The sequence below is a fragment of the Streptomyces sp. NRRL F-6492 genome, assembly GCF_001280125.1.
Lineage (GTDB): Bacteria > Actinomycetota > Actinomycetes > Streptomycetales > Streptomycetaceae > Streptomyces.
The window spans coordinates 1-46,072 of sequence record NZ_LGEG01000239.1; the positions used below are offsets into that span (position 1 = coordinate 1).

General features: G+C 71.9%; 42 protein-coding genes, 1 pseudogene and 1 riboswitch. Of the genes and pseudogenes, 28 read left to right on the forward strand and 15 right to left on the reverse strand.

The features are described 5' to 3' along the window. The 4 genes and pseudogenes from ADL08_RS36825 to ADL08_RS25015 form a co-directional block, all read left to right on the forward strand. Positions 1-166, forward strand: a pseudogene (locus ADL08_RS36825) (DNA-protecting protein DprA); the annotation flags it as partial. 239 nt (positions 167-405) lie between these two features. Continuing rightward, positions 406-1,242 (forward strand): RNA polymerase sigma factor WhiG, encoded by an 837-nt coding sequence (gene whiG, locus ADL08_RS25005; RefSeq protein WP_053646708.1) that lies wholly within the window; start codon positions 406-408, stop codon positions 1,240-1,242. Between the two features lie 53 nt (positions 1,243-1,295). Then, positions 1,296-1,862 (forward strand): TetR/AcrR family transcriptional regulator, encoded by a 567-nt coding sequence (locus ADL08_RS25010; protein WP_053646709.1) that lies wholly within the window; start codon positions 1,296-1,298, stop codon positions 1,860-1,862. A 28-nt stretch (positions 1,863-1,890) separates the two neighbouring features. Further along, positions 1,891-2,166, forward strand: coding sequence for a hypothetical protein (locus ADL08_RS25015; RefSeq protein ID WP_053646710.1), 276 nt, complete (start codon positions 1,891-1,893; stop codon positions 2,164-2,166). Here ADL08_RS25015 and ADL08_RS25020 read toward each other — a convergent pair. Further along, positions 2,140-2,601, reverse strand: coding sequence for a murein hydrolase activator EnvC family protein (locus tag ADL08_RS25020; protein ID WP_053646712.1), 462 nt, complete (start codon positions 2,599-2,601; stop codon positions 2,140-2,142). The genes ADL08_RS25015 and ADL08_RS25020 overlap by 27 nt on opposite strands. Before the next feature lie 254 nt (positions 2,602-2,855). Between ADL08_RS25020 and rpsB the strand changes: the two genes are divergently transcribed. The 9 genes from rpsB (at position 2,856) to ADL08_RS25065 (ending at position 12,586) form a co-directional block, all read left to right on the forward strand. Beyond that, the gene (gene rpsB / locus ADL08_RS25025) at positions 2,856-3,776 is read left to right on the forward strand and encodes a 30S ribosomal protein S2 (protein WP_053646714.1); all 921 of its coding nucleotides are present in this window, start codon (positions 2,856-2,858) and stop codon (positions 3,774-3,776) included. Positions 3,777-3,884: 108 nt separating this feature from the next. Next, complete coding sequence (gene tsf, locus ADL08_RS25030) at positions 3,885-4,721, forward strand: translation elongation factor Ts (protein WP_053646716.1); 837 nt, start codon at positions 3,885-3,887, stop codon at positions 4,719-4,721. 163 nt (positions 4,722-4,884) lie between these two features. Next, positions 4,885-5,649, forward strand: a complete 765-nt coding sequence (pyrH, locus tag ADL08_RS25035) for a UMP kinase (protein WP_053646717.1) — start codon at positions 4,885-4,887, stop codon at positions 5,647-5,649. A gap of 93 nt (positions 5,650-5,742) precedes the next feature. Next, the gene (gene frr / locus ADL08_RS25040; protein ID WP_053646719.1) at positions 5,743-6,300 is read left to right on the forward strand and encodes a ribosome recycling factor; all 558 of its coding nucleotides are present in this window, start codon (positions 5,743-5,745) and stop codon (positions 6,298-6,300) included. Then, positions 6,300-7,403, forward strand: coding sequence for a phosphatidate cytidylyltransferase (locus ADL08_RS25045; RefSeq protein ID WP_053646721.1), 1,104 nt, complete (start codon positions 6,300-6,302; stop codon positions 7,401-7,403). The genes frr and ADL08_RS25045 overlap by 1 nt, the downstream gene beginning before the upstream one ends. Before the next feature lie 80 nt (positions 7,404-7,483). Further along, the gene (gene rlmN / locus ADL08_RS25050) at positions 7,484-8,590 is read left to right on the forward strand and encodes a 23S rRNA (adenine(2503)-C(2))-methyltransferase RlmN (protein ID WP_015036491.1); all 1,107 of its coding nucleotides are present in this window, start codon (positions 7,484-7,486) and stop codon (positions 8,588-8,590) included. Positions 8,591-8,619: 29 nt separating this feature from the next. Beyond that, positions 8,620-8,730: riboswitch (TPP riboswitch) on the forward strand. Between the two features lie 96 nt (positions 8,731-8,826). After that, on the forward strand, positions 8,827-9,906 hold the full coding sequence (locus tag ADL08_RS25055; protein WP_053646773.1) for a thiamine ABC transporter substrate-binding protein: 1,080 nt from the start codon (positions 8,827-8,829) through the stop codon (positions 9,904-9,906). Between the two features lie 38 nt (positions 9,907-9,944). After that, positions 9,945-11,558 (forward strand): ABC transporter permease, encoded by a 1,614-nt coding sequence (locus ADL08_RS25060; protein ID WP_053646723.1) that lies wholly within the window; start codon positions 9,945-9,947, stop codon positions 11,556-11,558. Further along, positions 11,558-12,586 carry an ABC transporter ATP-binding protein gene (locus ADL08_RS25065; protein ID WP_053646725.1) on the forward strand — a complete coding sequence of 343 codons (1,029 nt, stop codon included), beginning with the start codon at positions 11,558-11,560 and terminating at the stop codon, positions 12,584-12,586. The genes ADL08_RS25060 and ADL08_RS25065 overlap by 1 nt, the downstream gene beginning before the upstream one ends. Positions 12,587-12,620: 34 nt before the next feature. Here the strand turns inward: ADL08_RS25065 and ADL08_RS25070 are convergent, their stop codons facing one another. The 4 genes from ADL08_RS25070 to ADL08_RS25085 form a co-directional block, all read right to left on the reverse strand. Continuing rightward, positions 12,621-13,781, reverse strand: coding sequence for a hypothetical protein (locus ADL08_RS25070; RefSeq protein WP_053646727.1), 1,161 nt, complete (start codon positions 13,779-13,781; stop codon positions 12,621-12,623). Then, positions 13,763-14,491 (reverse strand): ABC transporter ATP-binding protein, encoded by a 729-nt coding sequence (locus tag ADL08_RS25075; protein ID WP_053646729.1) that lies wholly within the window; start codon positions 14,489-14,491, stop codon positions 13,763-13,765. The genes ADL08_RS25070 and ADL08_RS25075 overlap by 19 nt, the downstream gene beginning before the upstream one ends. 211 nt (positions 14,492-14,702) lie before the next feature. Then, positions 14,703-16,082, reverse strand: coding sequence for an aspartate aminotransferase family protein (locus tag ADL08_RS25080; protein WP_199837082.1), 1,380 nt, complete (start codon positions 16,080-16,082; stop codon positions 14,703-14,705). After that, positions 16,067-16,558, reverse strand: a complete 492-nt coding sequence (locus ADL08_RS25085; RefSeq protein ID WP_030217913.1) for an Lrp/AsnC family transcriptional regulator — start codon at positions 16,556-16,558, stop codon at positions 16,067-16,069. Before ADL08_RS25085 ends, ADL08_RS25080 begins: the two co-directional genes overlap by 16 nt. 205 nt (positions 16,559-16,763) lie before the next feature. Between ADL08_RS25085 and ADL08_RS25090 the strand changes: the two genes are divergently transcribed. The 3 genes from ADL08_RS25090 (at position 16,764) to ADL08_RS25100 (ending at position 20,258) form a co-directional block, all read left to right on the forward strand. Next, positions 16,764-18,200: a gamma-aminobutyraldehyde dehydrogenase gene (locus ADL08_RS25090; RefSeq protein ID WP_053646733.1), complete on the forward strand. Its 1,437-nt coding sequence runs from the start codon at positions 16,764-16,766 to the stop codon at positions 18,198-18,200. 152 nt (positions 18,201-18,352) lie between these two features. After that, positions 18,353-19,543: an ABC transporter substrate-binding protein gene (locus ADL08_RS25095; RefSeq protein ID WP_053646735.1), complete on the forward strand. Its 1,191-nt coding sequence runs from the start codon at positions 18,353-18,355 to the stop codon at positions 19,541-19,543. A gap of 175 nt (positions 19,544-19,718) precedes the next feature. After that, complete coding sequence (locus ADL08_RS25100) at positions 19,719-20,258, forward strand: hypothetical protein (RefSeq protein WP_053646737.1); 540 nt, start codon at positions 19,719-19,721, stop codon at positions 20,256-20,258. A gap of 132 nt (positions 20,259-20,390) precedes the next feature. Here the strand turns inward: ADL08_RS25100 and ADL08_RS25105 are convergent, their stop codons facing one another. The 6 genes from ADL08_RS25105 to ADL08_RS25130 form a co-directional block, all read right to left on the reverse strand. Next, positions 20,391-21,566 (reverse strand): serine hydrolase domain-containing protein, encoded by a 1,176-nt coding sequence (locus tag ADL08_RS25105; protein ID WP_053646738.1) that lies wholly within the window; start codon positions 21,564-21,566, stop codon positions 20,391-20,393. Between the two features lie 233 nt (positions 21,567-21,799). Beyond that, positions 21,800-22,471 carry a response regulator transcription factor gene (locus tag ADL08_RS25110; protein WP_053646740.1) on the reverse strand — a complete coding sequence of 224 codons (672 nt, stop codon included), beginning with the start codon at positions 22,469-22,471 and terminating at the stop codon, positions 21,800-21,802. After that, positions 22,468-23,634, reverse strand: coding sequence for a sensor histidine kinase (locus tag ADL08_RS25115; RefSeq protein ID WP_053646742.1), 1,167 nt, complete (start codon positions 23,632-23,634; stop codon positions 22,468-22,470). Before ADL08_RS25115 ends, ADL08_RS25110 begins: the two co-directional genes overlap by 4 nt. Continuing rightward, the gene (locus ADL08_RS25120; protein ID WP_107091970.1) at positions 23,634-24,413 is read right to left on the reverse strand and encodes an SAM-dependent methyltransferase; all 780 of its coding nucleotides are present in this window, start codon (positions 24,411-24,413) and stop codon (positions 23,634-23,636) included. Before ADL08_RS25120 ends, ADL08_RS25115 begins: the two co-directional genes overlap by 1 nt. A 25-nt stretch (positions 24,414-24,438) precedes the next feature. Further along, on the reverse strand, positions 24,439-25,125 hold the full coding sequence (locus tag ADL08_RS25125; RefSeq protein ID WP_053646746.1) for a glycerophosphodiester phosphodiesterase: 687 nt from the start codon (positions 25,123-25,125) through the stop codon (positions 24,439-24,441). A 150-nt stretch (positions 25,126-25,275) separates the two neighbouring features. After that, positions 25,276-26,307, reverse strand: coding sequence for an adenosine deaminase (locus ADL08_RS25130; protein ID WP_053646748.1), 1,032 nt, complete (start codon positions 26,305-26,307; stop codon positions 25,276-25,278). A gap of 75 nt (positions 26,308-26,382) precedes the next feature. Between ADL08_RS25130 and ADL08_RS25135 the strand changes: the two genes are divergently transcribed. Further along, on the forward strand, positions 26,383-27,096 hold the full coding sequence (locus ADL08_RS25135) for a DUF4190 domain-containing protein (RefSeq protein WP_053646750.1): 714 nt from the start codon (positions 26,383-26,385) through the stop codon (positions 27,094-27,096). Between the two features lie 64 nt (positions 27,097-27,160). On the opposite strand, the gene ADL08_RS25140 is transcribed toward ADL08_RS25135, so the two are convergent. Then, the gene (locus tag ADL08_RS25140; RefSeq protein WP_053646752.1) at positions 27,161-27,709 is read right to left on the reverse strand and encodes an NADAR family protein; all 549 of its coding nucleotides are present in this window, start codon (positions 27,707-27,709) and stop codon (positions 27,161-27,163) included. Positions 27,710-27,884: 175 nt separating this feature from the next. On the opposite strand from ADL08_RS25140, the gene ADL08_RS25145 reads away from it, so the two are divergent. The 8 genes from ADL08_RS25145 (at position 27,885) to ADL08_RS25180 (ending at position 37,613) form a co-directional block, all read left to right on the forward strand. Further along, positions 27,885-29,399, forward strand: coding sequence for a gamma-aminobutyraldehyde dehydrogenase (locus ADL08_RS25145; protein WP_053646754.1), 1,515 nt, complete (start codon positions 27,885-27,887; stop codon positions 29,397-29,399). Positions 29,400-29,448: 49 nt separating this feature from the next. Further along, positions 29,449-30,696 carry an ABC transporter substrate-binding protein gene (locus tag ADL08_RS25150; protein WP_053646755.1) on the forward strand — a complete coding sequence of 416 codons (1,248 nt, stop codon included), beginning with the start codon at positions 29,449-29,451 and terminating at the stop codon, positions 30,694-30,696. A gap of 44 nt (positions 30,697-30,740) precedes the next feature. Then, positions 30,741-31,910: an ABC transporter ATP-binding protein gene (locus tag ADL08_RS25155; protein WP_053646759.1), complete on the forward strand. Its 1,170-nt coding sequence runs from the start codon at positions 30,741-30,743 to the stop codon at positions 31,908-31,910. Then, complete coding sequence (locus ADL08_RS25160) at positions 31,907-32,833, forward strand: ABC transporter permease (protein ID WP_053646760.1); 927 nt, start codon at positions 31,907-31,909, stop codon at positions 32,831-32,833. The genes ADL08_RS25155 and ADL08_RS25160 overlap by 4 nt, the downstream gene beginning before the upstream one ends. Further along, positions 32,833-33,630: an ABC transporter permease gene (locus ADL08_RS25165; RefSeq protein ID WP_053646761.1), complete on the forward strand. Its 798-nt coding sequence runs from the start codon at positions 32,833-32,835 to the stop codon at positions 33,628-33,630. The genes ADL08_RS25160 and ADL08_RS25165 overlap by 1 nt, the downstream gene beginning before the upstream one ends. Before the next feature lie 36 nt (positions 33,631-33,666). Further along, a complete protein-coding gene (locus ADL08_RS25170; RefSeq protein ID WP_053646762.1) occupies positions 33,667-35,085 on the forward strand; it encodes an NAD(P)/FAD-dependent oxidoreductase in 1,419 nt (472 codons plus the stop codon). Between the two features lie 117 nt (positions 35,086-35,202). Next, entirely contained in the window at positions 35,203-35,682 is a 480-nt protein-coding gene (locus tag ADL08_RS25175) for a hypothetical protein (protein WP_053646775.1), read from the forward strand. A gap of 152 nt (positions 35,683-35,834) precedes the next feature. Then, positions 35,835-37,613 (forward strand): chitinase, encoded by a 1,779-nt coding sequence (locus ADL08_RS25180; protein WP_053646777.1) that lies wholly within the window; start codon positions 35,835-35,837, stop codon positions 37,611-37,613. Here ADL08_RS25180 and ADL08_RS25185 read toward each other — a convergent pair. After that, positions 37,564-38,313 (reverse strand): phosphatase PAP2 family protein, encoded by a 750-nt coding sequence (locus ADL08_RS25185; RefSeq protein ID WP_078967995.1) that lies wholly within the window; start codon positions 38,311-38,313, stop codon positions 37,564-37,566. The two genes, ADL08_RS25180 and ADL08_RS25185, sit on opposite strands and share 50 nt — an antisense overlap. 105 nt (positions 38,314-38,418) lie before the next feature. Beyond that, the gene (gene gabT, locus ADL08_RS25190; protein WP_053646765.1) at positions 38,419-39,753 is read right to left on the reverse strand and encodes a 4-aminobutyrate--2-oxoglutarate transaminase; all 1,335 of its coding nucleotides are present in this window, start codon (positions 39,751-39,753) and stop codon (positions 38,419-38,421) included. A gap of 248 nt (positions 39,754-40,001) precedes the next feature. On the opposite strand from gabT, the gene ADL08_RS25195 reads away from it, so the two are divergent. From ADL08_RS25195 to ADL08_RS25205, 3 genes are all read left to right on the forward strand, one after another. Next, on the forward strand, positions 40,002-42,359 hold the full coding sequence (locus ADL08_RS25195; RefSeq protein WP_053646767.1) for a hypothetical protein: 2,358 nt from the start codon (positions 40,002-40,004) through the stop codon (positions 42,357-42,359). Positions 42,360-42,443: 84 nt separating this feature from the next. Then, a complete protein-coding gene (locus tag ADL08_RS25200; protein ID WP_053646769.1) occupies positions 42,444-43,997 on the forward strand; it encodes a PucR family transcriptional regulator in 1,554 nt (517 codons plus the stop codon). Between the two features lie 4 nt (positions 43,998-44,001). Further along, entirely contained in the window at positions 44,002-45,465 is a 1,464-nt protein-coding gene (locus tag ADL08_RS25205) for an IS4 family transposase (protein ID WP_078968045.1), read from the forward strand. A 132-nt stretch (positions 45,466-45,597) separates the two neighbouring features. Here the strand turns inward: ADL08_RS25205 and ADL08_RS37340 are convergent, their stop codons facing one another. Continuing rightward, positions 45,598-45,861: a hypothetical protein gene (locus ADL08_RS37340; protein WP_159043009.1), complete on the reverse strand. Its 264-nt coding sequence runs from the start codon at positions 45,859-45,861 to the stop codon at positions 45,598-45,600. Positions 45,862-46,072 lie beyond the last annotated feature (211 nt).

Consider the following 46,072-nt stretch of genomic DNA (forward strand, 5'->3'; position numbering starts at 1 on the left):
CACCCCCACCACCGCCATCGCCCGCCGTGCCGGGACCCACCCCGACGAGACCCTCGCCAAGCTGTACGAACTCCACTCCCTCGGCTTCGTCGAACGCCACGGAGAGGGCTGGCGGTTGACGAACACCGCCACACAAGCGTCGAACGCGCGGCGAGGCGGTACTTGACCCGGAGCATTCGGGTGAAAAGGTGAAGGCGATGAACAATCGAGTTCTCTCGGTCGCGCCCGAGGGGCCGACCCGCGCCACGGCCCCGGTTCGAAGACATGACCGACGGCGTCCACCCGGAGCGGCGCGATCCACCGATGTTCGCTCACCGCGACGTCGCACTCACGCTACGCTCACCGGGATTCCCTCCAGGACGCCCACACCGACACACCCGACAGCAGAACGGCTCAAGGCAACGCATGCCCCAGCACACCTCCGGGTCTGACCGCGCTGCGGTGCCCCCAGCGGCCCGGGGCACCGTGCGACCGCCCGCGCCGACCTCCCTCGACGAGCTGTGGCGCTCGTACAAGGACACGGGCGACGAGCGGCTGCGGGAGCAGCTGATCCTGCACTACTCGCCCCTCGTCAAGTACGTCGCGGGACGGGTCAGCGTCGGACTGCCGTCCAACGTGGAACAGGCCGACTTCGTCTCCTCCGGCGTCTTCGGCCTCATCGACGCCATCGAGAAGTTCGACGTCGAGCGCGCCATCAAGTTCGAGACGTACGCCATCACCCGCATCCGCGGCGCCATGATCGACGAGCTCCGCGCCCTCGACTGGATCCCCCGCTCCGTCCGGCAGAAGGCGCGCAACGTCGAACGCGCCTACGCCACCCTGGAGGCCCAGCTCCGCCGCACCCCCTCCGAGGGGGAGGTCGCCGCGGAGATGGACATCACGCTGGAGGAACTGCACTCGGTTTTCAGCCAGTTGTCCCTGGCCAACGTGGTCGCCCTGGAGGAGCTGCTGCACGTCGGCGGCGAGGGCGGGGACCGGCTCTCCCTGATGGACACGCTGGAGGACACGGCCGCCGACAACCCCGTCGAGGTCGCCGAGGACCGCGAGCTGCGCCGACTGCTCGCCCGCGCCATCAACACGCTCCCCGAACGCGAGAAGACGGTCGTCACCCTCTACTACTACGAGGGCCTCACGCTCGCCGAGATCGGCCACGTCCTCGGCGTCACCGAGAGTCGCGTCAGCCAGATCCACACCAAATCCGTGCTTCAGCTCCGGGCCAAGCTGGCCGACGTCGGACGCTGAGCGCCGCGGTCCGGTCGTACAGTGGAGCCGTGCCCAGGATTCGAGCGGCCTCCGTGGCCGAGCACCGGACGATGCAGCGCGGCGCCCTGCTGGACGCCGCGCGTTCCCTGCTGTCCGAGGGCGGGACGGAGGCGCTGACCTTCCCCGCACTCGCCGAGCGCACGGGCCTCGCCCGCTCGTCGGTCTACGAGTACTTCCGGTCGCGTGCCGCCGTCGTCGAGGAGCTGTGCGCCGTCGACTTCCCGGTCTGGGCCGCCGAGGTCGAGCTGGCCATGGCCGACGCCGGGACGCCCCAGGGCAAGGTCGAGGCGTACGTCCGCAAGCAGCTGGAACTGGTCGGGGACCGGCGCCACCGCGCGGTCGTCGCCATCTCCGCCGGCGAGCTGGACGACGGCGCCCGCGAGAAGATCCGCGCGGCCCACGGCGGCCTCGTCTCCATGGTCGTCGAGGCGCTCGCCGCCCTGGGACAGCCCCGGCCCCGCCTGGGCGCCATGCTCCTCCAGGGCGTCGTCGACGCGGCCGTCCGCCGCCTCGAACTCGGCGCGGCCGAGGACCCCGCCGAGATCACCGAGGCGGCGGTCACGATGGCCCTCCACGGCGTCAACGGCTCCCCGGCCTGAGCACCCGGCCCCACCGTCCGGGTCTCCCGTGAGCCGGAACGTCCTCCTCCTGCCGCTGCCGGCCGGTCTCGTCTCGATCGACGACCTGCCCGCCGACCACGAGCCGCCTCCCGTCGGGAGCCGCGCCGACGTCCACGCCGCCCTGGAGGAAGCGTTCCCCGGCGCCGACCTCACCGACCCCGCGTGGGGCGAGCTGCTCCGCCGGAGACCTGCTCACGGACGGCGCCCCGGCCGGGCGGCACGCCTTCCGGGCGTTCGGGGACGGGGCCGGCACCTCCTAACCCCCGAGTGGCAGCAGCCGTGACGGGCCCCGTCTCGTCAGGAGCAGGGGGTTCAGGTAGTGGTCGCCTCTGAGGAGGCCCCAGTGGAGGCAGGTCTCCGGGCAGTGGGTGCCGGGGGTGACCCGGGCGATCGGAGTGCCCGCCGTGACGGTGGCGCCGACCGGGACCAGGGGGGTCACCGGGGAGAAGGTCGTGCGCAGCGGGGGAGTACCCGTGCCCGGGAGGGTCAGGGTGAGGACGCCCCGGCCGCCGACCGGGCCCGCGAAGGTCACCGTGCCCGCCGCGGGGGCCAGGACCGGGGCGCCCGGCGGTGCGGCGAGGTCGACGCCGCGGTGGCCCGCCGCGTACGGGCCCGGCGGCGGCTGCCAGCCGCGCACGATCTCGGGCGGGGGCGGGCCCACCGGCCAGAGGGCGCCGAGGGCCAGGAACAAGGCCGTGAGACAGGTCGTGAGGTGCATGGGGGAAGGCTCCCCGGGCCGTCCGTTCCATGGAGGTCGCGGACGTTTTCTGTGGACTGCTCACCGGTTGTGGACAGTGCCGTCACCCGTCGCCCCCGGGGTCCCGTACACTTCCTATGGCGACTCGGGTCACCGGGTCGACTTCGCACGCCCCGCCACGGTCCTCAGACGGTGGCAGCGCCTTTCGGTCCCTCGTGGGCATGGCGCGCCCGGGGCGTCAGGAACACAACCGAGAAACCCAAGGAGATACGGCCATGGCCGTCGTCACGATGCGGGAGCTGCTGGAGAGCGGCGTCCACTTCGGTCACCAGACCCGTCGCTGGAACCCGAAGATGAAGCGCTTCATCTTCACCGAGCGCAACGGCATCTACATCATCGACCTGCTCCAGTCGCTGTCGTACATCGACCGCGCCTACGAGTTCGTCAAGGAGACCGTCGCGCACGGCGGCTCCATCATGTTCGTCGGTACGAAGAAGCAGGCCCAGGAGGCCATCGCCGAGCAGGCGACGCGCGTCGGCATGCCGTACGTCAACCAGCGTTGGCTCGGTGGCATGCTCACCAACTTCTCCACCGTCTACAAGCGTCTGCAGCGCCTCAAGGAGCTCGAGCAGATCGACTTCGAGGACGTCGCCGCCTCGGGTCTCACCAAGAAGGAGCTCCTGGTCCTCTCCCGCGAGAAGGCCAAGCTGGAGAAGACCCTCGGTGGTATCCGCGAGATGCAGAAGGTGCCGAGCGCCGTCTGGATCGTCGACACCAAGAAGGAGCACATCGCCGTCGGTGAGGCGCGCAAGCTCCACATCCCGGTCGTCGCGATCCTCGACACCAACTGCGACCCCGACGAGGTCGACTACAAGATCCCGGGCAACGACGACGCGATCCGCTCCGTCACCCTGCTCACCCGCGTGATCGCCGACGCCGTCGCCGAGGGCCTCATCGCCCGCTCCGGCGCCGCGACCGGCGACTCGAAGCCGGGCGAGAAGGCCCAGGGCGAGCCGCTCGCCGAGTGGGAGCGCGACCTGCTCGAGGGCGAGAAGAAGGCCGACGAGACCGAGGCCCCGGCTCCGGCCGCCGCCGAGGCCGCCGAGGCCGCCGAGGTCCAGACCTCCGCCGAGACCGAGAAGGTCGCGGACGCCGAGGCCGCCGACGCTCCGGCCGAGGCCGCCGAGCAGGCCTGACCCTTCAGGACCAGGACCTTCGGGTGACGACGGCGGGGGCCCACGAAGCCCCCGCCGTCCACCCGTGGACCCGCCCGATCTTTCAGACTTCGAGAGAGAAACAGACTCATGGCGAACTACACCGCCGCTGACGTCAAGAAGCTCCGCGAGCTCACCGGCGCCGGCATGATGGACTGCAAGAAGGCCCTGGACGAGGCCGACGGCGACGTCGACAAGGCCGTAGAGGCCCTGCGCATCAAGGGCCAGAAGGGTGTCGCCAAGCGCGAGGGCCGCTCCGCCGAGAACGGCGCCGTGGTCTCCCTCATCGCCGACGACAACACCTCCGGCGTCCTCGTCGAGCTGAAGTGCGAGACGGACTTCGTCGCCAAGGGCGACAAGTTCCAGGCCGTCGCCAACCAGCTGGCCGCGCACGTCGCCGCCACCGCCCCGGCCGACCTGGAGGCGCTGCTCGCCTCCGAGATCGAGCCCGGCAAGACCGTGCAGGCCTTCGTGGACGAGGCCAACGCCAACCTCGGCGAGAAGATCGTCCTCGACCGCTTCGCGCAGTACGCCGACGGCTTCGTCTTCGCGTACATGCACCGCACGATGCCCGACCTGCCGCCGCAGATCGGTGTCCTCGTCGAGTTCGACAAGGCCGACGCCGCCGTCGCCAAGGGCGTCGCCCAGCACATCGCCGCCTTCGCGCCGAAGTACCTCACCCGTGAGGACGTCCCGGCCGAGGTCGTCGAGTCGGAGCGCCGCATCGCCGAGGAGACCACCCGCGCCGAGGGCAAGCCCGAGGCCGCGATCGCCAAGATCGTCGAGGGTCGCGTCAACGGCTTCTTCAAGGACGCCACGCTGCTCGGCCAGCCGTACGCCCTGGACAACAAGAAGTCCGTCCAGCAGATCCTGGACGAGGCCGGTGTCACCCTGAAGCGCTTCACCCGCATCAAGGTCGGCATCTGAGTCCGGTCGCGAACGCGACGGACACCGGACCCCGGTAGGGTCTGAAGCAGTCGTCCGCGCCCGCGCAGGACGACCGCAGATCTGACGAGGAGGCCATTGCCGCACGGGATACCGCGAGGACCCAAGGCAATGGCCTCCTTCGTATGTGCACGAGGAGAGCTCCATGAACCAGGGCGCCGTACAGGGCGACGACAACAACGGCAAAAAGGCCGGCCGCTACATGCTGAAGCTGTCCGGAGAAGCCTTCTCCGGCGGTACCGGCCTGGGCGTCGACCCCGATGTCGTGCACGCCATCGCGCGTGAGATCGCGGCCGTCGTCCGCGACGGCGCGGAGATCGCGATCGTGATCGGCGGAGGAAACTTCTTCCGCGGCGCCGAACTCCAGCAGCGCGGCATGGACCGGGCCCGCTCCGACTACATGGGCATGCTCGGCACCGTGATGAACTGCCTCGCCCTCCAGGACTTCCTGGAGAAGGAGGGCATCGACTCCCGCGTCCAGACCGCCATCACCATGGGCCAGGTCGCCGAGCCGTACATCCCGCTGCGCGCCGTGCGCCACCTGGAGAAGGGCCGCGTGGTCATCTTCGGCGCGGGCATGGGCATGCCGTACTTCTCCACGGACACCACCGCCGCCCAGCGCGCCCTGGAGATCGACGCCGAGGCCCTGCTCATGGGCAAGAACGGCGTCGACGGCGTCTACGACTCCGACCCGAAGCGCAACCCCGACGCGGTCAAGTTCGACGCGCTCGAGTACGGCGAGGTGATCGCCCGCGACCTCAAGGTCGCCGACGCCACCGCCGTCACCCTGTGCCGGGACAACAACCTCCCGATCCTCGTCTTCGAACTGCTCACCGAGGGCAATATCGCGCGCGCGGTGAAGGGTGAGAAGATCGGCACGCTCGTGAGCGACCAGGGCACCCGGGCCTGACCCGAACCGGGAACCGCCCCGCAAGGGGATGGACAGAGCCCTGCCGGTCGTACACCGTGCAGGACACAACGCGACGACACGCAGGAGCAAGTGGTGATCGAAGAGACCCTCCTCGAGGCCGAGGAGAAGATGGAGAAGGCCGTCGTGGTCGCCAAGGAGGACTTCGCCGCGATCCGCACCGGCCGTGCGCACCCGGCGATGTTCAACAAGATCGTGGCGGACTACTACGGCGCCATCACCCCCATCAACCAGCTGGCCTCCTTCTCCGTCCCGGAGCCGCGGATGGCCGTGGTGACCCCGTTCGACAAGAGCGCGCTGCGCAACATCGAGCAGGCGATCCGTGACTCGGACCTCGGCGTCAACCCGAGCAACGACGGCAACATCATCCGGGTGGTGTTCCCCGAGCTGACCGAGGAGCGCCGCCGCGAGTACATCAAGGTCGCCAAGGGCAAGGCCGAGGACTCGAAGATCTCGATCCGCTCGGTGCGCCGCAAGGCCAAGGAGTCCATCGACAAGCTCGTCAAGGACGGCGAGGTCGGCGAGGACGAGGGCCGCCGCGCGGAGAAGGAGCTCGACGACACCACCGCGAAGTACGTCACGCAGGTGGACGAGCTGCTCAAGCACAAGGAAGCCGAGCTGCTCGAGGTCTGATGAACGACTCTTCCTGGGATGCCCCGGCCGGTTCCGGCCGCGGGGGACCCCACCAGGGTCCCGCCCCGGCGGGTCCCGCACACGATCGGCACCGGGCGGCGCAGACTCGGCCCATGCCCATCGTGCCCGACGTTCCCACCGGCGGATTCCAGGACGGTCACGGCCGGGGGGCCGCTCACCCGAGCGGCCCCCTGTTCCGTGACGAGGCGCCGCACGAGCACCCGCAGGAGCCCATGCCCAGCCCCACCCCGCCTCCGCCGCCCGCGCCGCCGGCGCCACGGCAGAAGAAGAGCGCGGGGCGGAACCTGGGCGCGGCCATAGGGGTCGGGGTCGGCCTGGGCGCCGTCATCATCGCCTCGCTGTACATCTGGGCGCCGGCGTTCGTCGGGGTGATCGCGATCGCCGTGGTGGTCGGACTGTGGGAGCTGACCTCCCGGCTCCAGGAGCGCAAGCAGATCAAGGCGCCGCTGGTGCCGCTCGCGGTCGGCGGCGCGGCGATGGTCGTCGCCGGGTACGTGCGCGGTGCCGAGGGCGCCTGGGTCGCGATGGCCCTGACGGCGCTCGCGGTCCTGGTGTGGCGGATGACGGAGCCGCCCGAGGGCTATCTGAAGGACGTCACGGCGGGCGTGTTCGCCGCGTTCTACGTGCCGTTCCTCGCGACGTTCGTGGCACTGCTGCTGGCCGCGGACGACGGCCCGGAGCGGGTGCTCGCCTTCCTGATCCTGACGGTGGTCAGCGACACCGGGGCGTACGCGGTCGGCTGGCGCTTCGGCAAGCACAAGCTGGCGCCGAGGATCAGCCCCGGCAAGACCCGCGAGGGCCTGGTCGGCGCGGTGACGTTCGCGATGGCGGCGGGCGCGCTGTGCATGCAGTTCATGATCGACGACGGGATCTGGTGGCAGGGCCTGATCCTCGGCCTCGCGGTGGCGGCGAGCGCGACGCTCGGCGACCTCGGCGAGTCGATGATCAAGCGGGACCTGGGCATCAAGGACATGGGCACGCTGCTGCCCGGCCACGGCGGCATCATGGACCGGCTCGACTCGCTGCTGCCGACGGCCCCGGTGGTGTGGTTGCTGCTTGCGCTGTTCGTCGGCACCGGCTGACCTGCGGTTCTTCGGTCGAGGGGCCCGTTGTCCACAGGACGGCGGGTCCCTCTTCTCATCTCTGCGACACTGGTAGCACCATGCCCAAGCCCGGAGAACTCACTTTCGTCGCCCCCCGCGGAGCCAAGAAGCCGCCGCGGCACCTGGCCGACCTCACGCCCGCCGAGCGGAAGGAGGCCGTCGCCGCGATCGGCGAGAAGCCCTTCCGCGCCAAGCAGCTGTCCACCCACTACTTCGCGCGGTACGCGCACGACCCCGCCGAGTGGACCGACATCCCGGCCGCCTCGCGGGAGAAGCTGGCCGGGGAGCTGCTGCCCGACCTGATGTCCGTGGTGCGGCACATCTCGTGCGACGACGACACCACCCGCAAGACCCTGTGGCGGCTGCACGACGGCACGCTCGTGGAGTCGGTGCTCATGCGTTACCCGGACCGGGTGACCATGTGCATCTCCTCGCAGGCCGGCTGCGGGATGAACTGCCCGTTCTGCGCGACCGGGCAGGCCGGGCTCGACCGGAACCTGTCGACCGCCGAGATCGTGCACCAGATCGTGGACGGCATGCGCGCCCTGCGCGACGGCGAGGTCCCCGGCGGCCCGGCCCGCCTTTCGAACATCGTGTTCATGGGCATGGGCGAGCCGCTCGCCAACTACAAGCGGGTCGTCGGCGCCATCCGCCGGCTCACCGACCCCGAGCCGGACGGCCTGGGCCTGTCCCAGCGCGGGATCACCGTTTCCACCGTGGGACTCGTGCCCGCGATGCTGCGCTTCGCCGACGAGGGCTTCAAGTGCCGCCTCGCGGTCTCCCTGCACGCCCCCGACGACGAGCTGCGCGACACCCTCGTGCCGGTCAACACGCGCTGGAAGGTGCGGGAGGTCCTCGACGCGGCCTGGGAGTACGCGGAGAAGTCCGGCCGCCGGATCTCCATCGAGTACGCCCTCATCCGGGACATCAACGACCAGGCGTGGCGCGGTGACCTGCTCGGCCGGCTGCTCAAGGGCAGGCGGGTGCACGTCAACCTGATCCCGTTGAACCCGACGCCCGGTTCGAAGTGGACGGCGTCGCGTCCGGAGGACGAGAAGGCCTTCGTGGAGGCGATCGCGCGGCACGGCGTGCCGGTGACCGTGCGGGACACCCGGGGCCAGGAGATCGACGGCGCCTGTGGACAGCTGGCCGCCGCCGAACGCTGAGCTTGTACCCTGAGCTCGAACACATCTCCATATTCCGACAGGGGAGCGCCACAGCGCTGAGAGTGCGGTGTCCGTCAGACCGCAGACCCTCTGAACCTCGCCCAGGTCATTCTGGGTAGGAAGTTCGGTCGTAACTCAAGCTGTTGCGCCCTGCCCGCGACCGGCCCGCCGGTCGCGGGCGGGGCCGCGTCTCTTCCTGGTCACACCCAGGAGGAATCTCAGTGAGCACCAAGAAGATGGCCGCCGCCGCGCTCGCCGCGGCGCTGGGCGTCACGACCCTCGCCGCCTGCGGTACGGACGACGTCCGCGAGGCCGCGGGCAAGTCCGGCGCGCCCGCGCCGAAGACCGTGACGCTGGTGAGCCACGACTCCTTCAACGCCTCCAAGGAGGTGCTGGCGGAGTTCACGAAGCAGACCGGTTTCACCGTCAAGGTCCTGAAGGCCGGCGACGCCGGTGAGGCCGTCAACAAGGAGATCCTGACCAAGGGCTCCCCGCAGGGCGACGTCTTCTTCGGCGTCGACAACACCCTGCTCTCCCGCGCCCTCGACAACGGGATCTTCGTCGGGTACCAGGCGAAGGGGCTCGACCGGATCCCGGCGGAGTACCACCTGGACAAGGAGCACCGGGTGACGCCGATCGACTCCGGCGACATCTGCGTCAACTACGACAAGAAGTACTTCGCCGACAAGAAGCTGGCGCCGCCGGTGACCTTCGACGACCTGGCGAAGCCCGCGTACAAGGACCTGCTGGTGGTCGAGAACCCGGAGCGGTCCTCCCCGGGGCTCGGTTTCCTCCTCGGCACGGCGGCGGAGTACGGGGACGACGGCTGGCAGGCGTACTGGTCGAAGCTCAGGGCGAACGGCGTGAAGACCGTCGACAGCTGGGAGCTCGCCTACAACCAGGAGTTCTCCGGTTCGGCCGGCGGCAAGCAGGCCAAGGGCGACCGGCCGCTGGTCGTGTCGTACGCCTCCAGCCCGCCGGTCGAGGTGCTGTACGGCGAGCCGCAGCCGAAGGTCGCCCCGACCGGGGTGTCCACGGGGACGTGCTTCCGGCAGACGGAGTTCGCGGGCCTGCTGAACGGGGCGAAGAACCCCGAGGGCGGCAAGGCGCTGATCGACTTCCTGATCTCGAAGAAGTTCCAGGAGGACATGCCGCTCCAGATGTTCGTGAACCCGGTGGCGAAGGACGCGGTGCTGCCGGAGCTGTTCACGAAGCACGGTGTGGTCGTGGAGAAGCCGGAGACGATGGCGCCCGGGAAGATCGCCGAGAAGCGTGACGCGTGGATCCAGCAGTGGTCGTCGCTCGTCCTGAAGTAAGGCGCGACCCGCGCGGGAACGCGGCGCGGCTGGGGCTGATGGCCCTGCCCGTCGCGTTCTTCGCGGTGTTCTTCGCGTGGCCCGTCGTGTCCATCGTGGACCGGGGGCTGCGGCCCGGCGGGAGCTGGCGGTTCGGCCGGATCGGCGAGGTGCTGTCCCGGCCGGACATCCTCGACGTGCTCGGCTTCACCGCCTGGCAGGCGCTCGCCTCCACCGGCCTCACGCTGCTCGTCGCGCTGCCCGGCGCGTACGTCTTCGCCCGCTTCGACTTCCCCGGCAAGAGCGTGCTGCGGGCCGTGGTGACGGTGCCGTTCGTCCTGCCGACGGTCCTGGTCGGCACGGCGTTCCTGGCCCTCGTCGGCCGGAACGGGCTCACCGACGAGCTGTGGGGGCTGCGGCTCGACACCAGTGTGTGGGCGATCCTCCTCGCCCACGTCTTCTTCAACTACGCGGTCGTCGTCCGGACCGTCGGCGGCCTCTGGTCGCAGCTCGACCCGCGCCAGGAGGAGGCCGCCCGGGTCCTGGGCGCCTCGCGCTTCACGGCCTGGCGGACGGTGACGCTGCCCGCGCTCGTCCCGGCCGTGTCGGCGGCGGCCCTGATGGTCTTCCTCTTCACCTTCACCTCCTTCGGCGTCGTGCAGATCCTCGGCGGGGACGCGTACACGACCCTGGAGGCGGAGATCTACCGGCAGACCGCCCGGCTGCTCGACCTGTCGACGGCGGCGGTGCTGACCCTGGTGCAGTTCGTGGCGGTCGGCGCGATCCTCGCCGTGCACGCGTGGACGGTACGGAGGCGGGAGGCGGCGCTGCGGCTCGTGCCGCCCGAGCGGACCGCGCGCCGACCGCGCGGCGCCGGGCAGTGGGCGCTGCTCGGCGGTGTGCTGCTGTCGGTGGCATTGCTCGTCCTGCTGCCGCTCGGGGTGCTGGTGGAGCGCTCTTTCGCCGGTCCCGGGGGGTACGGGCTCGGCTACTACCGGGCGCTCGGCTCGCTCGACGAGAGCGGGACCTTCCTGGTGCCGCCCCTGGAGGCGATCGGGAACTCGCTGCGGTACGCGGTGGCCGCCACCGCCATCGCCGTCGTGATCGGCGGCCTCGCGGCGGCGGCGCTCACCCGGCGCGCCGGGCGGCTCGTCCGGGGCTTCGACGCGCTGCTCATGCTGCCGCTCGGGGTCTCCGCCGTCACCGTCGGCTTCGGCTTCCTCATCACGCTCGACGAGCCGCCGCTCGACCTGCGGGCCAGCTGGATCCTCGTCCCGCTCGCGCAGGCCCTCGTCGGCGTCCCCTTCGTCGTCCGGACGATGCTGCCGGTCCTGCGCGCGGTCGACGAGCGGCTGCGGGAGGCGGCGGCCGTGCTCGGCGCCTCGCCGTGGCGGGCCTGGCGGGAGGTGGACCTGCCGCTGGTGCGGCGGGCGCTGCTCGTCGCGGCCGGGTTCGCGTTCGCCGTCTCGCTCGGCGAGTTCGGCGCGACCGTGTTCATCGCCCGGCCCGACAGCCCGACGCTGCCGGTCGCGGTGGCCCGGCTGCTCGGTCGGCCCGGCGAGCTCAACTACGGCCAGGCGATGGCCCTCTCGACGATCCTGATGGTGGTGTGCGCGGTGTCCCTGCTGCTGCTCGAACGGCTCCGCACCGACCGGACCTCCGGGGAGTTCTGATGCTGAGACTCGACGGGGCGACCGTACGGTTCGGGGCGCGGGCCGTGCTCGACGCCGTGGACCTGGAGGTCGCCGACCACGAGACCGTGTGCGTCCTCGGCCCCAGCGGCAGCGGCAAGTCCACGCTGCTGCGGGCCGTCGCGGGCCTCCAGGCGCTCGACGCCGGCCGGGTGCTCCTCGACGGCGCCGACCAGGCCGGGGTGCCGACGCACCGCCGGGGCGTCGGGCTGATGTTCCAGGACCACCAGCTGTTCCCGCAGCGGGACGTCGGCGGCAACGTCGCCTTCGGGCTCCGGATGCGGGGGGAGGGGAAGGCCGAGCGGACGGAGCGGGTGCGGGAGCTGCTGGACCTCGTCGGCCTGCCGGGCGCCGGGCGGCGGTCCGTCGCGGCGCTCTCCGGCGGCGAGCAGCAGCGGGTGGCGCTCGCCCGGGCGCTCGCGCCCCGGCCCCGGCTCCTCATGCTCGACGAACCGCTCGGCCAGCTCGACCGGGGCCTGCGGGAGCGGCTCGTCGTGGAGCTGCGGCAGCTCTTCGGGCGGCTCGGGACGACGGTCCTCGCCGTCACCCACGACCAGGGCGAGGCCTTCGCGCTCGCCGACCGGGTCGTGGTGATGCGGGACGGGCGGATCGCCCAGTCGGGGACGCCCGTCGAGGTGTGGCGCCGCCCGGCCTCCGAGTTCGTCGCCCGCTTCCTCGGCTTCGACAACGTGGTGGCCGCCCGGGTCTCCGGGACGGTCGCGGACACCCCCTGGGGGAAGGTGCCGGTGCCGGCGGGCTCCCCGCAGGGCGAGCGGCGGCTCCTCGTCCGCCCCGGCGGAGTGCGGCCGGTCCCCGCCGGGGACGCCCCGGCCTGGACGGTGGAGTCCCGGACCTTCCGGGGCAGCCACGTCGTCGTACGGCTCCGCCCGGCCGACGGCCCGCCCCTGGAGGCCGAGCTCCCGCTGCGGGACGCCCTGGAGGAGGGCGCGGAGACGGGGATCGCCTTCCGGGCGGAGGACGTGGTGGTGCTGGGCGACGACCCCCGCTGAGGCGCGCCGGGTCACACCCCCGTACGGGCCCCGGTCACCCCTTCAGCGGCAGCGCCGCCAGTTCCGCCACCAGCCAGGTCAGGGGGAGGAAGACGGCGAGCAGGGCGCCCGCGCGCAGCAGGGCCGCCGCGCGGAGCGTCGCGGGCGGGGCGCCCACGAGGAGGAGGGCCCCGGTGACGGGGGCGCGGCTCTGCCGGGACTCCAGGGCCGCGGTCAGGAGCGTGGCGCCGGTGCAGGCCAGGACCAGGGTGGCGCCCAGGCCGGTGAGCGGCCCGAAGGCGTCGGAGCCGGTGTGCGACGCGTACACCGTGGTCGCCGCGAGCATGCCGGAGAGCACCGCGCAGACCACGCCGAGCGGCCGGCCGATGCGCCGGGCCTCGGCCGTCAGGACGCGGCCCGCGAGCAGCCGGACGGCGCCCGGGCGGACCGCCTGGAGGAGGCGGCCGCAGCCGTGGACGAGGCCGGGGCCCGCCGTCGCGAGGCCGATCGCGGTGAGGACCCAGCCGGCCAGGACGGCCGCCGGGCTGCCGTCGAAGCGGCCCGGCAGCGGGAGGCCGTCCCCGCCGCCGCCCCGGCCCGCGTACGTCTCGACCGCGAGGCCGATCGCGACCAGGGCGACGCCCCACGGCAGCCCGGAGGGCATGCTCTCCGCGGCGTCCTCCTCGCCGGAGGAGACCGGGGGCGCGGTGCGCGGGCGCAGGGCCAGGGCCGCGGCCGTGGCGGCGGCGACGGGGACGAGCGCGAGCAGGGTGAGGACGGCCGCGAGCGGAACCGGCCGGTCGGCGGCGAGCAGTCCGGCGGCCGCCCCGTCGAGGGGCAGTCCCGTGAGGCCGCCGCGCAGGTGCAGATAGAGCAGGAGCGCGACCGCGGAGCCGAACACGCAGGTGACGGCCGTCGAGGCGGCGGCGAGCAGGGTGAGCCGGGCCGGGCCGAGGCCGATCGCGGAGAGTCCGGGGCGCGGCCGGGTGCTGGGGTCGGTGCGGGCCACCGCGACCGCGAACTGGACGGTGGCGGCGAGCGGCAGGACGCACCAGAGGAGACGGAGCGCCGAGGCGGAGGACTGTTCCGGGTGCCCCAGGGCGTGGCCGAGGGTGCAGAGCAGCAGGAAACCCACTCCGGCGGACGCGGCGGCGACGAGCAGCCGGCGCGTCAGGACGAGGGGGTGGGTGCCCCGGGTCAGGCGGAGAGCGAGCACGCCGCGACGCCCTCCGCCCCGGTCGCCGGGGGTACGGCGCCGGCCCGGCGTCCGTCGAGGAGCGCGACCGCGCGGTCGGCGAGCGCCGCGACCTCTTCGTCGTGGGTGGCGAGGACCACGGTGATGCCGTGCGAGCGGGCGGCGGCCGTCAGGGTGCGCAGCACCTGGGAGCCGTCGGCGCGGTGCAGGGAGGCGGTGGGCTCGTCGGCGAAGAGCACCGGGGGAGTGGTGACGAGGGCGCGGGCGATCGAGATCCGCTGGCGCTGGGACTGGGTGAGGGCGCCCGGGCGCTTGCGGGCGCACGCCCCGGTGTCGAGCCGGTCCAGCCACTCCAGGGCGGTGGTCTTCGCGGCGCGGCGGGGGACCCCGCGGAGCAGCAGGGGCAGGGCGGTGTTCTCCCAGCCGGTGAGTTCGGGGACGAGCCCGGGTTCGGGGCCGATCCAGCCGAAGCGCTCGCGGCGGAGCCGTTCGCGCTGGGCGGGGCCCAGGGTGTGCACGGGGCCGCTGTTGAACCAGACCTCGCCCTTCTGGGGGACGAGCTGGCCGGAGAGACAGCGCAGGAGGGTGGTCTTGCCGCTGCCCCGCGGGCCGGTCAGGGCGAGGATCTCGCCCTCGCGGACGCCGAGGGAGACCCCGCTGAGGGCCTCCGAGCCGCCCAGGGAGCAGTGCAGGGAACGCGCCCAGAGCACGTCGTTGTCCGGTGGGGCCATCGCGTACACCTCTGTCGATCCGATCGGTGTCCCCCCGTAGGGAGGGGTTTCCCCCGTACGGGTGAACGAAGGACGGGCCTGTCGGTCACTCGGCACCGTAAGTATTCGGATCGGTTCGTAGGGACAGCACACGGCCCGGGCCGCCGCCATCCACTCGGATGGCGGGCAGACCCGGGCCGGGGTCACGCCGTGAGGGCGGCGTGAGGTCCTGCTAGAGCTTGGTCCACGCCTCGGTGAGCACCGAGCGCAGGATGCCTTCGATCTCGTCGAAGGTGCCCTGGTCGGCGATCAGCGGCGGGGCCAGCTGGATGACCGGGTCGCCGCGGTCGTCGGCACGGCAGTACAGGCCGTTCTCGAACAGCGCCTTGGACAGGAAGCCGTACAGGACGCGCTCGGTCTCCTCGTCCGTGAAGGACTCCTTGGTGACCTTGTCCTTGACGAGCTCGATGCCGTAGAAGAAGCCGTTGCCGCGGACGTCGCCGACGATCGGCAGGTCGTGGAGCTTCTTCAGCGTCGAGAAGAAGGCGTCCTCGTTGTCCAGGACGTGCTGGTTGAGGCCCTCCTTGTCGAAGATGTCGAGGTTGGCGATGGCGACCGCCGACGACACCGGGTGGCCGCCGAAGGTGTAGCCGTGCAGGAAGGTGTTGTCGCCCTTGTAGAAGGGCTCCGCGATGCGGTCGGAGACGATGCAGGCGCCGATCGGGGAGTAGCCCGAGGTCATGCCCTTGGCGCAGGTGATCATGTCCGGGACGTAGCCGAACTTGTCACAGGCGAACATCGTGCCGAGGCGGCCGAAGGCGCAGATGGTCTCGTCGGAGACGAGCAGCACGTCGTACTGGTCGCAGATCTCGCGGACCCGCTGGAAGTACCCGGGCGGCGGCGGGAAGCAGCCGCCGGCGTTCTGCACCGGCTCCAGGAAGACGGCCGCGACGGTCTCGGGGCCCTCGAAGAGGATCTGCTGCTCGATCTGGTCGGCGGCCCAGCGGCCGAAGGCCTCGGGGTCGTCGCCGTGGATCGGGGCGCGGTAGATGTTGGTGTTCGGCACCTTGTGCGCGCCGGGGACCAGCGGCTCGAAGGGGGCCTTGAGGGCCGGCAGGCCGGTGATGGACAGGGCGCCCTGCGGGGTGCCGTGGTAGGCGACCGCGCGCGAGATGACCTTGTACTTGGTGTGCTTGCCCTGCAGCTTGAAGTACTGCTTGGCGAGCTTCCAGGCGGTCTCGACGGCCTCTCCGCCACCGGTGGTGAAGAAGACCTTGTTCAGGTCGCCCGGGGCGTAGTCCGCGAGGCGCTCGGCCAGCTCGACGGCCTTGGGGTGCGCGTACGACCACACGGGGAAGAACGCGAGCTCCTGGGCCTGCTTGTACGCGACCTCGGCCAGCTCCTTGCGGCCGTGTCCGGCGTTGACCACGAAGAGGCCCGCGAGGCCGTCGAGGTAGCGCTTGCCCTTGTCGTCGAAGATGTAGGTGCCCTCGCCCCGCACGATGGTGGGAACGGGCGAGTTCTCGTACGACGACATGCGGGTGAAGTGCATCCACAGGTGGTCGTACGCGGTCTTGGAGAGGTCCTTGCTCACGGCTATCGGGTTCCCCACATATAGGTCTGCTTCTTGAGCTTGAGGTAGACGAAGCTCTCGGTGGAGCGCACGCCGGGGAGGGTGCGGATGCGCTTGTTGATCACATCCAGCAGGTGGTCGTCGTCCTCGCAGACGATCTCCACCATGAGGTCGAAGGAGCCCGCGGTCATCACCACGTACTCGCATTCGGCCATGGCCGTCAGTGCTTCCGCAACCGGATCAAGGTCACCCTCGACGTTGATGCCGACCATCGCCTGCCGCCGGAAACCCACGGTGAGCGGGTCGGTGACGGCGACGATCTGCATGACGCCCTGGTCGAGCAGCTTCTGGACGCGCTGGCGCACGGCGGCTTCGGAGAGGCCGACGGCCTTGCCGATCGCCGCGTAGGGACGGCGACCGTCCTCCTGGAGCTGTTCGATGATCGCCAGGGAGACGGCGTCGATCGTCGGGGACGAACCGGTTCCGGTTCTGGAGTCTGCGCTTCGACTGGCCACACCTCACTGTGCACCGAGACTCGTCTGTCTCGCAACCCCGGAGCGATGTAATTCGTTGTGTGAGGGGCCAAATCTCACTGAATCCGAAGTTGTGGGGGGTCGGGCCTGTTGAAAGCGTCAGCCGAGCGATTAGGCTGGGGTGTCTCACCCATCGGGACAGCGCACGAGGACGTGCGAAGTCAGAACGTGACAGGAGGGGTGGCAAGTGACCACCGAGCTGCGCCGGCTGCGTAACTACATCAACGGGGAGTTCCGCGACGCGGCCGACGGCCGCACGATCGACGTGATCAACCCGGCCACCGGCGAGGTGTACGCGACCTCTCCGCTCTCCGGCCAGGCCGACGTCGACGCCGCCATGGAGGCCGCCGCGGCCGCCTTCCCCGCCTGGCGCGACAGCACCCCGGCCGAGCGCCAGAAGGTACTCCTCAAGATCGCGGACGCCTTCGAGGAGCGCGCCGAGGACCTGATCGCCGCCGAGGTCGAGAACACCGGCAAGCCGATCGCCCTCACCGCGAGCGAGGAGATCCCGCCGATGGTGGACCAGATCCGCTTCTTCGCGGGTGCCGCCCGGCTCCTGGAGGGCCGCTCGGCCGGCGAGTACATGGAGGGCCTGACCTCCATCGTCCGCCGCGAGCCCGTCGGCGTCTGCGCCCAGGTCGCGCCCTGGAACTACCCGATGATGATGGCCGTCTGGAAGTTCGCCCCGGCCCTGGCCGCGGGCAACACCGTCGTCCTCAAGCCCTCGGACACGACCCCCGCGTCGACCGTCCTGATGGCCGAGATCATCGGGCGGATCGTCCCCAAGGGCGTCTTCAACGTCGTCTGCGGCGACCGCGACACCGGCCGCGCGATGGTCGAGCACCCCGTCCCCGCCATGGCCTCCATCACCGGCTCCGTCCGCGCCGGCATGCAGGTCGCCGAGTCGGCCGCCAAGGACGTCAAGCGCGTCCACCTGGAGCTGGGCGGCAAGGCCCCCGTCGTGGTCTTCGAGGACACCGACGTCGACAAGGCCGTCGAGGACATCTCCGTCGCGGGCTTCTTCAACGCCGGCCAGGACTGTACGGCCGCCACCCGCGTCCTCGTCCACGAGTCGATCCACGACGAGTTCGTCTCCGCCCTCGCCAAGGCCGCCGCCGCGACCAAGACCGGGCAGCCGGACGACGAGGACGTGCTGTACGGCCCGCTCAACAACGCCAACCAGCTGAAGCAGGTCTCCGGCTTCATCGACCGCCTCCCGGCCCACGCCAAGGTCGAGGCCGGCGGGCAGCGCGTCGGCGACAAGGGCTACTTCTACGCCCCGACCGTCGTCTCCGGCCTCAAGCAGGACGACGAGATCATCCAGAACGAGGTCTTCGGACCGGTCATCACCGTCCAGTCCTTCACGGACGAGTCCCAGGCCCTGGAGTACGCCAACGGCGTCGAGTACGCCCTCGCCTCCTCCGTCTGGACCAAGGACCACGCGCGCGCGATGCGCATGTCCAAGGCGCTCGACTTCGGCTGCGTGTGGATCAACACCCACATCCCGCTGGTCGCCGAGATGCCCCACGGCGGCTTCAAGAAGTCCGGCTACGGCAAGGACCTCTCGGCCTACGGCTTCGAGGACTACACGCGCGTCAAGCACGTGATGACGTCCCTCGGCTAGTCACCGGCGATCCGGTGGTCACCCGGAGCCCGGTGGTCACCGGCGATCCGGCCGCGGCCCCGACACCCCGATCGACAGGGTGTCGGGGCCGCGGTCGTTCCGTCGACGGACCGTCCATTGTGCCGCCGTGACGGTGCCGCGATGCTGCACGGATGAGAGCGACAGCCAGGAACACCCTGTCCCGCCGGTCCCTGCTGCGCGGCATCGGCGGCGCGGGGACCGCCGCCCTGCTCGCCGGGTGCGGGGTGCCCGCCGCCTTCGTCGAGGAGGGGGACCGGGCCGCCGCCCGGGACCTCTCGGCCCGCGACCGGATCCTCGACTTCGCCAACTGGCCGCTCTACATCGACACCGACGAGGACGACGAGTCGAAGCGCCCCACCCTGGAGTCCTTCCGGAAGCGGACCGGGATATCCGTCCGCTACACCGAGGAGATCAACGACAACGACGAGTTCTTCGGCAAGATCAGCCCCTCCCTGATGAACCACCAGGAGACCGGGCGCGACCTGATCGTCCTCAGCGACTGGATGGCCGCCCGCTTCGTCCGCCTCGGCTGGGTCCAGGAGATGGACCGCGCCGCCCAGCCCCACGTCGCCGCGCACCTCGACCCGCAGCTGCGCTCGCCCGCCTTCGACCCCGGCCGGCTGCACACCGTCCCCTGGCAGTCCGGCATCACCGGCATCGCGTACAACCGCAGGAAGCTGGGCCGGGAGCTGCGCTCCGTCCAGGAGCTGTGGGCCGACGACCTGCGCGGCAAGGTCACCCTGCTGTCCGGGCTCGACGAGTCCTTCGCCCTGCTCATGCTGGGCGACGGCGTCGACGTGACCCGCTGGACCGCCGACGACTTCCACGCCGTGTGCGAGCGGACCGAGCGGCTCGTCCGCGCGAAGCACATCCGCCGCTTCACCGGCAACGACTACATCAAGGACCTCTCCACCGGGGACGTCCTGGCCTGCCAGGCGTACTCCGGGGACGTCATCCAGCTCCAGGCCGACAACCCGGACATCGAGTTCGTCGTCCCCGAGGAGGGCGCCGAACTGTGGGCCGAGTCCCTCATGGTCCCCAACCTCGCCCGGCACAAGTCCAACGCCGAGAAGCTGGTCGACCACTACTACCAGCCCGAGGTCGCCGCCGCGCTCGCCGCCTGGGTCAACTACGTCTGTCCGGTGCCGGCCGCGCAGAAGGTCCTCGCGGACTCCGGCGACGAGGAGCTGGCCGCGCTCGCCGAGGACCCGCTGGTCTTCCCCGACTCCGCCATGCGGAGCAGGCTCGCCATCGCCCGGGACATCACCGCCGAGGAGCGCCTGACCTTCGCCAAGAAGTGGAACTCGATCGTGGGGCTGTGAGGGGGGACCGGCCGGGACGGACACGCGCCTCGCCCCTCGCCGCGTACGGGCCTTCTCCGCGCGGCCGTGGGGGCGTCGGGCGCCGCCGCGGCCGGACGCCCGTGCTTTTTGAACGCGTTCCAAAAAGTGGCCCCCCGACTTTTGAACGCGTTCAGAGCGGGCGTACGCTGGGCCCATGAGCGACACGAACGGGCCGAGGGCCCTTCTCGAGCGCATCCGCACCTGGCTGGTCCTCTTCGTCGTCTGTCTGGTCCTGAGCGGACTCACCGCCTTCCCGCTCGTCACCGAACTCCGCCTCCTCGACTCGGCGTCGACCGGCTGGGCCGCGCCCGTCGCCGACGCCCTCCCCGGCCTCGCCGAGTGGATCCACCGGGTCCGGGGCGGCCTGGAGACCGCCGACCGGGACGCCCCCTACCTCCTCTACGGCAACGACTGGCTGGCCTTCGCCCACCTCGTCATCGCCGTCGCCTTCTACGGCGTCTGGCGCGACCCCGTCCGCAACGTCTGGGTCGTCGAGTTCGGCATGATCGCCTGCGTCGGCATCGTCCCGCTCGCCCTGATCTGCGGCCCGATCCGCGACATCCCCTTCTGGTGGTCGGTCGTCGACATGTCCTTCGGCGTCTTCGGGATCCTGCCGCTGCTCCTGCTACGGCGCCTGATCAAGCGCCTGGAGGCCGTCACGGCCACGGCGACGACGGCGGCCGTGCCCGCGTAGCCGCCGCGCGGTGGGGCCGCCACCGTCACCTCGCCGGGTCGGTGGTCCTCCGCGCAGGCCGCGAGACCCGCCGCGCGGATCCCCCGCGAGCAGGTCCTCCACTGGGGCGGGTGGTGACGGGGCCGCCGGCGGTCAGTCCGGCAGGCCGTACGCCGCCACCATCGCGTTCAGCACGGTCGGGGCCGTGTCCCGGCCCTTGGCGTCGGTGGAGTTGACGCCGTAGACGAGGGTCCGGGAGCCGTCCCGGGTCGAGGCGATCGCCGCGTTGTACCCCCAGCGGCCCCCGGTCTTGCCCCACACCTCGCGCCCGCCGAGCCGCTTCACCGACAGGCCGACGGAGTACGCGGCCGGGTCGCCGGTCGTCAGGTCCGCCACCTTCGGCAGCGTGAACATCTCCTCCAGGAGCGGCCCGCGCACCACCCGGCCCGCGAACAGCGCCCGGGTGAACCGCTCCAGGTCCGCCGTCGTCGAGACGAGGTCCCCGGCCGCCCAGGCGTCCGACGTCCCCCACGCCGAGACGTCCCGGAGGCCGGTCGTGCCGTCGTCCAGCCGCATCGTCTGGTAGCCGTGGTTGTACGGCCCGGTGATCCCGGCCGCCCCGCCCGGCAGGTACGTGTCCCTCAGCCCCAGCGGGCGCAGGATCCGCCGCTCTACCTGGCGCTCGTACGAGTCGCCCGTGACCCGCTCCACGATCAGTCCGGCGATCGTGGAGCCGATGTTCAGGTAGTGCTGCCGGGTGCCCGGCCGGAACTCGCGCGGCTTCGCCGTCGCCGAACGGACCAGCTCCTCCGGGGCGTAGGTGTCGAAGCGGTGCTCGTACCACTCCTCCACCGTCCCGCCCGGGAGGTCGGGGGCCGGGATGCCGTGGGTGTGGTTCAGGAGCTGACGCACCGTCACTCCCGCGTGGCGGGCGGGGATCAGGTCCGGCAGGTACGCGCGGGCCGGGCGGTCCAGGTCGATCCGGCGCTCGGCGGCGAGCTGGAGGACGGTCGCCGCCGTGAACACCTTCGTCACCGAACCGGCCCGGAAGCGGCCGTCCGGGTCCGCCGGGGCGCCCGACTCCAGGTCGTGGACGCCCGAACTCCCCTGCCAGGAACCGTCGGTGCCGCCGACCCGGACGAGCGCGGCCGTCGCGTCGGCGCGGGGGAGCCCCGCGATCGCCGCCGCCATGGCCTTCGCGAGTCCGGCGTCGGGCGCGTGCCGCGCGGTCGCGGCCGGTGCCACGGCCACGGCCGGGCCGAGCGCGGGTCCGGCGGCGACGCCCAGGACCAGGGCGGCGGCGAGCAGGGTGCGGGTGGATGTACGCATGCTGGTCAACTCCATTGGTGAGAGCCGTTGTTGCCGAGGACTCCATCCTGCTGACCGGGGATGTTCCGGGGATCGCCCGCACGGGCGGTCCTCCGGCGGCGATCCCCTCGCCGGTACGGGGGAGGAACGGCCGCCCGCCTCCCCCGCGCGGGGGAGGAGCCGGAACCGCCCGGGTCCGGAGACGCCCGGGTCCGGAACCGTCCGGGTCCGGGATCGGCCCGGGGCCGGGTCCCTCAGCCCCGGGGCGTTCCCGCCGCCACGAGCCCCGTCTCGTACGCGCAGATCACCGCCTGGATCCGGTCCCGCAGGCCCAGCTTCGCGAGCACGTTCCCCACGTGGGTCTTCACCGTGTGGTCGCTGACGACCAGCTCCCCCGCGATCTCCGCGTTGGACAGGCCCCGCGCGAGCAGCAGCAGCGTCTCGCGCTCCCGGGCCGTGAGGACGTCGAGGCGCGGATCGGGGCCGGGCGCCGTCCGGCGCGGGCCGCCCGCCGTGTACTGCTCCACCAGACGGCGGGCCACCGACGGCGCGAGCAGCGAGTCGCCCGCCGCCACCACCCGGACCGCGTGCACCAGGTCGTCCCGCCGCACGTCCTTGAGGAGGAAGCCGCTCGCGCCCGCGTGCAGCGCCTCGTACACGTACGCGTCGGTGTCGAAGGTCGTGAGCATCACCGTCCGGCAGCCGGACTCCGCGCAGATCGTCCGGCAGGCCTCGATGCCGTCCGTCCGGGGCATCCGGATGTCGAGCAGCGCCACGTCGGGGGAGTGGCGGCGGACCGCCTCGACGGCCTCCGTCCCGTCCCCGGCCTCCGCCACCACCTCGATGTCCGGCTGCGCGTCCAGGATCATCGCGAAACCGCTGCGGACCAGCTCCTGGTCGTCCGCGACCACCACCCGGATCGTCACGCTCCCGCCTCCGCCGATGCCGTCGCCGCCGGTACGGGCAGCAGGACCCGCACCTCGAACCCCTTCCCGTCCGGGCCGGGACCCGTCTGCGCCGTCCCGCCGTGGGCGGCGGCCCGCTCCCGTATGCCCACCAGGCCGTGCCCGCCGGAGCCCGGCCGCGGGCCGCGCCCATCGTCGGTGACCGTGACCCGCAGGACGCCGTCCGCGTGGGCGAGCCGTACGCCGGCGGTGCGGGCGCCCGCGTGCCTGACCACGTTCGTCAGCGCCTCCTGCACGATCCGGTAGACGCTCGCGCCGGTCGCCGCCGGCAGCGCCCGCACCCCGCCCTCCGTCGTGTAGTCCACGGCGAGACCGCCCGCCCGCACCCGCTCCACCAGGCCCGGGATCGCGGCGATGTCCGGCTGCGGCGCGCGCGGGGCCGCCGCCTCGCCGCCCTCGCGCAGCACCCCCAGCATCCGCCGCAGCTGGTCCATCGCGTCGCGGCCCGTCGCCGAGATCGCCTCGAAGGCGGCCTCGGCGCGCTCCGGCGCCGTCCGCACCGCGACCGGACCGGCCTCCGCCTGCACGACCATCAGGCTCACCGCGTGCGACAGGACGTCGTGCATCTCCCGGGCGATCCTGGCCCGTTCGCGCGCCGCGGCCCGCTCGGCCTCGATCCGCTGCGCGCGCTGCCGGGCGTCCGTGAGCCGCCCGAAGACGTAGGCGGCGGCGAACACGAAGAGGGAGAAGGTCAGTTCGCGTGCCGACCGGGTGTTGAGCCCCACCGACACCGGCACCGCGACCACCAGCAGCCCCGCCGTGACGAGCCGTTGCCGCGCGGGCGAGAGCGCGGCGACCGTGTAGACGGCGACGAGCCCGGTGTACGGCAGCGGCTGACCCGGCCCCTCCAGCGCGAGCCGGTACAGGGCGCTCGTCGCCAGGATCGCGAGCAGCACGCCCAGCGGCGCGCGCCTGCGCCAGACCAGCGGCAGCACGGTGAGCGTCATCAGCCCGTACGCCGGCCAGGTCGCCGGTTCGAGCTCGGGCGGGCGCGGCACCACGAACGGCATCGTCACCGCCGTCTGGACCAGGAGCGCGATCCCGGCGTCCACCGCCCACGGGTTGCCCGCGCCCCAGGTCCGCGCCCGCTCCCAGCCGCTGCGCACGTCCCCCCGTACGCCCATTACGGCTTGCGGCCCACCGCGCCGAACTGCGCCACCACGTCGCCCTCCCCGGAGCGCCAGCGGGAGCAGGAGACGATGCCCGGGTCGAGGAGGTCGAGGCCGTCCAGGAAGGAGGCGAACTCGGCGCGGGTGCGGGCGGTGATCGGCGGGGTCGCGTTCTCGTTCCAGAAGGCCATCGCGGCCTTGTTGCCCTCGCCGCCGAGCTCCGGCTCCAGGGTGGGGTGGGTGAGGACCAGGAAGCTGCCGGAGGGGACGGCGTCCATCAGGGTCCGCACGATGGAGCGGGCCTCGTCGGTGTCCATCACGAAGTTGAGGATGCCGAGCATCATCACCGCGACCGGCCGGGAGAGGTCGAGGGTGGCCGAGGCCGCCGCCAGGATCCGCTCCGGGTCGTGCGCGTCGGCGTCGACGTACTCGGTGACGCCCTCCGGCGCGCTCGTCAGGAGCGCGCGGGCGTGGGTGAGGACGATCGGGTCGTTGTCGACGTAGACGATCCGGGCCTCGGGGGCGGTCCGCTGCGCCACCTCGTGGGTGTTGTCGGCGGTCGGCAGGCCGGTGCCGATGTCCAGGAACTGCCGGACGCCCTCCTCCGCGGCCAGGTGGGTCACCACCCGGCCGAGGAACGCCCGGTCCGCGCGCGCCACTTCGCCGATGCTCGGGTAGAAGCCGGTGACCTGCGCGCCGACCGCCCGGTCCACCGGGTAGTTGTCCTTGCCGCCCAGCCAGTAGTTCCAGACGCGGGCGTTGTGGGCGATGTCGGTGCGGATGCGGTCGTTCACGCTGTCGCTCGTGCGCTCGTTCACTTCAGAGGTCCTCTCGCAGGACGGCGGCGAGGGCGTCGACGCGGTTCGTGGTGATCGCGTCCACCCCGTTCATGATCAGCTTACGCATGGTGCGCTTCGTGTCCGCCGTCCAGGCCGACAGGAGCAGTCCGTCCCGGTGCACCCGCTCGCCCAGCTCCCGACTCACCAGTCCGAAGCGGTAGTTGAGCCAGCGCGGGCGCACGGCGTCGAGGAGCGTCGGCCGGGGCGGGGCGAGCGTGGTCCAGGTCAGGGCGATCTCGGCGGCCGGGTCGGCGGCCCGCACCTGGAGCATGGCGACGGTCCCGGCGCAGTAGTAGACCCGCTCCCCGGCCCCGCACTCGCGGACCGTGCCGACGATCTTCCGGACCGACTGCTCGTTCCCGCCCGGCAGGTCCAGCATCAGCCGGTGGTCCCCGGCGGTGAGCAGCGCCTCCCGCAGGGTCGGCACCCCGCCCGCCGTCACCTCCTCCAGCTCCGCGTACGAGAACGCGGAGAGCGCCCGGTCCCGGCCCCACAGGCGCTTGAGGGTGTCGTCGTGCAGGAGGACGGGCACCCCGTCCTCCGTCAGCCGGACGTCGACCTCGACCGCGTCCGCGCCCCGTTCGATCGCGGAGGAGATCGAACGGAGCGTGTTCTCGCGGACGCGGTACGGGTCGCCGCGGTGACCTACGACAGTGACGGATCGCATGGGGCCATTGTGGCCGGGGACGGCCGCCGGTGTCGTCGGCGCGTCGGCCACGCGGGGACCGGGGACGGCCGCCGGCGCGCGATCGCGCCTGGACGCGCACCACCGCCGGTGCCGTCGGTCACGGGCCGCCGCGCGTGAGCGCCCGTGCCGTCAGCGCGCCGGCCACGCCTCGGTGTACGCGTCGATCTCGGCGGTGATCCGGGCCTTGCCGGCCGTGTCCAGGAAGGAGGCCTCCACCGCGTTCTTGGCGAGGGCGGCGAGACCGCGCTCGTCGAGGCCGAGGAGGCGGGCGGCGACCGCGTACTCGGTGTTCAGGTCGGTGCCGAACATCGGCGGGTCGTCGCTGTTGACGGTGACCAGGACCCCCGCGTCCACCATCCGCTTGATCGGGTGCTCGTCCAGGGTGGCGACGGCCCGGGTGGCGATGTTGGAGGTCGGGCAGACCTCCAGGGCGATGCGGTGCTCGGCCAGGTACGCCAGCAGCTCCGGGTCCCGCACGGAACTGGTGCCGTGGCCGATGCGCTCGGCGCCGAGCTCGCGGATCGCGTCCCAGACGGTCTCCGGGCCGGTCGTCTCGCCCGCGTGCGGGACGGAGCGCAGTCCGGCCGCCCGCGCCCGGTCGAAGTACGGCTTGAACTGCGGGCGCGGCACCCCGATCTCGGGGCCGCCGAGGCCGAAGGAGACCAGGCCCTCCGGGCGCAGCCCCTCGGTCGTGGCGAGCCGCGCGGTCTCCTCGGCGGCTTCCAGCCCGGCCTCGCCGGGGATGTCGAAGCACCAGCGCAGGACCGTGCCGAACTCGGCCTCGGCCGCCTTGCGGGCGTCCTCGATCGCGGCCATGAAGGCGCGCTCCTCGATGCCGCGGCGGGTGGAGGAGTAGGGGGTGATGGTCAGCTCGGCGTAGCGGATGTTCTGCCGGGCCATGTCCCGGGCGACCTCGAAGGTCAGCAGCCGGACGTCCTCGGGGGTGCGGACCAGGTCGACGACCGACAGGTAGACGTCGATGAAGTGCGCGAAGTCGGTGAACGTGAAGTAGTCGGCCAGGGCCTCCGGGTCCGTGGGGACCTTGGAGTCCGGGTGGCGGGCCGCGAGCTCGGCGACGATCCGGGGCGAGGCGGAGCCCACGTGGTGGACGTGCAGCTCGGCCTTGGGAAGGCCCGCGATGAAGGGGTGCAGATCGGTCATCGGGTCATCGTAGGCCGGACGGTTCCCCCGCAGGAGTGAGGTCGTAGCATGACGTGACCACGATGGGGGAGGCCCATGTCTGACAACCGAGACCAGCAGCCGGGCGGATACGACCCGGCGGACCCGTGGGCTCCGCCGAACCGCGACGGGGTGGAACTGAGCAGGCAGGCGGCTCCGTCGCCCCCGCCGGTGCACGACCAGCAGACCGTCACGTCCATGCCGGCGGCGCCCGGCCCCGGCGGCGACGTCCCGCCGCCCCCGGTCGCGCCCGGCGGCCCGGCGGCGACGCCCGGCGCGTACGGCCATCCGGCGGACACCTCCGGGGGGTACGGCTACCCGGCCGACACCTCCGCCGGGGGCTACGGCTACCCGGCGGCCCCGGGCGCCCCGACGCCCATGACGACCTCCGGGTACGGCTACCCCGGCTATCCGGGATACGGCGGCCAGCCCGGCTGGCAGCAGCCGCCCTCCAACGGCACGGGCACGGCCGCGATGGTGCTCGGCATCATCTCGATCGCGGGCTTCTGCCTGTACGGAGTGGGGGCGCTCCTCGGCATCCTGGCCCTGATCCTCGGCATCGTCGGAGTGAAGAAGGCGGGCCGGGGCGAGGCGACGAACCGGGGCATGGCGATCGCCGGCATCGTGCTCGGAGCCGTCGGCACCCTGATCGGCGCGGTCTTCCTCGGCTTCCTCATCTGGGCGATCAACCAGGACCCCTCGACCTTCGAGGACTCCGGCTCCGGGGACGACCCGTTCGCGTCGTCCCTGGTGGTGGAGAGCACCCGCTGAGACTCCGTACGCAAGGGGAAGGGCCCCGCACCGGAAAGCCGGTGCGGGGCCCTTCCCCTCTGCGTCAGATCTCCCGGAGCCGCTCCCGCGCCTCCATGAGGGCGAAGCCCAGGAGGTTGAGGCCGCGCCAGCGGGCCGGGTCGTGGGCGCCGGGGTCGGTCGCGGCGAGCCCGATGCCCCAGATCCGGTCCATCGGACTGGCCTCCACCAGGACCCGGCCGCCGGTGCCGAGCAGATAGGCGCGCAGGGCGCCGCTCGACGAGAACTTGTGGACGCTCCCCTCGACGACGATCCCGAACCGCTCCCGCTCCCACACCGCGTCGTCGAAGTCCCGCACGAGCCGGCCCGCCTTCTTGGCCTCGGCGGGGGTGCGGGCGGCCAGCGCGGCCCGCTCGGCGTCCGCGTCCCCGAAGAGCCGCGCCTTGGCGGCCATCATCCAGTGCTCGGCGGTCGCGTACGCCACCCCGTCCACCGTGAAGGGGGACGGCCACCACTGGCTCAGACAGCTCGCCGAAAGGTGTCCGTCCGGGTGCGGACGGTGACCCCAGAAGTGCAGCCAATTCACCGTGTCACCCCTGCTGACCTGCTGTGTCAGCTCCTCGATCGCGCTCATGCATGCGAGTCTGGCATTCGCCACGGACACTCCGTACGGAGATTTTCCGGCGACCTCGACACATGGTCGACCGAATCCGTCGCGTAACCAAAAGGCAACAACGGAATCACTTGTTGGGTAGTCGTCCCTCTGTCAGGATCGGCACTCAATTCGAGCTGGGACAACGGAGAGCGTCATGGGCAACCGCTTCCAGGTGACGGACCGCTTCGCGGACGGCGCACAGTACATCGGCGGCAGGCTCCGCCCCGGAACGTCCGGCCAGGACCACGAGGTGATCGACCCGGCGACCGGGAAGACCGTGTACACCTACGCGCTCGCCTCCACCGCCGACGTGGACGCGGCCGTCGCCGCCGCCAAGGCCGCCTTCCCCGGCTGGTCGGGCGCCACCCCCGGCGAGCGCTCCGACGCCCTGCACCGCTTCGCGGGCGTCCTCGCCGAGCGGGCCGAGGACTTCGCCCGCGCGGAGTCCCTCCAGTGCGGCAAGCCGCTGAAGCTCACCACCGAGTTCGACGTGCCCGGCACGGTCGACAACACCGCCTTCTTCGCCGGGGCCGCCCGCCACCTCCAGGGCCAGGCCGCCGCCGAGTACTCCGGCGACCACACCTCCTACGTGCGGCGCGAGGCCCTCGGCGTCGTCGGCTCCATCGCCCCCTGGAACTACCCCCTCCAGATGGCCGCCTGGAAGATCCTCCCGGCGATCGCCGCCGGCAACACGATCGTCCTGAAGCCCGCCGAGCTCACCCCGCTCACCTCCCTGATGTTCGCGCGGGCCGCCACCGACGCCGGCATCCCCGACGGCGTGATCAACATCGTCAACGGCGCCGGCCGGACCGTCGGCGAGCACCTCGTCGGCCACCCCGACGTCGTCATGACCTCCTTCACCGGCTCCACCCCGGTCGGCAGGCGGGTCGCCGAGATCGCCACCGCCACCGTCAAGCGCCTCCACCTCGAACTCGGCGGCAAGGCCCCCTTCGTCGTCTTCGACGACGCCGACCTGGAGGCCGCCGCCCACGGCGCCGTCGCCGCCTCCCTCATCAACAGCGGCCAGGACTGCACCGCCGCCACGCGCGCGTACGTCCAGCGCCCCCTCTTCGACGCCTTCACCGCCCGCGTCGCCGCACTCATGGAGTCCGTACGCCTCGGCGACCCCTTCGCCCCGGACACCGACCTCGGCCCGCTGATCAGCCACGCCCAGCGCGACCGGGTCGCCGGCTTCGTCGACCGCGCCCGCGGCTACGCCACCGTCGTCACCGGCGGCGAGGCCCCCGGCGGCGACCTCGAGGACGGCGCCTACTACCGTCCGACCCTGATCACCGGCGCCGCGCAGGACAGCGAGGTCGTGCAGTCGGAGATCTTCGGCCCGGTCCTGGTCGCCCTGCCCTTCGACACCGACGACGAGGGCATCCGGCTCGCCAACGACACCCCCTACGGCCTCGCCGCCTCCGCCTGGAGCCGCGACGTCTACCGGACGGGCCGCGCCACCCGGGAGATCAAGGCCGGCTGCGTCTGGGTCAACGACCACATCCCGATCATCAGCGAGATGCCCCACGGGGGAACCCGGGCCTCGGGCTACGGGAAGGACATGTCGGTGTACTCCTTCGAGGAGTACACGCAGGTCAAGCACGTCATGTACGACAACACCGCGGTCGCCGCGAAGGACTGGCACCGCACGATCTTCGGGGACCGATAGCCGACCGTCGCCCGACCGGCGACGCAACCCTCCCGAAAGGGCACAGCGCATGGAGCAGTACGAGCCCGACAGCCTGTCCGCCGCGCAGCTCGCGGCGATACGGCGCAGCCTGACGAGCGGCCGGGGCGCCCTCAGCCGCCGTTCGATGCTGCGCGCGGGCGGCGTCGGCGCGCTCACCGTCGGCGGCCTCGCGTCCCTGAGCGCCTGCGGCATCCCGCCCGCCAAGCGGGAGGCCCCGGGCACCGCCTCCACGGACGACTCGGCCAAGGAGAAGACCGTCGCCTTCTCCAACTGGACCGAGTACATGGACGTCAGCGAGGACGAGAAGTCCCGCCCCACCCTGGAGGCGTTCGAGAAGCGCACCGGGATCAAGGTCAAGTACACCGAGGACATCAACGACAACGTCGAGTTCTTCGGCAAGATCAAGCCGCAGCTCGCGGCCGGCCAGAACACCGGCCGCGACCTCATATGCGTCACCGACTGGCTCGCCGCCCGGATGATCCGGCTCGGCTGGGTGCAGAAGCTCGACCCCTCGAACCTCCCCCACGCGTACAGCAACCTCTCCGCCCAGTTCCGCAACCCCGACTGGGACCCGGGCCGCGCCCACTCGTACCCCTGGACGGGCATCTCCACCGTCATCGCGTACAACGTGAAGGCGACCGGCGGGAAGAAGGTCGACTCGGTCACCCAGCTCCTGGACGACCCCTCCCTCAAGGGCCGGGTCGGCTTCCTCACCGAGATGCGCGACACCGTCGGCATGACCCTGCTCGACCTCGGCAAGGACCCGGGCGCCTTCACGGACGCCGACTTCGACGCGGCGGTCGGACGCCTCCAGAAGGGCGTCGACAAGAAGCAGATACGCCGCTTCACCGGCAACGACTACACGTCCGACCTCGACAAGGGCGACATCGCCGCCTGTCTGGCCTGGGCCGGCGACGTCATCCAGCTCCAGGCGGACAACCCCGACATCCGCTACTCCATACCGGCGGCCGGCTACATCACCTCCACCGACAACCTGCTGGTCCCCGCGCAGTCCCGGCACAAGACCAACGCCGAGAAGCTCATCGACCACTACTACGAGCTCCCCGTCGCCGCGCAGCTCGCCGCGTACATCAACTACGTCTGCCCCGTCGACGGGGTGAAGGACGAGCTCACCAGGATCGACCCCGAGCTCGCGGACAACACGCTGATCCTCCCCGACAAGGCCATGGCGAAGAAGTCGCGCGCCTTCCGCTCCCTCACCGGCGCGGAGGAGACGGCGTACGAGGAGAAGTTCGCCAAACTCATCGGCGCCTGACTCCGGCCTCGTCCACCCCTCTCACTCCCCCGGGACCACGACCCATGACTGACAAGACTGCTCACACCGGAAAGAACACTGGCGGCGGCGACGTCCGTCTCACCGGGATCAGCAAGACGTACGGCTCCTTCACCGCCGTCCACCCGCTCGACCTGACCGTCCCGCAGGGCTCCTTCTTCGCCCTCCTCGGCGCCTCCGGCTGCGGCAAGACCACCACCCTGCGCATGATCGCCGGTCTGGAGGACCCGAGCACCGGCACCGTCTTCCTCGGCGACACCGACGTCACCGACCTCCCGCCCTACAAGCGGCCGGTCAACACCGTCTTCCAGTCCTACGCGCTCTTCCCGCACATGGACATCTCCGAGAACATCGCCTTCGGCCTGCGCCGCCGCGGCATCAAGTCGGTCAAGAAGCAGGTCGACGACATGCTGGAGCTCGTCCAGCTCGGCGACAAGGCCCGGCACAAGCCGCACCAGCTCTCCGGCGGCCAGCAGCAGCGCGTCGCCGTGGCCCGCGCCCTCATCAACCACCCGCAGGTCCTCCTCCTCGACGAGCCGCTGGGCGCCCTCGACCTCAAGCTGCGCCGCCAGATGCAGCTGGAGCTCAAGCGGATCCAGACCGAGGTCGGCATCACCTTCGTGCACGTCACCCACGACCAGGAGGAGGCCATGACCATGGCCGACCAGGTCGCGGTGATGAACGGCGGCCGGGTCGAGCAGCTCGGCGCCCCCGCCGACCTGTACGAGAACCCGCGGACCACCTTCGTCGCCAACTTCCTCGGCACCTCCAACCTCATCGAGGCCGAGGTCCTGGAGACCGGTTCCGACGTGCTCGTCGCGGCGGGCGGCGGCAAGCTCCGCCTCCCCGGCGAGCGCTGTACCCCCGCTGTCCGCGCGGGCGGCAAGGTGCTCGTGGGCGTCCGCCCCGAGAAGATCTCCCTCACGCACGCGGACGACGCCGGCGCGATAGCCGACGGCCGCAACCGCGTCACCGGCCGGATCGTCGACTCCTCCTTCATCGGCGTCTCCACCCAGTACGTGGTGAACAGCCCGGCGGGCGCGGAACTCCAGGTGTACGAGCAGAACGTCGAAAGGCGTGCGCGACTCCTCCCGGGCGCCGAGGTGGTCCTGCACTGGAACCCGGCGCACACCTTCGGGCTCGACGCGGACCAGGCCATCGACGCGGGTGTGGAGAGCGTGGAGGACGCCGGATGAGCGCGACCCTGGTGAAGGAAGCCCCGCCGGCGGAAGACCTTCCCGTACGCAAGCCCGCCACCCGCAAGCGGCTCGTCCCCTACTGGCTGCTGCTCCCCGGCATCGTCTGGCTGCTCGTCTTCTTCGCGCTGCCGCTGGTCTACCAGGCCTCCACCTCGGTCCAGACCGGCTCCCTCGAAGCCGGCTTCCAGGTCACCTGGCACGTCCAGACCTACTGGGAGGCCCTCCAGGAGTACTGGCCGCAGTTCGTCCGCTCCCTGCTCTACGCCGGGACCGCGACCCTCCTCTGCCTGCTCCTCGGCTACCCGCTCGCGTACCTGATCGCCTTCCGGGCCGGCCGCTGGCGCAACCTGATCCTCGTCCTGGTCATCGCCCCCTTCTTCACCAGCTTCCTCATCCGGACCCTGGCGTGGAAGACGATCCTGGCGGACGACAGCGTCGTGGTCGGGGCGCTGAACGCGCTGCACGTCCTCGACGTGACGAGCTGGCTCGGCTGGACCGAGGGCGACCGCGTGCTCGCCACCCCGATGGCGGTCGTCTGCGGCCTCACGTACAACTTCCTGCCCTTCATGATCCTGCCCCTCTACACCTCCCTGGAGCGGATCGACGGACGGCTCCACGAGGCCGCGCGGGACCTGTACGCCTCCCCCGCCACCACCTTCCGCAAGGTGACCTTCCCGCTGTCGATGCCCGGCGTCGTCTCCGGCACCCTGCTCACCTTCATCCCGGCGAGCGGCGACTACGTCAACTCCGAACTGCTCGGCTCGACCGACACCAAGATGGTCGGCAACGTCATCCAGTCGCAGTTCCTGCGGGTCCTCGACTATCCGACGGCCGCCGCGCTCTCCTTCATCCTCATGGCGATCGTCCTGGTCATGGTCACCGTCTACATCCGCCGCGCCGGAACGGAGGACCTCGTCTGATGCGCTGGATCCGCAAGAACCTCGTCGTCGTCGCGGGCCTGCTGACGCTCGCATACATGATCCTGCCGAACCTCGTCGTGATGGCGTTCTCGTTCAACAAGCCGAACGGGCGCTTCAACTACTCCTGGCAGCAGTTCTCCCTGGACGCCTGGAAGGACCCCTGCGGCGTCGCCGACATGTGCCAGTCGCTGTCGCTCTCGCTCCAGCTCGCCGCCTGGGCCACCCTCGGCGCCGTCGCCCTCGGCACGGCGATCGCCTTCGCGCTCGTCCGCTACCGCTTCCGGGCGCGCGGCGCGATCAACTCGCTGATCTTCCTGCCGATGGCGATGCCCGAGGTCGTCATGGCCGCCTCGCTGCTCACCCTCTTCCTCAACATGGGGATCGAGCTGGGCTTCTGGACGGTCCTGATCGCCCACATCACCTTCTGCCTGTCGTTCGTCGTGACGGCGGTCAAGGCCCGGGTCATGTCCATGGACCCGCGCCTGGAGGAGGCCGCCCGCGACCTCTACGCGGGGCCCGCGCAGACCTTCCTGCGCGTCACCCTGCCGATCGCCGCCCCCGGCATCGCCGCCGGCGCCCTGCTCGCCTTCGCGCTCTCGTTCGACGACTTCATCATCACCAACTTCAACGCGGGACCCTCCACGGTCACCTTCCCCATGTTCGTCTGGGGCTCGGCGCAGCGCGGAACACCCGTTCAGATCAACGTCATCGGCACCGCGATGTTCGTCCTCGCGGTACTGGTGGTCATGGCCGGACAGATCATCACGAACCGGCGCAGGAAAACAGCAACAGCCTGAGCGAAGGCCGCCCAGGCACCGAAGGAGTTGGAAACCATGGCCCCAGTCGCCATGCGTCTCGCCGCCCGATCTCTCTCCGACGCCCAGCCCGTCCCCTTCTGGCTGGAAGACCCCGGCAAGCCCGGCGCCCTGCCCGCCCTCACCGGCACCGAGAAGTGCGACCTCCTCGTGGTCGGCGGCGGCTACAGCGGACTGTGGACCGCGCTCCTCGCCAAGGAGCGCGACCCCTCCCGGGACGTCGTCCTCATCGAGGGGCGCGAGGTGGGCTGGGCCGCCTCGGGCCGCAACGGGGGCTTCTGCGCGGCCTCCCTCACCCACGGCTTCGGCAACGGGCTCGCCCGCTGGCCGGGCGAGCTGCCGAAGCTGGAGGAACTCGGCGAGCGGAACCTCGACGCCATCGAGGAGGCCGTCGCCCGCTACTCCCTGGACTGCGACTTCGAGCGCACCGGCGAGATCGACGTGGCCACCGAGCCGCACCAGGTCGAGGAGCTCCACGAGGTGTACGGGGAGCTCGACCGGCTCGGCCTCGCCGACGGCGTCGACCTCCTCGACCGGGACGCGGTGCGCGCCGAGGTCGACTCGCCGACCTTCCTCGGCGGCCTCTGGGACCGCAGGGGCGTCGCCATGCTGAACCCCGCCAAGCTGGCCTGGGGCCTCAAGCGCGCCTGTCTGGACCTGGGCGTCCGGATCTTCGAGAACACCCCCGGCCTGGAGCTGGTCCCCGCCGGCGCCGGCATGGGCGTGCGCACCCCGTACGGCAAGGTCCTCGCCCGCCGGGTCGCCCTCGGCACCAACGTCTTCCCGTCCCTGGTCAAGCGCGTCCGGGCCTACACCGTCCCGGTCTACGACTACGCCCTGACGACCGAACCGCTCAGCCCCGAGCAGCTCGCCTCGATCGGCTGGAAGAACCGGCAGGGACTCGGCGACTCCGCCAACCAGTTCCACTACTTCCGGATCACCGCCGACCACCGGATCCTGTGGGGCGGCTACGACGCGATCTACCCCTTCGGCGGCAAGGTCAGCGCCGAGCGTGACCACCGCCCCGAGACGTACCTCAAGCTGGCCGAGCACTTCTTCCACTGCTTCCCGCAGCTGGAGGGGCTCCGCTTCAGCCACGCCTGGGGCGGCGCGATCGACACCTGCTCCCGCTTCTCGGCCTTCTTCGGCACGGCGCACAAGGGGAAGGTGGCGTACGCGGCCGGGTTCACCGGCCTCGGCGTCGGCGCCACCCGCTTCGGCGCCGACGTGATGCTCGACCTGCTCGCGGGGGAGCGCACCGAGCGCACCGACCTGGAGATGGTCCGCTCCAAGCCGCTGCCCTTCCCGCCCGAGCCGGTCGCCTGGGCCGGCATCGGACTCACCAAGTGGTCGCTCGCCCGCGCCGACGAGAACGGCGGCCGGCGCAACCTGTGGCTGAAGGCCATGGACCGCCTGGGCCTGGGCTTCGACAGCTGACCTCAGGGGCAGTGACGCACATCACAACCGACGAGTAGGCGAAACCGCGTAAGAGGAGCCGCCCTCCCCGCTCTCTTCCGTGTGGACACCGTGTCCACACGGAAGGAGGAGGTCGCGATGACTGGTACGGGGGCCACGGGCGCCAGGAGTGCGGTGGAGTGGCTGGTCTCGGCCGCGCCCGATCCCGACGCCTGCCGCTGGGAGTGGGAGCGCAGTCCGCACGGGGTCGCGCTGCTGCCCGCCGGTGTGCGCTGGGACGTACTGATCCTGCCGGCCGCGCTCGGCTACCCCACGCTCGACGTGCTGACCCGGCTGGTGGACCGGCCCGGCCCGGTCCTGGCCGACTTCGGTGACGCCCGGATGGGCTTCTTCGTGCCGCCGGGCACCGCCGCCCGCTGGCTCGGCACCGGGATCCGCAGCGCGGGCGCCGGGACCTGGATCGTGGTCCCGTACCCGGGCCGGACCACCGGCGCGGTGCGCTGGCTGGTGGTGCCGGACGGCACCGGAACCCTCACCGACGCCCCGCTCCTGGAGCTGGCGATGCACGAGGCGGCGGGTCAACTGGCGCGGAGGGAAGGGGTGGTGGACGGGAACTGAGCGAAGGAGCCGTCCGCGCAGAGGTCTTGACCACTCGATTGGTCTGGACCATGCTGTGGCGCGCTCCCTTCGATTCCCCCACCCGCGATCTCCCCACCCGCGATCTCCCCTTCCCGGAGGCAGTTGTGGCCCGCTCCAGACCCCTCACCCTGATGCTGGCGGGCGCCCTCGCCGCCGGCGGACTCCTCGCGCTCACCCCCGGCGCCCAGGCCGCCGACGCCGAACTCGCCCGCAACGGCGGCTTCGAGGCCGGACTCGACGGCTGGACCTGTACGGCGGGCAGCGGCGCCGCCGTCTCCTCGCCCGTCCACGGCGGGACCAAGGCCCTCCAGGCCACCCCGGCCGGCAGCGACAACGCCCGCTGCTCCCAGACCGTCACCGTCAAGCCCAACTCGGCGTACACGCTCAGCGGCTGGGTCCGCGGCAGCTACGTCTACCTGGGCGCCGCCGGCACCGGCACCACCGACGTCTCCACCTGGACGGGCTCGGCCCCCGACTGGCAGAAGCTCAGCACCACCTTCAGGACCGGCGCCTCCACCACCTCGGTCACGATCTACACCCACGGCTGGTACGGCACCCCCGCCTACCAGGCCGACGACCTCTCCCTGTACGGCCCCGGCGGCGACCCGGTCCAGCTCCCCGCCGCCCCCACCGGACTCGCGGCCGGCTCCCCGACCTCCACCACCGTGCCGCTGACCTGGAGCGCGGTCTCCGGCGCCACCTCCTACAACGTCTACCGGGGCGCCACGAAGATCCAGACGGTCACCGGCACCACCGCCACCGCGACCGGCCTGACCGCCTCCACCGCGTACACCTTCCAGGTCAGCGCCGTGAACGCGGCGGGCGAGTCCCCGAAGTCGGCCGCCGTCACCGCGACCACGACCGGCGGCGGCGGGGGCGGCGGCGACCAGGGCCTGCCCGCGCACGCCCTCGTCGGCTACCTCCACGCCAGCTTCGCCAACGGCTCCGGCTACACCCGCATGGCCGACGTCCCCGACTCCTGGGACGTCGTCAACCTGGCCTTCGGCGAGCCGACCTCGGTGACCTCGGGCGACATCCGCTTCAGCCTCTGCCCGGCCACCGAGTGCCCGAACGTGGAGTCCGTCGCCGAGTTCAAGGCGGCGATCAAGGCCAAGCAGGCCGCCGGCAAGAAGGTCCTCATCTCCATCGGCGGCCAGAACGGCCAGGTCCAGCTCGCCTCGACCGCCGCCCGCGACGCCTTCGTCACCTCCGTCTCGAAGATCATCGACGAGTACGGCCTCGACGGCCTCGACATCGACTTCGAGGGCCACTCCCTCTCGCTCCAGACCGGCGACACCGACTTCCGGAACCCGACCAGCCCGGTCATCGTCAACCTGATCCAGGCGGTCAAGACCCTCAAGGCCAAGTACGGCGCGAAGTTCGTCCTGACCATGGCCCCGGAGACCTTCTTCGTCCAGCTCGGCTACCAGTACTACGGCTCCGGCCCCTGGGGCGGCCAGGACCCGCGCGCCGGCGCCTACCTGCCGGTCATCCACGCCCTGCGCGACGACCTCACCCTGCTGCACGTCCAGGACTACAACTCGGGCTCCATCATGGGCCTGGACAACCAGTACCACTCCATGGGCGGCGCCGACTTCCACATCGCCATGACCGACATGCTCCTCACCGGCTTCCCGGTCGCCGGCAACACGGACCGCGTCTTCCCGGCGCTCCGCCCCGAGCAGGTCGCCATCGGCCTCCCGGCCTCCACCCAGGCGGGCAACGGCCACACCAGCCCGTCCGAGGTGAACAAGGCCCTGGACTGCCTCACCAGGAAGGCCAACTGCGGCTCGTACCAGACCCACGGCACCTGGCCCGCCCTGCGCGGCCTGATGACCTGGTCCGTCAACTGGGACCGCTTCAACCAGTGGGAGTTCTCGAAGAACTTCGACGCGTACAGGTGGAGCTGACGGCCAGGATCCACAGCCCCAGACAGAGACTGGCCACCACGTCCAGCGGCCAGTGGTAGCCCCGCAGCACCAAGCCGGTCCCCGTCACCGCCGTCAGCACGGCGGCGACGGGGACCAGCCGCCGCGAGACGAGGAGGGCCGCGCCGAAGTAGGCCACCATCGCGGTGGCCGTGTGGCCCGACGGGTAGTAGCCGTGCGCCCACGGCTCCAGCGGGCCGGGCCGGGCGGTCCACACCTTCAGCGGAATCACGAGGAGGGGTACGGCGGCCATGGCGAGGCCCGCGCACAGGGCGGCCCGCCACCGCCCGCGCCACACCGCGTACGCCATCGCGCAGCCGAGCACGGGCAGGGCGACGGAGACGTTGCCGAGGTCGGAGGCGAGTTCGCTCAGGGGCCGGGGGACCGTGTCCACCAGGGCCCGGGACACCCGCTCGTCGAGCCTGGCCAGAGGGCCGTGGACGAGCACCTGCCAGGTCACGACGGCGAGGGCGACGAGCGCCGAGAAGAGAGCCGGCCGCCCTGGAACAGGGGGGGTGGTTCCAGGGCGGCCGAGGGGATCGGGCTGCCGCGCGCCCCGGGGGGTGTGGGGCGTGCGGCCATCCGATCGGTGAGGAGTGCCGGGGCACGAGGCGCCGGCGGCGTGCGCGAAGGCACGGTGTGGACGGGGCTGGGGAGGCTCCGCCCGGGGTGTTTCTCTCATCCGTGGGAACCGTACGCCAGAGAAGAGGGGACCGACAGCGCGAAACGCGTCCCGCCATCGGCCCCCCACAGAGTCTTCACACCGCGGCCCTCACGGGCCGGCGCGTCAGATCCCGGCGAACGCGTTCTCGAGGATGTCGAGGCCCTCGTTCAGCAGGTCCTCGCCGATGACCAGCGGCGGCAGGAAACGGAGCACGTTGCCGTAGGTGCCGCAGGTCAGGACCAGCAGGCCCTCCGCGTGGCAGGCCTTCGCCAGGGCGCCGGCGGCCTCCGCGTACGGCTCCTTGGTGGCGGGGTCCTTCACCAGCTCGATGGCGATCATGGCGCCGCGGCCGCGGATGTCGCCGATGACCGGGAACTTCTCCTGCATGGCGGTGAGGCGGGTCTTCATGACCTCCTCGATGCGCCGGGCCTTCCCGTTGAGGTCGAGCTCCTTCATCGTCTCGATGGAGCCGAGCGCGCCGGCGCAGGCCACCGGGTTGCCGCCGTAGGTGCCGCCCAGGCCGCCGCCGTGGACGGAGTCCATGATCTCGGCGCGGCCGGTGACGGCGGCGAGCGGCAGACCGCCCGCGATGCCCTTGGCGGTGGTGATGAGGTCCGGGACGACGCCCTCGTCCTCGCAGGCGAACCACTGGCCGGTGCGGCAGAAGCCGGACTGGATCTCGTCCGCGACGAAGACGATGCCGTTGTCGTTGGCGAACTTCACGATCGCCGGCAGGAAGCCCTTGGCCGGCTCGATGAAGCCGCCCTCGCCGAGGACCGGCTCGATGATGATCGCGGCGACGTTGTCGGCGCCGATCTGCTTGCCGATCTGGTCGATCGCCTGGGCGGCGGCCTCGGGGCCGCAGTTCTCGGCACCGGTGGGCCAGCGGTAGCCGTAGGCCACCGGCACGCGGTACACCTCGGGCGCGAACGGACCGAAGCCCTGCTTGTACGGCATGTTCTTCGAGGTGAGCGCCATCGTCAGGTTCGTACGGCCGTGGTAGCCGTGGTCGAAGACGACGACGGCCTGGCGCTTGGTGTACGAACGGGCGATCTTCACCGCGTTCTCGACGGCCTCGGCGCCCGAGTTGAACAGCGCCGACTTCTTGGCGTGGTCGCCCGGGGTCAGCTCGGCGAGCGCCTCGCAGACCTCCACGTAGCCCTCGTACGGCGTCACCATGAAACAGGTGTGGGTGAAGTCCTGGAGCTGCGCGGAGGCACGGCGCACGACGGCCTCGGCGGAGGCGCCGACCGAGGTCACGGCGATGCCGGAGCCGAAGTCGATCAGACGGTTCCCGTCGACGTCCTCGATGATGCCGCCGCCGGCCCGCTTGGTGAAGACGGGCAGCGTGGAGCCCACGCCACCGGCGACCGCGTCGAGACGGCGGGCCTGAAGCTCCTGCGACTTCGGACCGGGGATGGCGGTGACGACGCGCCGCTCCTGCGGGACAGCGTTCATGCGGGGCTCCTGGGGGTGTTCTGGACGCACTTGTGGGTTTCCTCCGCAGGCTAGGCGGGGCCACCGGCCACGCGCATGCTACGGATGGGAGCGGTCTCGTCGTGTCGTTGTCCGTATCGGCCATACGCGGTGTCGTCCGGACCGGCTTCGGGGCATCGGCCCGATCCGGCGCGTGATCCTCTTGCGAGGCCCTAGATTGGGACGTCGGACGGTGGCGTCGCGCAGTGAAGGGCCAGGGGGCAGGGGTCATGGAGTTCGAAGGCACGCACGGCTCGCGAAGCACGGACGACGGGCCTCCGCGATCCGACCGGATCCCCCGCCCCGCCGCCCCGCCCCCGATGCCGTCGACTCCGCCCCCCACGCCCCCGGGCACCGCCGGCACGGGGGGTGGAACCACTCTGATCGACTGGCTGCGGACTCCGCGGCCGGCCGCCGGCCCCGGGGTCTGGCGGTACGGACATGTGCCGCGTCCCGATCGCGAGCCCGACGAGACCCCGCTGCGGGCGGTGCTCTCCGGCGCGATGGTGTCGTTCCTGGCCGCGATCCTGCTCTGGTCCCTGCTTCGCAACGGATACATCCCGTACTGGGACGTACTGCTCAAGCTCTTCACCCCCGGGGACTGGTGGCGCCCCCTCGGAGGCGGGCCGCAGCCGGGCACCGGGGGCCCCCTGGCCCTCGCCCTCTACCGGCTGGCCCTCTTCGCGGGTGTCTTCTACGGCATCGGCCGCTTCGGTCGCTGGCCGTACGCCTGGCGCAGGCTCATCCAGGAATACCGCCACACCGCCGTCCGGGTGGGCCTCGCCCTCGTCGCCGGGATCGTGGTCGTCGCACTCGTCCGCGGCGGCTGGGTGCCGCTCAAGGACGTCGCCTACGCGCTGATGCCCTTCGAGAAGACCGCGCCGGACGCCATGTACATCAACCAGCGAAGGGCGGACACGGCTCAACAGATCGTCACCCTCGTCGCCGTCCTGCCCTTCGTCCGGCTCGCCCTGCGCCGCCCCGGAAACCGGGTCGCCGGGGTTCCCTCCCACGCCCCCGAGCCGGGTACCGACCCCGTCGCCTGGCCGGAGCTGAGGGCCGCGGGTCTCGTCGAAGCGGCCGACCGGCTCGCCGCAGAGGCCGCAGCCGGAACCATGAACGACGTCGACCACACCCGGATCCGCACGGTGTGGAAGGCGGCGCGGTCCGCCCCCGACCGGCAGGCCGCCTTCCTCCGGGAGGTCCACGCCCGGGGTGCAGCGGCTTTCCTCCACCCCTCCGGTGCGCGGCGCCTCCCCGGCCGGTCCGCCGCGCACGACCTCCTCCTCCGCCAGGTGCGACTCGGTACCGTCGCCGACGGTCCCCGCAATCCGTACCCGCGCCGGAACACCGGGCTCGCCCTCGACCCCTCCGTCCTCGGCACCTCGATGCTCGCCGTCGGCCCTTCGGGCAGCGGCAAGACCACGCGGCTCATCCGCCCCCTCGTCGAGTCACTGGCCCTCCAGGCACTCGCAGGACAGGCCGCCCTCGTCGTGGTCGGCTCCGTGGGATCGGCACTCGGTCCCGACGAGGCGTACGACATCGTCATCGGCATCGGCGACCCGGCTTCACCGCACGACCTCGACCTCTACGGCGGCACCGGCGACCCCGACCAGGCCGCCGCACTGCTCGCCGACGCCCTCGCCGACGAGACCACGGACACCAGGCGGGCCGCGACCGCGCTCGCACAGCTGCTCGGGCCGTTCCACGCGGTCCACGGCCGGTTCCCCCTGGTCGCGGAACTCCGCGAGCTCCTCGACGGCGGCCCCGCCGCCCACCCGTCCCTCCGTACCGCCCTGGAACGGGACGGACAGTCCGCCCTGGTGCGTGAACTCGACGCCCGCCAGCGGCAGCACGGTACCGCCGGTGATCCCGCCACTCCCCTCGCCGACCGGCTCGCACTGCTCGACCGCCCCGCCTTCGCCGGTTTCTTCGACACCACCCGCACCAAGCAGCCGTTCACCATGCGTGCTCTGGAACACCCCGTACGCGTCCGGATCGACCTGCCCGAGACCGGCCACGCGGAGGCTTCCAGGCTCCTCGCCCGGCTCGTCCTCGCGCAGTTCCTCACCCGTGCCACCGCCCGCACCGACCGGTCACGTTTCGCCTGCCTCGTCCTGGACGACGCCGGCCACACCGTCACCACCGCGACGGTGAGAGGCCTGCAGCGGCTGCGTTCCGCGAACGCCGGGGTCGTCCTCGGCCTACGAACCCTCGACGACGTTCCCGAGCACCTGCGCACTCCTCTGCTCGGCGCGGTCGGCTGCCGCGTCGCCCTCGCGGGAGTCACCACCTGGGACGGCAAGAGGTTCGCGGAGACCTGGGGCACCGAGTGGGTCCAGGCACGGGACGTCACCAGCCGGACCGTGCGCTCCGACGAACCGCTCACCCGGGTCGTGCACACCCTCCGCAAACTGGTCACGGGCCGGGCCGTCACCACGGACGCCGTGACCGTGCGCGAGGTGGAACGGGAACGCTGGTCCGCCTCCGATCTCGCGCACGCCGTCCCCCCGGGTCACGCCGTCCTCTCCCTCACCCATGTGAGGGGCGACCACGTCCCCCCCCTCCTCGTAGACCTCCGCAACTGAGCAACCACCCCCCGCCCCTGGCACAATCGGGGTCGCCGCTCGGCTGAGCGGCGACCCCTCCCCCCAAAGGTCCGACGGTCCCCAATGCCGCCCACCCTCGCCTCGCTCGTGCAGCACTCCGCCCTCAAGCTCGTCGTCCGCGCCGGGGAGGACCGTCTCGACACCCCCGTCCGGTGGGCGCACGTCAGTGAGCTCGCCGATCCCGTTCCGTACATGGAGGGGGGCGAGCTGCTGCTCACCACGGCCCTCACCCTCGACGCGGAGGACCTGGAGGCGATGTGCCGCTACGTGCGGCGGCTGCTCGGGGCCGGGGTCGTCGGGCTCGGGTTCGCCGTGGGGGTGAACTACGAGGAGATCCCGGCGGCGCTGCTCGAAGCGGCCCGCGAGGAGCGCCTGCCGCTGCTCGAAGTGCCGCGAAGGACCCCGTTCCTCGCCATCAGCAAGGCCGTCTCGGCCGCCATCTCCGCCGACCAGTACCGCGCCGTCACCGCCGGCTTCGAGGTACAGCGCGAGCTGACCCGGGCCGCGCTCGCCGAGGGCCCCGACGCCGTCGTCGCCCGGCTCGCCGCCCACGTCGACGGCTGGGCCGCCCTCTACGACACCTCCGGCAAGCCCGTCGCCGTCTCCCCCGAGTGGGCGGCCCGCCGGGCCGCCCGGCTCACCCCCGACGTGGAGCGGCTGCGCGAACGCCCCGCCCCCGCCAGCGCCGTCGTCGGCGGCACGGACGACCGCGTCGAGCTCCAGTCGCTCGGCACCGGCCGCCGCGTCCGGGGCGCCCTCGCCGTCGGCACCGGCGCCCCCCTCGGCACCGGCGAGCGCTACGCCGTCCACTCGGCCATCGCCCTGCTCACCCTCACCACGGAACGCTCCCGTTCCCTCCAGGCCGCCGAGCAGCGCCTCGGCGCCGCCGTCCTGCGCATGATGCTCGCCGGACAGCCGGACCACGCGCGCGCGGTGGCCGGCGACGTGTACGGCGGGCTGCTCGACGCCCCCTTCCGGCTCCTCGTGGCCGAACCCGCCGGCGGCGAACCGGCCGCCGAACCGCCCCTCCCCGTCCTCGCCGAGGCCCTGGAGGCCGCCGCCGCCCGCGCGGGCGAGGCGGTCCTCGCCGTCCCCGAGGGCGAGCAGCGGCTCGTCGTCCTCGCCCGCGACGGCGGCGCGGTCGTCACCGCCTGCGAGGGCTACGCGGAACGCGAGGCCGAGGAGGCCGGCGTCGTCGTCGGCCTCTCCGCCCCGGCGGGCCCGATCGCGGCCGCCGCGGCGTACAAGCAGGCCGAGCAGGCGCTCTCGGTCGCCCGCCGCCGGGGCAGGGCGCTCGTCGAGCACGAGGACCTGGCGGCGGGCTCGGTCCTGCCGCTCCTCGCCGACGACGCCGTCCGCGCCTTCGCCGACGGGATGCTCCGGGCCCTGCGCGACCACGACGCCACCGGCCGCGGCGACCTCGTGGCCTCCCTGCGCGCCTGGCTCTCCCGGCACGGCCAGTGGGACGCGGCGGCGGCCGACCTGGGCGTCCACCGGCACACCCTGCGCTACCGGATGCGCCGGGTGGAGGAGATCCTGGGCCGCTCCCTGGACGATCCGGACGTACGGATGGAGCTGTGGCTCGCCCTCAAGGCCACGGGGGAGGGGGCGGAGTAGGCCAATGCAGTTGCCTTTGAGCCGGGGGGATCGTTGCCCCGCGTGTGACGGGTGGGACGCGGGCCGGCGGGTGCGGATCGGGATCCTGACGAAGATGTGCACGGCCGAGCTGGTCGACACGGCGATAGCCAAGCACGACCGGGCCGAACGGCGCCGCCGACTTCTGCCGGCCCGGCTGGTCGTGTACTTCGTCCTGGCACTGTGCCTCTTCGCCCGGGAGTCGTACGAGGAAGTCCTGCGGGTGCTGACCAGCGGCATCCCGAGCAGCCGGGCCCTCGCTCGGGTGAACCGGTCGTCGCTGTGCCGGGCTCGCGCCCGGCCCGGGGAAGACGTGCTGGAGACCGTGTTCCGGCAGATCGCCGGTCCGCTCGCCACCGCGGACACGCCCGGCGCGTGGTGGCGAGGGCTGCGGCTCCTGGCCCTGGACGGCACCCAGTTCGATCTTCCGGATTCCACGAGCAACGGCGACACCTTCGACGGCCCCTCCACCACCGGCGGCGTCCCCTTCGGATTCCCCCAGGTCAGAGCGGTGGTTCTCGCCGAGATCGGAACACACGGAGTCCTCGACGCTCGCCTCGGCGGCTACCGCGACGGCGAGCGCAGCCTCGTCTACCCGCTGGCCGGCTCCACCGGCCCCGGCGACCTGGTGATCGCCGACCGCGGCTTCTGGTCGGTCGAGTTCGCTCACGCCTTCACCGCGGCGGGCGCGGATCTGCTGGTCAGGCTCCAGTCCAACCACCTCGGCACCCTCCAGGAGGAACTTCCGGACGGTTCGTACCTGTCGATGGCGCGACCGGGCAAGGAAGTCCGGCTCCGAGCTGCGCGAGAGGGCCGAACGCTGCCCAAGCACGTGGTCTACCGGGTCATCACCTTCGTCAAGGGCGACAAGGTCGCCTACCTGGGCACGACGCTGCTGGACCCCGAGCAGTACCCGGCCGCCGAGCTGGTCGCGCTTTACCGGGAGCGCTGGGAGATCAAGCTCGCCTTCGACGAGATCAAGAACCACCTCGGGCCAGGCGGCCCGATCAGGTCGCGGACACCGGAGGGCTTCCGGCAGGAACTGTGGGCCTACCTCGCCGTCCACCACGCGATCCGCCAGTTCGCCCACACGGCCGCCCTTGCCCGTCCGGCCGTGGACACCGACCGTGTCTCCTACTTGAAGTGCGTCCGCATCGTCCGCCGCAGCATCCCGTCCCAGCTCGGAGCGAGCGTCACCAATCTCACCCGCTCCTTCACCGAGGCCGGACGGGAGGCACATGCACGTCTTCTTCCCGCCCGACGCAACCGCGAGTGCCCACGCGCGATCAAGAAGCCGAACCGCTGGCCCGTCCTGAGGACCCGGGCCAGACGAGACACGGTCCAGCCCGGCCGCTGGGCCCACAACCAGACCACGAAGCCGAGGAACAACCACCGAGCCGGAAGACCGGTACTCAGGGGAACCCAAGCCCCGTCACCGCCTACGGATTAGGTGACGAGGGACCGAGAATGACGATCGGCCCCTCGGCTCGGGCCCGGGTGAGGGCAGTGGCGGCCTCTGGTAGCCCGAGAGGCCCCCACGACGGCGCCAAGGGCCGCAGCGCGTCGGGGCCGCGGGCTCAGGTCAGCCAATCCAGTCTCGGAATCGGGCGTGTGATGGTCCGCACGCGCCGCCGGCCAAGGCATCCTCGTAGGCCTGCCTGGCTACGGCTTCCATCTCTTCCGCCGAGGTGACAGCGGGCACGAGGCCCCCCGAGCCGACCGCTGAGTGGATCGTGCATCGCGGATAGACCGGCTGAACGGCGTACCACCCGAAGGCGACAACGGCAGCCAGTATGGCCAGGGTGATGAAGCGGCGTCTGGGTGTGTGGAAGAGCGGGTTGATCACCTATGGATGGTACGGAGTGTGCCTGACCCGCCGGCCCGCGCCCCACTCCGTCACAGACGGGGCACCGATCCCCGCAGCTCTAAGGCAACTGCATTGGGCGGAGTAGGCCCCCCGGGTCCCGCTTCCCGGCCCCTCGCTCCCCGGCCCCCCTTTCCCGGGCCTGCGCCTCCCGGCCCCCGCTCAGCCGTCAGAGCCGCCCCCGCCGTCCCCG

Bases quoted from the DNA above. Each gene is read 5' to 3' on its own strand.
- whiG (WP_053646708.1), top strand. From the start codon at position 406: ATGCCCCAGCACACCTCCGGGTCTGACCGCGCTGCGGTGCCCCCAGCG.
- ADL08_RS25020 (WP_053646712.1), bottom strand. From the start codon at position 2,601: ATGCACCTCACGACCTGTCTCACGGCCTTGTTCCTGGCCCTCGGCGCC.
- rpsB (WP_053646714.1), top strand. From the start codon at position 2,856: ATGGCCGTCGTCACGATGCGGGAGCTGCTGGAGAGCGGCGTCCACTTC.
- tsf (WP_053646716.1), top strand. From the start codon at position 3,885: ATGGCGAACTACACCGCCGCTGACGTCAAGAAGCTCCGCGAGCTCACC.
- pyrH (WP_053646717.1), top strand. From the start codon at position 4,885: ATGAACCAGGGCGCCGTACAGGGCGACGACAACAACGGCAAAAAGGCC.
- ADL08_RS25045 (WP_053646721.1), top strand. From the start codon at position 6,300: ATGAACGACTCTTCCTGGGATGCCCCGGCCGGTTCCGGCCGCGGGGGA.
- rlmN (WP_015036491.1), top strand. From the start codon at position 7,484: ATGCCCAAGCCCGGAGAACTCACTTTCGTCGCCCCCCGCGGAGCCAAG.
- ADL08_RS25055 (WP_053646773.1), top strand. From the start codon at position 8,827: ATGGCCGCCGCCGCGCTCGCCGCGGCGCTGGGCGTCACGACCCTCGCC.
- ADL08_RS25060 (WP_053646723.1), top strand. From the start codon at position 9,945: ATGGCCCTGCCCGTCGCGTTCTTCGCGGTGTTCTTCGCGTGGCCCGTC.
- ADL08_RS25065 (WP_053646725.1), top strand. From the start codon at position 11,558: ATGCTGAGACTCGACGGGGCGACCGTACGGTTCGGGGCGCGGGCCGTG.
- ADL08_RS25075 (WP_053646729.1), bottom strand. From the start codon at position 14,491: ATGGCCCCACCGGACAACGACGTGCTCTGGGCGCGTTCCCTGCACTGC.
- ADL08_RS25095 (WP_053646735.1), top strand. From the start codon at position 18,353: ATGAGAGCGACAGCCAGGAACACCCTGTCCCGCCGGTCCCTGCTGCGC.
- ADL08_RS25100 (WP_053646737.1), top strand. From the start codon at position 19,719: ATGAGCGACACGAACGGGCCGAGGGCCCTTCTCGAGCGCATCCGCACC.
- ADL08_RS25105 (WP_053646738.1), bottom strand. From the start codon at position 21,566: ATGCGTACATCCACCCGCACCCTGCTCGCCGCCGCCCTGGTCCTGGGC.
- ADL08_RS25115 (WP_053646742.1), bottom strand. From the start codon at position 23,634: ATGGGCGTACGGGGGGACGTGCGCAGCGGCTGGGAGCGGGCGCGGACC.
- ADL08_RS25125 (WP_053646746.1), bottom strand. From the start codon at position 25,125: ATGCGATCCGTCACTGTCGTAGGTCACCGCGGCGACCCGTACCGCGTC.
- ADL08_RS25130 (WP_053646748.1), bottom strand. From the start codon at position 26,307: ATGACCGATCTGCACCCCTTCATCGCGGGCCTTCCCAAGGCCGAGCTG.
- ADL08_RS25135 (WP_053646750.1), top strand. From the start codon at position 26,383: ATGTCTGACAACCGAGACCAGCAGCCGGGCGGATACGACCCGGCGGAC.
- ADL08_RS25140 (WP_053646752.1), bottom strand. From the start codon at position 27,709: ATGAGCGCGATCGAGGAGCTGACACAGCAGGTCAGCAGGGGTGACACG.
- ADL08_RS25145 (WP_053646754.1), top strand. From the start codon at position 27,885: ATGGGCAACCGCTTCCAGGTGACGGACCGCTTCGCGGACGGCGCACAG.
- ADL08_RS25150 (WP_053646755.1), top strand. From the start codon at position 29,449: ATGGAGCAGTACGAGCCCGACAGCCTGTCCGCCGCGCAGCTCGCGGCG.
- ADL08_RS25155 (WP_053646759.1), top strand. From the start codon at position 30,741: ATGACTGACAAGACTGCTCACACCGGAAAGAACACTGGCGGCGGCGAC.
- ADL08_RS25160 (WP_053646760.1), top strand. From the start codon at position 31,907: ATGAGCGCGACCCTGGTGAAGGAAGCCCCGCCGGCGGAAGACCTTCCC.
- ADL08_RS25165 (WP_053646761.1), top strand. From the start codon at position 32,833: ATGCGCTGGATCCGCAAGAACCTCGTCGTCGTCGCGGGCCTGCTGACG.
- ADL08_RS25170 (WP_053646762.1), top strand. From the start codon at position 33,667: ATGGCCCCAGTCGCCATGCGTCTCGCCGCCCGATCTCTCTCCGACGCC.
- ADL08_RS25175 (WP_053646775.1), top strand. From the start codon at position 35,203: ATGACTGGTACGGGGGCCACGGGCGCCAGGAGTGCGGTGGAGTGGCTG.
- ADL08_RS25180 (WP_053646777.1), top strand. From the start codon at position 35,835: ATGCTGGCGGGCGCCCTCGCCGCCGGCGGACTCCTCGCGCTCACCCCC.
- ADL08_RS25185 (WP_078967995.1), bottom strand. From the start codon at position 38,313: ATGAGAGAAACACCCCGGGCGGAGCCTCCCCAGCCCCGTCCACACCGT.
- gabT (WP_053646765.1), bottom strand. From the start codon at position 39,753: ATGAACGCTGTCCCGCAGGAGCGGCGCGTCGTCACCGCCATCCCCGGT.
- ADL08_RS25195 (WP_053646767.1), top strand. From the start codon at position 40,002: ATGGAGTTCGAAGGCACGCACGGCTCGCGAAGCACGGACGACGGGCCT.
- ADL08_RS25200 (WP_053646769.1), top strand. From the start codon at position 42,444: ATGCCGCCCACCCTCGCCTCGCTCGTGCAGCACTCCGCCCTCAAGCTC.
- ADL08_RS25205 (WP_078968045.1), top strand. From the start codon at position 44,002: ATGCAGTTGCCTTTGAGCCGGGGGGATCGTTGCCCCGCGTGTGACGGG.